General features: G+C 66.7%; 52 protein-coding genes and 3 pseudogenes (2 of these 55 cut by a window edge). 25 read left to right on the top strand and 30 right to left on the bottom strand.

Annotated features, from left to right (window positions below; all coding sequences use genetic code 11):
• Positions 1-506, bottom strand: partial view of a LysR family transcriptional regulator gene (locus AC5P65_RS08800; RefSeq protein ID WP_021204275.1) — the 5' portion only. It extends 346 nt beyond the left edge of the window; the window shows 506 of its 852 coding nt (coding positions 1-506); its start codon is at positions 504-506; its stop codon lies off the left edge, out of view.
• Positions 507-656: 150 nt separating this feature from the next.
• On the opposite strand from AC5P65_RS08800, the gene AC5P65_RS08805 reads away from it, so the two are divergent.
• From AC5P65_RS08805 to betT, 4 genes are all read left to right on the top strand, one after another.
• Positions 657-1,010, top strand: a complete 354-nt coding sequence (locus AC5P65_RS08805; RefSeq protein WP_019659945.1) for an SMR family transporter — start codon at positions 657-659, stop codon at positions 1,008-1,010.
• Positions 1,010-1,333 carry a DMT family transporter gene (locus AC5P65_RS08810; protein WP_021204274.1) on the top strand — a complete coding sequence of 108 codons (324 nt, stop codon included), beginning with the start codon at positions 1,010-1,012 and terminating at the stop codon, positions 1,331-1,333. The genes AC5P65_RS08805 and AC5P65_RS08810 overlap by 1 nt, the downstream gene beginning before the upstream one ends.
• Positions 1,334-1,429: 96 nt before the next feature.
• Entirely contained in the window at positions 1,430-1,810 is a 381-nt protein-coding gene (locus AC5P65_RS08815; protein ID WP_058982339.1) for a VOC family protein, read from the top strand.
• 196 nt (positions 1,811-2,006) lie between these two features.
• Positions 2,007-3,986: a choline BCCT transporter BetT gene (gene betT / locus AC5P65_RS08820; protein ID WP_111098135.1), complete on the top strand. Its 1,980-nt coding sequence runs from the start codon at positions 2,007-2,009 to the stop codon at positions 3,984-3,986.
• A 76-nt stretch (positions 3,987-4,062) separates the two neighbouring features.
• Here betT and AC5P65_RS08825 read toward each other — a convergent pair whose 3' ends face one another.
• Entirely contained in the window at positions 4,063-6,690 is a 2,628-nt protein-coding gene (locus AC5P65_RS08825) for a TonB-dependent receptor (RefSeq protein WP_111098154.1), read from the bottom strand.
• Between the two features lie 278 nt (positions 6,691-6,968).
• Positions 6,969-7,946, bottom strand: coding sequence for a zinc-binding dehydrogenase (locus tag AC5P65_RS08830; protein WP_111098134.1), 978 nt, complete (start codon positions 7,944-7,946; stop codon positions 6,969-6,971).
• Positions 7,947-8,377: 431 nt separating this feature from the next.
• On the opposite strand from AC5P65_RS08830, the gene AC5P65_RS08835 reads away from it, so the two are divergent.
• The 4 genes from AC5P65_RS08835 (at position 8,378) to AC5P65_RS08850 (ending at position 12,672) form a co-directional block, all read left to right on the top strand.
• Positions 8,378-10,741, top strand: coding sequence for a ribonucleoside-diphosphate reductase subunit alpha (locus AC5P65_RS08835; protein ID WP_111098133.1), 2,364 nt, complete (start codon positions 8,378-8,380; stop codon positions 10,739-10,741).
• Between the two features lie 99 nt (positions 10,742-10,840).
• Positions 10,841-11,881 (top strand): ribonucleotide-diphosphate reductase subunit beta, encoded by a 1,041-nt coding sequence (locus tag AC5P65_RS08840; RefSeq protein ID WP_111098132.1) that lies wholly within the window; start codon positions 10,841-10,843, stop codon positions 11,879-11,881.
• A 25-nt stretch (positions 11,882-11,906) separates the two neighbouring features.
• Positions 11,907-12,374 (top strand): flavodoxin, encoded by a 468-nt coding sequence (locus tag AC5P65_RS08845; protein ID WP_111098153.1) that lies wholly within the window; start codon positions 11,907-11,909, stop codon positions 12,372-12,374.
• Positions 12,346-12,672, top strand: coding sequence for a thioredoxin family protein (locus tag AC5P65_RS08850; protein ID WP_111098131.1), 327 nt, complete (start codon positions 12,346-12,348; stop codon positions 12,670-12,672). The genes AC5P65_RS08845 and AC5P65_RS08850 overlap by 29 nt, the downstream gene beginning before the upstream one ends.
• 118 nt (positions 12,673-12,790) lie before the next feature.
• Here AC5P65_RS08850 and AC5P65_RS08855 read toward each other — a convergent pair whose 3' ends face one another.
• On the bottom strand, positions 12,791-14,122 hold the full coding sequence (locus AC5P65_RS08855; protein WP_111098130.1) for an Nramp family divalent metal transporter: 1,332 nt from the start codon (positions 14,120-14,122) through the stop codon (positions 12,791-12,793).
• A 117-nt stretch (positions 14,123-14,239) separates the two neighbouring features.
• Between AC5P65_RS08855 and mntR the strand changes: the two genes are divergently transcribed.
• Positions 14,240-14,704 (top strand): manganese-binding transcriptional regulator MntR, encoded by a 465-nt coding sequence (gene mntR, locus AC5P65_RS08860; protein WP_019659934.1) that lies wholly within the window; start codon positions 14,240-14,242, stop codon positions 14,702-14,704.
• Positions 14,705-14,782: 78 nt separating this feature from the next.
• Here the strand turns inward: mntR and AC5P65_RS08865 are convergent, their stop codons facing one another.
• The 3 genes from AC5P65_RS08865 to fabR form a co-directional block, all read right to left on the bottom strand.
• Positions 14,783-15,331 carry a thioredoxin-like domain-containing protein gene (locus tag AC5P65_RS08865; protein ID WP_111098129.1) on the bottom strand — a complete coding sequence of 183 codons (549 nt, stop codon included), beginning with the start codon at positions 15,329-15,331 and terminating at the stop codon, positions 14,783-14,785.
• Complete coding sequence (locus AC5P65_RS08870; RefSeq protein WP_180833041.1) at positions 15,321-17,480, bottom strand: TonB-dependent receptor plug domain-containing protein; 2,160 nt, start codon at positions 17,478-17,480, stop codon at positions 15,321-15,323. Before AC5P65_RS08870 ends, AC5P65_RS08865 begins: the two co-directional genes overlap by 11 nt.
• 230 nt (positions 17,481-17,710) lie before the next feature.
• A complete protein-coding gene (gene fabR / locus AC5P65_RS08875; RefSeq protein ID WP_005409961.1) occupies positions 17,711-18,367 on the bottom strand; it encodes an HTH-type transcriptional repressor FabR in 657 nt (218 codons plus the stop codon).
• Positions 18,368-18,459: 92 nt separating this feature from the next.
• Between fabR and AC5P65_RS08880 the strand changes: the two genes are divergently transcribed.
• Positions 18,460-19,530: a ferredoxin reductase gene (locus tag AC5P65_RS08880; RefSeq protein ID WP_180833040.1), complete on the top strand. Its 1,071-nt coding sequence runs from the start codon at positions 18,460-18,462 to the stop codon at positions 19,528-19,530.
• Positions 19,531-19,541: 11 nt separating this feature from the next.
• Positions 19,542-20,690, top strand: coding sequence for a fatty acid desaturase family protein (locus tag AC5P65_RS08885; protein ID WP_111098126.1), 1,149 nt, complete (start codon positions 19,542-19,544; stop codon positions 20,688-20,690).
• Between the two features lie 5 nt (positions 20,691-20,695).
• Here the strand turns inward: AC5P65_RS08885 and AC5P65_RS08890 are convergent, their stop codons facing one another.
• The 5 genes from AC5P65_RS08890 to AC5P65_RS08910 all read right to left on the bottom strand — a co-directional run bounded on the left by AC5P65_RS08890 (position 20,696) and on the right by AC5P65_RS08910 (position 24,760).
• Positions 20,696-21,031 carry a tetratricopeptide repeat protein gene (locus tag AC5P65_RS08890; RefSeq protein ID WP_021204259.1) on the bottom strand — a complete coding sequence of 112 codons (336 nt, stop codon included), beginning with the start codon at positions 21,029-21,031 and terminating at the stop codon, positions 20,696-20,698.
• Positions 21,028-21,606: a flavin reductase family protein gene (locus AC5P65_RS08895; protein ID WP_021204258.1), complete on the bottom strand. Its 579-nt coding sequence runs from the start codon at positions 21,604-21,606 to the stop codon at positions 21,028-21,030. Before AC5P65_RS08895 ends, AC5P65_RS08890 begins: the two co-directional genes overlap by 4 nt.
• The gene (locus AC5P65_RS08900) at positions 21,603-22,232 is read right to left on the bottom strand and encodes a superoxide dismutase (protein WP_111098125.1); all 630 of its coding nucleotides are present in this window, start codon (positions 22,230-22,232) and stop codon (positions 21,603-21,605) included. The genes AC5P65_RS08895 and AC5P65_RS08900 overlap by 4 nt, the downstream gene beginning before the upstream one ends.
• A 438-nt stretch (positions 22,233-22,670) precedes the next feature.
• Positions 22,671-24,191 carry a thioredoxin family protein gene (locus AC5P65_RS08905; protein ID WP_495215516.1) on the bottom strand — a complete coding sequence of 507 codons (1,521 nt, stop codon included), beginning with the start codon at positions 24,189-24,191 and terminating at the stop codon, positions 22,671-22,673.
• A 119-nt stretch (positions 24,192-24,310) separates the two neighbouring features.
• The gene (locus AC5P65_RS08910) at positions 24,311-24,760 is read right to left on the bottom strand and encodes a GNAT family N-acetyltransferase (RefSeq protein ID WP_111098083.1); all 450 of its coding nucleotides are present in this window, start codon (positions 24,758-24,760) and stop codon (positions 24,311-24,313) included.
• A 66-nt stretch (positions 24,761-24,826) separates the two neighbouring features.
• On the opposite strand from AC5P65_RS08910, the gene AC5P65_RS08915 reads away from it, so the two are divergent.
• The 10 genes from AC5P65_RS08915 to AC5P65_RS08960 all read left to right on the top strand — a co-directional run bounded on the left by AC5P65_RS08915 (position 24,827) and on the right by AC5P65_RS08960 (position 36,550).
• Positions 24,827-25,762 carry a TIGR03571 family LLM class oxidoreductase gene (locus tag AC5P65_RS08915; protein ID WP_111098084.1) on the top strand — a complete coding sequence of 312 codons (936 nt, stop codon included), beginning with the start codon at positions 24,827-24,829 and terminating at the stop codon, positions 25,760-25,762.
• Between the two features lie 145 nt (positions 25,763-25,907).
• On the top strand, positions 25,908-26,219 hold the full coding sequence (locus AC5P65_RS08920) for a DUF3817 domain-containing protein (protein ID WP_010485221.1): 312 nt from the start codon (positions 25,908-25,910) through the stop codon (positions 26,217-26,219).
• Positions 26,220-26,373: 154 nt separating this feature from the next.
• The gene (locus AC5P65_RS08925) at positions 26,374-27,570 is read left to right on the top strand and encodes an MFS transporter (RefSeq protein WP_111098085.1); all 1,197 of its coding nucleotides are present in this window, start codon (positions 26,374-26,376) and stop codon (positions 27,568-27,570) included.
• On the top strand, positions 27,567-28,760 hold the full coding sequence (locus AC5P65_RS08930; RefSeq protein WP_111098086.1) for an isochorismate synthase: 1,194 nt from the start codon (positions 27,567-27,569) through the stop codon (positions 28,758-28,760). The genes AC5P65_RS08925 and AC5P65_RS08930 overlap by 4 nt, the downstream gene beginning before the upstream one ends.
• On the top strand, positions 28,757-30,409 hold the full coding sequence (locus tag AC5P65_RS08935; protein ID WP_111098087.1) for a (2,3-dihydroxybenzoyl)adenylate synthase: 1,653 nt from the start codon (positions 28,757-28,759) through the stop codon (positions 30,407-30,409). The genes AC5P65_RS08930 and AC5P65_RS08935 overlap by 4 nt, the downstream gene beginning before the upstream one ends.
• The gene (locus tag AC5P65_RS08940) at positions 30,409-31,041 is read left to right on the top strand and encodes an isochorismatase family protein (protein ID WP_021204249.1); all 633 of its coding nucleotides are present in this window, start codon (positions 30,409-30,411) and stop codon (positions 31,039-31,041) included. Before AC5P65_RS08935 ends, AC5P65_RS08940 begins: the two co-directional genes overlap by 1 nt.
• Positions 31,041-31,298: a phosphopantetheine-binding protein gene (locus AC5P65_RS08945; protein ID WP_019659922.1), complete on the top strand. Its 258-nt coding sequence runs from the start codon at positions 31,041-31,043 to the stop codon at positions 31,296-31,298. Before AC5P65_RS08940 ends, AC5P65_RS08945 begins: the two co-directional genes overlap by 1 nt.
• Complete coding sequence (locus AC5P65_RS08950; protein ID WP_495215508.1) at positions 31,295-35,185, top strand: enterobactin synthase subunit F; 3,891 nt, start codon at positions 31,295-31,297, stop codon at positions 35,183-35,185. Before AC5P65_RS08945 ends, AC5P65_RS08950 begins: the two co-directional genes overlap by 4 nt.
• Entirely contained in the window at positions 35,176-35,934 is a 759-nt protein-coding gene (locus AC5P65_RS08955; RefSeq protein WP_495215509.1) for a 2,3-dihydro-2,3-dihydroxybenzoate dehydrogenase, read from the top strand. The genes AC5P65_RS08950 and AC5P65_RS08955 overlap by 10 nt, the downstream gene beginning before the upstream one ends.
• A 169-nt stretch (positions 35,935-36,103) precedes the next feature.
• The gene (locus AC5P65_RS08960) at positions 36,104-36,550 is read left to right on the top strand and encodes an REP-associated tyrosine transposase (RefSeq protein WP_111098091.1); all 447 of its coding nucleotides are present in this window, start codon (positions 36,104-36,106) and stop codon (positions 36,548-36,550) included.
• 165 nt (positions 36,551-36,715) lie between these two features.
• Here AC5P65_RS08960 and AC5P65_RS08965 read toward each other — a convergent pair whose 3' ends face one another.
• The 4 genes from AC5P65_RS08965 to AC5P65_RS08980 are packed head-to-tail and all read right to left on the bottom strand — an operon-like array spanning position 36,716 to position 40,637.
• Positions 36,716-37,084, bottom strand: coding sequence for a DUF2894 domain-containing protein (locus AC5P65_RS08965; RefSeq protein WP_099487947.1), 369 nt, complete (start codon positions 37,082-37,084; stop codon positions 36,716-36,718).
• Complete coding sequence (locus AC5P65_RS08970; RefSeq protein WP_021204244.1) at positions 37,074-37,712, bottom strand: OmpA family protein; 639 nt, start codon at positions 37,710-37,712, stop codon at positions 37,074-37,076. The genes AC5P65_RS08965 and AC5P65_RS08970 overlap by 11 nt, the downstream gene beginning before the upstream one ends.
• A complete protein-coding gene (locus AC5P65_RS08975; RefSeq protein WP_495215510.1) occupies positions 37,709-39,973 on the bottom strand; it encodes a DUF802 domain-containing protein in 2,265 nt (754 codons plus the stop codon). Before AC5P65_RS08975 ends, AC5P65_RS08970 begins: the two co-directional genes overlap by 4 nt.
• Positions 39,974-39,983: 10 nt before the next feature.
• Entirely contained in the window at positions 39,984-40,637 is a 654-nt protein-coding gene (locus tag AC5P65_RS08980; RefSeq protein ID WP_134732382.1) for a DUF3348 family protein, read from the bottom strand.
• 146 nt (positions 40,638-40,783) lie between these two features.
• Between AC5P65_RS08980 and AC5P65_RS08985 the strand changes: the two genes are divergently transcribed.
• Positions 40,784-41,704, top strand: a complete 921-nt coding sequence (locus AC5P65_RS08985) for a M14 family metallopeptidase (protein ID WP_021204241.1) — start codon at positions 40,784-40,786, stop codon at positions 41,702-41,704.
• An 18-nt stretch (positions 41,705-41,722) separates the two neighbouring features.
• Here the strand turns inward: AC5P65_RS08985 and AC5P65_RS08990 are convergent, their stop codons facing one another.
• From AC5P65_RS08990 to AC5P65_RS09040, 11 genes and pseudogenes are all read right to left on the bottom strand, one after another.
• A complete protein-coding gene (locus AC5P65_RS08990) occupies positions 41,723-42,025 on the bottom strand; it encodes a hypothetical protein (RefSeq protein ID WP_227853028.1) in 303 nt (100 codons plus the stop codon).
• Positions 42,026-42,086: 61 nt separating this feature from the next.
• The gene (eptA, locus tag AC5P65_RS08995) at positions 42,087-43,913 is read right to left on the bottom strand and encodes a phosphoethanolamine transferase EptA (protein ID WP_258391432.1); all 1,827 of its coding nucleotides are present in this window, start codon (positions 43,911-43,913) and stop codon (positions 42,087-42,089) included.
• A 73-nt stretch (positions 43,914-43,986) separates the two neighbouring features.
• Positions 43,987-44,373, bottom strand: a complete 387-nt coding sequence (locus tag AC5P65_RS09000; protein ID WP_111098095.1) for a diacylglycerol kinase — start codon at positions 44,371-44,373, stop codon at positions 43,987-43,989.
• Positions 44,374-44,432: 59 nt separating this feature from the next.
• Complete coding sequence (locus AC5P65_RS09005; protein ID WP_021204237.1) at positions 44,433-45,665, bottom strand: HAMP domain-containing sensor histidine kinase; 1,233 nt, start codon at positions 45,663-45,665, stop codon at positions 44,433-44,435.
• Positions 45,662-46,336, bottom strand: a complete 675-nt coding sequence (locus AC5P65_RS09010; RefSeq protein ID WP_019659910.1) for a response regulator transcription factor — start codon at positions 46,334-46,336, stop codon at positions 45,662-45,664. The genes AC5P65_RS09005 and AC5P65_RS09010 overlap by 4 nt, the downstream gene beginning before the upstream one ends.
• Positions 46,337-46,453: 117 nt before the next feature.
• A pseudogene (locus AC5P65_RS09015) lies at positions 46,454-46,675 on the bottom strand (nuclear transport factor 2 family protein); the annotation flags it as partial.
• 72 nt (positions 46,676-46,747) lie between these two features.
• The gene (locus AC5P65_RS09020; protein WP_021204235.1) at positions 46,748-47,095 is read right to left on the bottom strand and encodes an RcnB family protein; all 348 of its coding nucleotides are present in this window, start codon (positions 47,093-47,095) and stop codon (positions 46,748-46,750) included.
• Positions 47,096-47,229: 134 nt separating this feature from the next.
• Positions 47,230-48,666, bottom strand: coding sequence for an efflux transporter outer membrane subunit (locus AC5P65_RS09025; RefSeq protein ID WP_111098096.1), 1,437 nt, complete (start codon positions 48,664-48,666; stop codon positions 47,230-47,232).
• A complete protein-coding gene (locus AC5P65_RS09030) occupies positions 48,663-49,547 on the bottom strand; it encodes an HlyD family secretion protein (protein WP_021204233.1) in 885 nt (294 codons plus the stop codon). Before AC5P65_RS09030 ends, AC5P65_RS09025 begins: the two co-directional genes overlap by 4 nt.
• 1 nt (position 49,548) lies before the next feature.
• Positions 49,549-49,758, bottom strand: a complete 210-nt coding sequence (locus AC5P65_RS09035; RefSeq protein ID WP_111098097.1) for a DUF1656 domain-containing protein — start codon at positions 49,756-49,758, stop codon at positions 49,549-49,551.
• Between the two features lie 4 nt (positions 49,759-49,762).
• Positions 49,763-51,733, bottom strand: a complete 1,971-nt coding sequence (locus AC5P65_RS09040; RefSeq protein WP_258014254.1) for an FUSC family protein — start codon at positions 51,731-51,733, stop codon at positions 49,763-49,765.
• A gap of 70 nt (positions 51,734-51,803) precedes the next feature.
• On the opposite strand from AC5P65_RS09040, the gene AC5P65_RS09045 reads away from it, so the two are divergent.
• Positions 51,804-52,598, top strand: coding sequence for an AraC family transcriptional regulator (locus AC5P65_RS09045; protein ID WP_049426760.1), 795 nt, complete (start codon positions 51,804-51,806; stop codon positions 52,596-52,598).
• A 35-nt stretch (positions 52,599-52,633) separates the two neighbouring features.
• On the opposite strand, the pseudogene AC5P65_RS09050 reads toward AC5P65_RS09045, so the two are convergent.
• Positions 52,634-52,771, bottom strand: a pseudogene (locus tag AC5P65_RS09050) (alpha/beta fold hydrolase); the annotation flags it as partial.
• Here AC5P65_RS09050 and AC5P65_RS09055 point away from each other — a divergent pair.
• A pseudogene (locus tag AC5P65_RS09055) lies at positions 52,759-54,288 on the top strand (RHS repeat-associated core domain-containing protein); the annotation flags it as partial. The pseudogenes AC5P65_RS09050 and AC5P65_RS09055 overlap by 13 nt on opposite strands.
• A 747-nt stretch (positions 54,289-55,035) precedes the next feature.
• A complete protein-coding gene (locus AC5P65_RS09060) occupies positions 55,036-55,326 on the top strand; it encodes a DUF6984 family protein (RefSeq protein ID WP_111098099.1) in 291 nt (96 codons plus the stop codon).
• A gap of 90 nt (positions 55,327-55,416) precedes the next feature.
• On the opposite strand, the gene AC5P65_RS09065 is transcribed toward AC5P65_RS09060, so the two are convergent.
• Both AC5P65_RS09065 and AC5P65_RS09070 read right to left on the bottom strand, forming a co-directional pair.
• Positions 55,417-56,232, bottom strand: a complete 816-nt coding sequence (locus AC5P65_RS09065) for a hypothetical protein (protein ID WP_146256793.1) — start codon at positions 56,230-56,232, stop codon at positions 55,417-55,419.
• A protein-coding gene (locus AC5P65_RS09070) for a hypothetical protein (protein ID WP_111102394.1) crosses the window boundary here: on the bottom strand, positions 56,229-56,249 show its final stretch. The gene runs 480 nt beyond the window's last position; 21 of the gene's 501 nt are visible here — the last part of the coding sequence; its start codon lies off the right edge, out of view — the gene reads right to left on this strand; the stop codon is at positions 56,229-56,231. The genes AC5P65_RS09065 and AC5P65_RS09070 overlap by 4 nt, the downstream gene beginning before the upstream one ends.

Raw genomic sequence — 56,249 nt, forward strand, 5'->3', positions numbered from 1 at the left:
AGTTCGCTGTGATGGGCCAACGGCCGTGCCACCAGACCGTCCGGGTAGCTTTCCTGGCGCGGCAGCAGGCCCAGCGCTGCGCGACCACTGCCGACCAGTTCCAGCACGTCTTCGCCTTCGGCATCCAGCCATTCCAGTTCGATCTCGGGGAACGCTTCGGCAAAGCGCTGCAACACGCGCTGCTCCGGGTCGAGCTGATACACGTCGGAGAACACCACGGTCAGCCGCGCTTCGACCGGGGCGGCCAGCCGCACGCTCAACTGCTGCAGGCGGGTATCGGCGGCGAGGATTTCCTGGGCATGGGCGAGCACCTGGCGCCCGGCTTCGGTCAGCTGCGGGTAGCGTCCACTGCGGTCGAACAGGCTGACGCCCAGGTCCGCCTCCAGGTGGGCGATGGCGGTGCTGACCGTCGATTGGGTCTTGCGCAGGCGACGCGCCGCCGCCGAGAACGATCCGAGCGCGGCCGCTTCGACGAACGCCTGCAGGGATTCAGGGGAATAGGGCATTGATCCATCGCTCCTATCGATGGTATCCATTTTGAATCGACCGTAAAAGGCGATGATACTGTCCGCCGTCGCCCCTGTCTGCGGGGCATCCACGCATGGCGTGGATCTACTGAGGGCGGGGCGCTGTCCGCGTCCCGCAAGGAGTTTCACATGTCCCGTACTGTTCCCGCCCGTGGCGCGCTGGTCGCCTGGGCCTGCCTGACCGTGGCGATCGTTGCCGAAGTGGTCGGCACCTCGTTCATGGCCCATGCCGCCCGCGATGGTGGCTGGACCGGCTACCTGATCATGGCCGGCGCGTTGGCGCTGTCCTATTACTTCCTGGCCCTGTCGGTCCGCCGCATCGCGGTCGGTGTCGCCTATGCGGTGTGGGAAGGCCTGGGCCTGACCCTGCTGACCGTGGTCGGCCTCACCGTGTTTGGCGAGAGTCTGTCGCTGCAGCAGCTGGCCGGCCTCGTGCTGGCGGTGGTCGGCATCGTCTGTGTCACCCTCGGGGAGGCGCACTGATGAATACCCTGGCCCTGTTTTTCGTGATCTGTTCCGCGCTGATCGACGTTGCCGCCAACATGATGGTCGCCAAGTCGGAGGGCTTCCGCCGCTGGCGCTGGGGCGTCGGCGCGGTCGTCATGGTCTGGATCGCCTTCGCCCTGCTGGGCCAGGCGGTGCGCTACATGGACCTGGCCACCGCCTATGCGATGTGGGGTGCAATCGGCGTGATCGGTACCGCCACTTGCGGCCGCCTGCTGTTCGGTAACCGCCTGCGGCTGATCGGCTGGGTTGGCATCGCCCTGGTCACGGCGGCGGTACTGCTGCTCAGCACCGCCAAGTAGCAGCACGCCCAGTCGCGAGCGGGGCGGCGATTGTGCAGCGATTTGCGAAGTCGCCCCTGCTCATCGACACTGCGGTTTTCCACATGGAGTGCCCGCATGTTCAGCCACATCACCGTAGGAACGAACGACATGGAGGCCGCGCGTCGCTTCTACGACGCCCTGTTCGCCGCGATGGGGGCACGTGCGGGCGTATTCGACGAGAAGGGACGGCTGCTGTACTTCAAGGATGGGCGGATGTTCGGTGTAACCGCGCCGATCGATGGGCAGCCAGCGTGCCATGCCAACGGTGGCACCATCGGTTTCAGTCTGGGCAGTGCAGAGGCCGTGCGTGCCTGGCAGGAAGCTGGAGTGGCTCACGGTGGTACCGCCATCGAAGATCCGCCCGGCGTCCGCAACATGTCCGGTCGGCAGGTGTTCCTGGCCTATCTGCGTGACCCGGATGGCAACAAGCTGTGTGCGGTGCATGTAATGTCGTGATCGGACAGGATGCGCGTGGCCGCGCCGCAGGCGGTGCGCGCGGCCCGCGCAAGCAAGGGTGCGTCGCAGCGCGCGCGTGATACCACGGAATGAGCGGACGGGCCTGCGACCACAGGCCGCAACTTCATGCTCTGTCCACTGCGGTTCAGCCAGAATCGGTCGGCTAACCCTTTGATCTACCGGAGAACGCCGCCCCATGGAAGTACTGGAGCCGCAACAATCCCCGGTGCGCACCCTTCGGCCTGTGTTCGCCTTCGCGGCGATCGTTGTCGTGGCGTTCGCGCTGTTCGTCAGCCTGTTTCCGCTCGGCGCGGGCCGCCTTCTGCTCAAGGCACAGGACTGGGCCGCCCTCAACGTCGGCTGGTACTACCTGCTGGCCATGACCCTGTACCTGGTGTTCGTGGTGGGCGTGGCGCTGTCCAAGTACGGTGGCATCAAGCTGGGTGCCGACCATGACGAGCCGGAGTTCAGTTACCTCTCATGGGCCGGCATGCTGTTCGCCGCCGGCATCAGCATCACCCTGTTCTTCTTCTGCGTATCCGAACCGCTGACCCACTACCTGCAGCCGCCGCAGGGCGATCCGGCCGCAGGCGAGGCCGGCGCGCGCCAGGCCATGCAGCTGCTGTTCCTGCACTGGGGCCTGCACGGCTGGGGCGTGTTCGCGCTGGCGGCGATGGCGATGGCCTACTTCGCCTATCGCCACAACCTGCCACTGGCCCTGCGCTCGGCGCTGTACCCGCTGATCGGCAAGCGCATCAATGGCCCGATCGGCTACACCGTGGACGCGCTGGGCATCGTCGCCACCGTATTCGGCATCGGTGCCGACATGGGCTTCGGTGTGCTGCACCTCAATGCCGGCCTCTCGCACCTGTTCGACATTCCGCACTCCAACCTGGTGCAGATCATCCTGGTGGTCAGCATGATGGGCGCGGCCGTGGCCGTGGCCGTGTCCGGCGTCGAGAAGGGCGTGCGCTGGATGGCCAACATCAACATGCTGCTGGCGATCGCGCTGGTGCTGTTCATGCTGTTCGCCGGGCCGACGCAGTACCTGTTCGGCACGCTGATGCAGAACCTGGGCGACTACCTCGGCAGCGTGGTCGGCAAGAGTTTCGATGTGTATGCCTACGGCGGCCGACCGGAATGGCTGGGCGGCTGGACGGTGTTCTACTGGGCCTGGTGGATCGGCTGGGCGCCCTTTGTCGGGCTGTTCATCGCGCGCATCTCGCGCGGCCGCACCATCCGCGAATTCGTGTTCGGCGTGCTGCTGATCCCGCTGGGTTTCACCCTGGCGTGGCTGTCGATCTTCGGCAACAGCGCGCTGGACCAGGTGCTGCACCACGGCCAGCAACAGTTGGCGCAGCTGGCGGTGGATGATCCACCGACCGTGCTGTATGCGCTGCTGGACGGCTACCCCTGGAGCCGCGCGGTGATCACGGTGACAGTGCTGGTCAGCTTCATCTTCTTCGTGACCTCCGCTGACTCGGGGGCGGTGGTGTTGTCCACGCTGTCCTCGCATGGCGGCGCACCCGAGGATGATGGTCCGCGTTGGCTGCGGGTGTTCTGGGGCACGGTGATCGCGGTGCTGACCGCGGGCCTGTTGCTGGCCGGCAGTATCGACGCACTGAAATCGGCGGTGGTGCTGGCGTCGTTGCCGTTCTCGGCGATCCTGTTGTTGATGATGTGGGGGCTGACCCGCGCCTTCAGTGACGAATCGCACCGCAAGCGCGCGCTGCAGTACCGGCCATCGCCGTTGATCGGAGACGATCGCCATCACCAGGGCTGGCGCCAGCGCCTGAGCCAGGCGATGCATTTCCCGGTGCGCGACCAGGTCTACCGCTTCATGGATGACACGGTGAAGCCGGCGATGGAAGCGGTGGCCGAGCAGCTGCGCGGGCAGGGCTGGGACGTGGCCACGCGCTTCGAGGCGGGCGACATGGAGTTGACGGTCAACCATGGCGAGCAGCAGGACTTCCTGTACCGGGTGATCCTGAGCGGCTACCTGACCCCGTCGTTTGCCGCGCAGCAGCTGCGCAACCAGCGCTACTACCGCGCCGAGGTGCACCTGTTCGAAGGCAGCCAGGATTACGACCTGGTGGGATACAGCCGAAAGCAGATCATCAACGACATCATCAGCCAGTACGAACGGCACCTGCAGTTCCTGCACCTGAGCCGGTGATGCACATTGATGGTAGTGCCGGCCGCTGGCCGGCAACGCGTACGGGGCGGCGCATCACCGCCGCCCCGTTGGTGCATCAGAACCGGTAGCGCGCGCCCAGCGAGACGAACTGCCCGCGCAGGTTGTACTGGCTGATGTCGAAGCCGTTGGAGCCACCGGCCGGGTCGAACGGCGGGTCCTTGTCGGTCAGGTTCAGCACCGACAGCGACAGCGTGGTGTTGGCAATCCCTTCGTACGCCACGTACAGGTCCAGCTGGTGGTACGGCTTGACGCGGTCGCGCAGGCCCGGGTTGCTGGTCGCCGTCGCCACGCGCTGGTCGTAGCCGCTCACGTACTGCAGGCTCAGCGTGCTGCTCCAGTCACCGACCGCCCAGTTCAGCGACGTGGTGCCGCGGGTGCGCGGCAGCGCGCCGTGGCGGTTGTTGCCGGCCCCGTCATAGGGCGACTGGCCGGCCACCAGCGGCTGCTTGAAACTGAGCAGGTGGGTCCAGCTGCCGGCCACGGTGAAGTTGCCCCAGCCGTCGGTACGGAAGATGCGGCTGGCGTCCAGATCCAGGCCCGAGGTGGTCAGTTCGCCCTGGTTGGCGTACTGGTTGGTGATGAACTGGATGCGTCCCTGCGCATCACGTTGCACGCGACCGGGGAACAGCGTCGGGTTGTCGACGATGAACTGCGCGCTGTCCGGCTTGACCAGGTTGTCCTGCTCGATGCGGTACCAGTCCACGCCGATGCTGGTATCACCATCCGGCGACCACACTGTACCCACGTTGAAATTGCGCGAGCGTTCGGCCTTCAGGTCCGGGTTGCCGGTGCGGATGTTGGTCACGCCACGGCTGCCGCCGGGTTGCAGGGGGTCCAGCGGATCGATCACCGAGCCGTAGCTGACGGTCTGGCCGGGCGCGATCTCCGGCAACGAGGGCGCGCGGAACCCGCGCGAGAACGAGCCACGCAGCAGCAGGTTGTCCAACGGCTGCCAGCGCAGCGCCACCTTCGGCGAGAACGCCTTGCCGAAGTCATCGTAGTGATCGCCGCGGCCGGCCACCTGCAGCTCCAACGTGCGGTGCAGTGGCACGCTCAGTTCGGCATAGGCGGCACTGACCTGGCGCTCGCCATTGACCACGTTGATGGCCGGACGCAGTTCGGTGCCCGACAGCACCTGTGCACTGGTACGCGCATCCAGCGACTCCTTGCGGAACTCGGCGCCCCAGGCGAAGCCGACCGCACCGGCCGGCAGCTCCCACAGCGAGGTCGAGGCCTTCACGTTCAATGAGTGCAGCCTGTACCAGCCCGGGCGCTTGGTCTGCAGGCGCAGTGCATCCAGCGCGCCCGGCGTGCTGGACGGGTTGAGGAAGTTGTAGCTGCCATCGCGCAGGATCTGTTCGAACGCGTAGCGGTTGACGAAATTGTCCACGTACTCGCGCTGTGCACTCTGCGAGGTCAGCGCCGCCACTTCCCAGTCCCAGCGTTCACCGCTGCCGCGCACGCCCGCCAGGGCACGGTAGAACACCTGCGTGTTGTCCTTCAGGCGCGGGCCCAGATCGAAGAAGGTGTACTCGAACGGCAGCGGCGTGCTGCCCGGGTTGTTGGGATCGCCGACCGGCAGCACCGCCGGCACGTCGATGAGCGTGCCGGTAGCCGGGTTGTAGGCACGCAGGCCGGGGCCAACGGTCAGCGGCGCACTGAAGATCTGGTCGGCCTTGTTGTGGCTGTACAGCACGTCGGCGAAGGCTTCGACGCTGTCGTTTAAGCGGTAGGTCGCGCTCAACGACGCCTGCAGGCGCTCGGCGCCGGACTGCAAGGTCTTGAACGGCTGCGCGTTGAAGGCGCAGGCCTGGCCGGGCAGGGTGCTGCCGAAATCGCTGTAGGGACGCAGCTGACTGCCATCCGGGCAGTTGGCGAACGGTTGCGGCGCGCGCGGGTTGGACAGCCAATTGCCACCGGCGGTGGACCAGCCGGCCAGGCGTCCGCCGGGCTTGTCGCGGAAATCGCCGCTGCGGGTATAGGCGCGCTGGTCGGCGTCGAGGCGATCACGCTTGAGCAGGTCCAGCCCGAACAGCACGTTCCAGCCCTGCTGCTCCAGGTCGCCGAAGCCGGCCAGCAGGTTGGCCTTGCGTTCGTCCAGGCCGCCCTGGGTGGCGGTACCGAAGCCGCCGCCGACTTCCACGCCCTGGAAGTTCCTGCGCAGGATGATGTTGATGACACCGGCGATGGCGTCGGAGCCATACACCGCCGAGGCGCCGTCCTTCAGCACTTCGATGTGTTCCACCGCGCTGATCGGCAGCGCGTTGAGGTCGACGAAGGTGTCCTGGGTATTGAGCGCGAAGCCGAAGTTGGACACGCGGTAGCCGTTGACCAGCACCAGTGTGTTCTTCGGCGACAGGCCACGCAGGCCGATCGAGGCCGAGCCGGCGGCGAAGCTGCCGGTGTACTGCTCGTCGAAGCTGTTGCCGGCATTGGCCGACAGGTTGCGCAGCACGTCGGTGAGGGTGGAGCGGCCGGTCTGCTCGATCTGTTCGCGGCTGACGATCTGCACCGGGTTCGGCCCGGCGGTGTCGCTGCGTTTGATGTTGGAGCCGGTCACCAGCACGGTGCCCAGGGTGGTGCTGTCCTTGCCGGCATCGGCGGTTTCAGCGGCTCCGGCAGCGCCGGCGGTGAGGCCGAGCGCGATCGCGCCGGCAAGCAGGTTCAGGGTGGTGCGGGACATGGAAGCGACAACGCTGAACGGGGGAGGAGCCGTCAGTACCGCATGCAGGTACATGCGCCTTCCAATGACGAAAGCGCATTCAGTTATACATCACAGGTTCTTAACGAAAGTCGGTGCCTCCGTTGGAGCAGACCCACTCGGTGGGTGCCGGACCGATCTTTGGTGGGTGCGGACCGTTGGTCCGCACGCCCCTGTAGAGCCGAGCCTACGCTCGGCTCCACACACTGGCCGGAAACAGCCGAGCATGGCTCGGCTCTACAGAAGGCAATGCCAGCCCATCAAGGCCGCAGCAGCACCTTGCCGTTGCGGCCCGAACCGGCCCCGGCCTTCGCCGCCTGGGCGATGTCGTCCAGCGCGAAGATCTGCTCCACCGGCAAGGTCAGTTCGCCGCTCGCCGCACGCTTCAGCAGTTCGCCAACCAGCCGGCGCTTGTCCTCCACGGCCATCGCCTGGCTGACCTTGCTGCCCCAGAAGCCCTTCACCGTGGCCTCCTTGTAGATCAGGCCGCCGGCCGGGATGCGCATCGGTTCGCCGCTCATCACCCCGAACGACACCAGCGTGCCGTGGTGGCCGAGCAGGTCGACCAGGTCACCGCTGGCGTCGCCGCCGATGGAATCCACGGCGGCCGCCGCCTGTGCTTCGCCGGTCGCTTCACGAACGCGATCCTTCCAGCCGTCCACCGAGGTGTCGAACACATGATCGATGCCCAGCGCCTGCAACTGCGCGACCGCATCGGCGTTGCGCACCAGGTTGGCCACATGCACGCCACGCGCCTTTGCCAACATGGCCAGCGACTTGCCGACCGCGCCGTTGGCGGTGTTCTGCACGATCCACTGGCCCGGCTCGACGTGCAGGAATTCCAGCAGCATCAGCGCGCTCAGCGGCATCGCGATCAACTGTGCGGCCATCTCGTCCGGAATCGCCTCCGGCATCGGAATGACCATGCGTGCCGGTGCAATGAACGCTTCGGCCCAGGTACCGTGTACCGAGGCTGCGGCGACGCGTTGGCCGATCTGCAGGCCGTCGACGCCGTCGCCCAGTGCGTCGACCACGCCCAATGCTTCGCTGCCGCCAATCGCCGGCAGCGTCGGCTTGTAGCCATACAGCCCGCGCACGGTCAGCAGGTCGTGATTGTGGATCGAGGCCAGCACGGTGCGGATGCGCACCTCGCCGGGACCAGGCTCGGGCAGGGCGGCATCGGCAATGGCGAGGACGTCGGCCGGGTTGCCGAAGGAGGAGTACTGGGCAGCGCGCATGGGCGGTGTTCCGGGGAAAGTGGATGTTGTACCGAACTGGGGACGCAGGGCATGTCGACAAGGCGTCGCTGCTGCAACACGGCATCCTGCGACTGATCGTCGCGACATGTGCTGATTACCGCATCTTGTGTTGACGGTTCGAGATGTCCCCACTATGTTGTGGCCGTCACTCCCGGTCAGCCGCCGCCGCCGGACATGCAGCAAACGTCCCGCGGCCCGCCCCTGAAGGCTTGCCGTGTCGACGCGGCCGCCATCGTGCGGACGCAGGTCGCCCCCACGGCCCGGATACCGGCCGCAGGCGCAGGCAGATGCCGACGACCTACGTTCCCGTGCCCTGGCAATCCACCCGTTCGCCCCGTGCGCCGGTATCGCGTTCAGGGCCGCCATGGCATCGACCGCCAACGCGCGTGCGAGCCTGGAGTTTCACCACCATGACCGACAGTACCTTCCGCGTGGCCGATCTGGCCGGCGCCGGCGACGCCTTGCGCGCCGGTGGCGAGCGCGTGCCGACCTGGATCACCAAGGAGGCCGGCAACCGCCGCCTGCCGTTCGAGGCCGAGCGCCTGCAGCGCAGCATCGACGCCGTGCATGCCGAGTTCCCGCAGCTGGACGTGAGCGACTATCGCCGCGTGGTGCAGGCGATGGTCGAGCGCAAACCGAGCATCAGCGCCGACGACCTGGTCGATCTGCTGATCCGTGAGGCCGAATCGCGGGTGGACCTGGTTGCACCCGAGTGGGAACAGTTTGCCGCGCGCATCTACCTGCGTCGCCTGTACAAGCGCGCCAGCCGCAACCGCTTCTACGATGTCGGCCTGAAGTACGGTTCGTATGTGGGCCTGCAGGAGAGCTTGGCTGACCGCGGCATCTACAGCAACGACATCCTGCGCTGCTATTCCAAGGAAGAGCTGCAGCAGGCCGGCGAGATGATCGACCCGGAACGCGACCGCCTGTTCGCGTACAACGGCCTGTACCTGCTGGCCACGCGCTACCTGGCCAGCGATCGCAGCCGCGAGGTCTACGAACTGCCGCAGGAGCGCTGGCTGACCATTGCGCTGTACCTGATGCAGGAGGAAAAGCCGCGCGAACGGCGCATGCAGCTGGTCGGTGAGGCGTACTGGGCGCTGTCCAACCTGTACATGACGGTGGCCACGCCGACCCTGGCCAACGCCGGCAAGGTCGGCGGCCAGCTGTCCAGCTGCTTCATCGACACGGTGGACGACAGCCTGCAGGGCATCTATGACTCCAACACCGATATCGCCCGCGTGTCCAAGCACGGTGGCGGCGTCGGCGCCTACCTGGGCTATGTGCGCAGCAGCGGCGCGCCGATACGGGGCGTGGCCAATTCCTCCGGCGGCGTGGTGCCGTGGATCAAGCAGCTCAACAACACCGCGGTGTCGGTCGACCAGCTTGGCCAGCGCAAGGGCGCGGTGGCGGTGTACCTGGACATCTGGCACCGCGATATCGAGGCCTTCCTGGATCTGCGCCTGAACAACGGCGACCAGCGCCTGCGCGCGCACGATGTGTTCACCTCGGTGTGCGTGCCCGACCTGTTCATGGAAGCGGTCGAGCGCCGCGCCGACTGGTACCTGTTCGACCCGCACGAGGTGAAGCAGGCCAAGGGCTGGTACCTGCAGGACTTCTACGATGAGACGCGCGGCGCGGGCAGCTTCCGCGACCGCTATGCCGAACTGGTGGCCGACGAGCGCATCAGCCGCCGCACGGTGAAGGCGATCGATCTGTTCAAGCGGATCATGCTCAGCCAGTTGGAGACCGGCAATCCGTTCCTGTTCTACCGCGACGAGGTCAACCGCCGGAACCCGAACAAGCACGCGGGCATGATCTATTCCAGCAACCTGTGCACCGAGATCCTGCAGAACATGAGCCCGACGCGGATGATCCAGGAGATCGTCAGCGGCGACCAGATCGTCACCACGCGCCGCGCCGGTGACTTCGTGGTCTGCAACCTGTCTTCGATCAACCTCGGCCGGGCAATCAGTGCGCCGGATGACCTGCTGGCCACCGATGTGCTGGAGCGCCTGATCCCGATCCAGGTGCGCATGCTCGACAACGTGATCGACCTCAATGCGTTGCCGGTGCCGCAGGCCACGATCACCAACCGCAAGTACCGCGCCATCGGCCTGGGCACGTTCGGTTGGCACCACCTGCTGGCGCAGCAGGCGATCCAGTGGGAGTCACCGGATGCCGAGGATTTGGCCGACCGTCTCTACGAGCGCATCAACTTCCTGACCATCCAGGCCAGCGCGCAGCTGGCGAAGGAGAAGGGCAGCTATCCGATGTTCACCGGCAGCGATTGGCACCACGGGCGTTACTTCCGTGACCGCGACTACACTGGCGCCGCATGGGACAGCCTGGCCCGCGAGGTCGCCACGCACGGCCTGCGCAACGGCTGGCTGCTGGCGGTGGCGCCGAACATGAGCACCGCGCAGATTGCAGGATCCACGGCCTCGATCGACCCGATCTACAGCGCGTTCTACTACGAGGAAAAGAAGGACTTCCGGCGGCCGGTGGCGGCGCCGGGCCTGTCGCTGGAAACCTGGTCGTACTACGAGAAGGGTGCCTACAAGGTCGACCAGTTCGCCAGCGTGCGCCAGAACGCCCGCCGCCAGCGCCATGTCGACCAGTCGATCAGTTTCAACCTGTACGTGCCCAGCACCATCCGTGCGAGCACGCTGCTGGAGCTGCATCTGACGGCCTGGCGCGAAGGGCTGAAGACCACCTACTACGTGCGCTCCAACGACATCGACATCAGCGAATGCGAGTGGTGCGCCAGCTGACCATCCACGGTAGCGCCGGGCCACGCCCGGCGAGCGCATCGCGCGGCCGTCGCACATTCCGCCGGGCATGGCCCGGCGCTACCCCCTGCAGGTAACACCATGGCAACTCCCCTCGACCGCATCAAGATCCTCGAACCACGCCACCCCAACCGCAGCACCGGCATCATCAACGGCCAGACCAGCGGCATCCTCAACTGGAACGATATCCCGTACCCGTCGTTCTATCGGGCCTACAAGGAGCTGTCGACCAACTTCTGGATTCCCGACGAAGTGGACATGAAGCTGGATGCGCGCCAGTACGGCGAGCTGTCAGGGCGCGAAAAGAACGCCTACGATTCAATCATCGGCCTGCTGGCCACGCTGGATTCACCGCAGACGCGCTTCATCTACAACGTGGCCGAGTACATCACCGACCCGGCCGCGCATGCCAACGCAGCCATCATCGGCCAGCAGGAAGTGATCCACAACGAGAGCTACAGCTACGTGCTGGCCTCGATCACCGACCTGCCGAACCAGAACCGCATCTTCGAGATCGCTCGCACCCACCCGACCATCATCAAGCGCAATGCCCCGATCATGGGTGCGTATGACGATTTCATGCGCGAGAAGACCGCCGAGACCCTGCTCAAGTCGTTGATCCAGTCCTCGATCCTGGAGGGCATCAATTTCTATTCCGGGTTCGCGTACTTCTACAACATGGTGCGGCAGAACCGCATGAACGGCACCGGCAAGATCATCAGCTTCATCAACCGCGACGAGCTGGCGCATACCAAATTCATCAGCGAGCTGATCCGCGCCATCATCGGCGAGAATCCCGAGCTGCAGACCAACGAGCTGACCGCCTACGTACACCAATCGTTCGAGCATGCCATCGAGCTGGAGACGCAGTGGTCGTCGGAGGTGCTGGATGGTATCGACGGCATCGACGTGGACGAGATGGTGCGCTACGTGAAGTACCGCGCCAACAAGATGGCCGGCATGCTCGGCATCGAGCGCCTGTACATCGACACCACCGACAACGTGATGCCGTGGATCAAGGCCTACGCCGACAACTTCACCGAGACCAAGACCGACTTCTTCGAGATGCGCAATGCAAGTTACAAGAAGACCAACGTCGACAACGGCTTCGACGATCTCTGAGCCTGGCGCCGTGCTGAGCATCCTGGTGGTGGTCGCCTCCCTGAGCGGCAACACCCGCGAACTCGGCCGGCAGATTGCCGAACGCTGCCGCGTTGCCGGTCATGCGGTGTACTGGCAGGAGGCCGACGACCTGCGCCAGGCACCGCCGCTGGCGGCCGATGAGGCCGACCTGGTGCTGCTGGGCTGCTGGACCGACAACGCCGGCCGCACGCCGGCGGAGATGAAGGCATGGGTGGCCGGCATCGCCGAGCGCGGCGAGCGGCCACGGCAGCTGGCGGTGTTCGGCACCGGTGAAACGCAGTGGGGGCAGGAGTACTACTGCGGCGCCGTGCACCGGCTGATCCGCTATTTCCGCAGCGACTATCCGCCGCTCGAGATCGAGCAGATGCCGCATGGCGAGCGTCACGCCGCAGCCATCGACGCCTGGACCGATACGGTCCTGGCCCACTACTGGAGCAACCCCGATGCAGATCATCGACGCCACCACGCCTGAGCAGTTCCAGCAGCTGCTGGCCGAACATCCGCGGGTGCTGGTGGATTTCCACAAGGACCAGTGCCCGGGCTGCCGGATGCTGGAGATGTCGTTGCATCGCGTGGCCAACAGCGTGGCGGGGCAGGGCACGACCCTGCTGCGCGTGCAGCTGGAGGTGCTGGGTGAGGCGTTCTTCAGGGAGCTGGGACTGCGGCAGACGCCGACGCTGTCCCTGTTCCGTGATGGTAACGAACGCACGCGCCTGGCCGGGTTCCAGTCGCCGCAGCAGATCGAGGCCGCGATCGCGTTGCATTTGTAGAGCCGAGCCCATGCTCGGCTGCCGTTCGCGCGGTGAGCGATGAGTCGAGCATGGCTCGACTCTACAAGGGCATCCACGCGTGGCGTGGATCTACCGGGGCAGGGTCCGTGCTTTGGCGTCAGGCTCCGCTGAAGGTATCCACCAGCAGCTTCACGTTCAACACCACGATCACCAGCGCGATCACCCAGGCGATCGCGCCGAGCCAGCGCGGTGCCACCAGCGCCCCCATCGTCACCTTGTCGGTCACGATCCGCACCAGCGGGATGATCGCAAACGGCAGCTGCATCGACAGCACCACCTGGCTCAGCACCAGCAGCTTCACCGCGCCCTGGTCGCCGAACAGCAGGATCACCACCACCACCGGAATGATCGCCAGCGCGCGCGTGATCAGCCGACGCAGCCACGGCGGCAGGCGCAGGTGCAGGAAGCCTTCCATCACGATCTGGCCGGCCAGCGTGGCGGTCACTGTCGAATTCAGGCCCGAGGCCAGCAGGGCAATCGCAAACAGTGTCGCCGCCGCGCCCACGCCCAGCATCGGCGCCAGCAGCTGGTGCGCCTGCTCGATGTCTTCCACATCGAAACGGCCATTGGCATGGAACACCGCCGCCGCCAGGATCAGGATGCTGGCGTTGATGAACAGTGCCAGCGTCAGCGCGAGGGTGCTGTCGGTCACCGCCCAGCGCAGCGCGCTGCGACGGCCCTCGTCGGTGCGCGGATAGGCGCGGGTCTGCACGATGGAAGAATGCAGGTACAGGTTATGCGGCATAACCGTGGCGCCGATGATGCCGATGGCGATGTACAGCGCGTGCGGATCAGTCACTACCTGCGCGCGCGGAATGAAGCCGCCCAGCACGTCCATCACCGGCGGTGCGGCCAGCGCGATCTGCACCATGAAGCAGCCGAAGATCACCATCAGCAGCGCGATCACGAAGGCTTCCAGCGCACGGAAGCCGCGGTTCATCAGCAGCAGCACCAGCAGTGTGTCCAGGGCAGTGATCACCGCGCCCCAGAGCAGTGGCAGGTCGAACAGCAGCTTCAATGCGATCGCGGTGCCGATCACCTCGGCCAGGTCGCAGGCGATGATCGCTGCCTCGCACAGCGCCCACAGCGCCAGGTTCACCGGCTTCGGGTACCGCGCGCGGCAGGCCTGCGCCAGATCCATGCCGGTGGCGATGCCCAGCCGTGCCGACAGCGCCTGCAGGATCACCGCCATCAGGTTGGAGATGAGGATGACCGACAGCAGCAGGTAGCCGAAGCGCGAACCGCCGGCGAGGTCGGTGGCCCAGTTGCCAGGGTCCATGTAGCCGACCGAGATCATGTAGCCCGGGCCAAGGAAGGCCAGCAGGCGGAACCACCAATGGCCCCTGTCGGGCACCGCAACCGAGGCGTTGAGCGCACCCAGGCTGGCCGGAGTAGAGGCCGAAGGGTCGTGGGGCGCCAGGGTGTTCATGGGTCCGAATATAGCTCCTGCTATAGTCATTAGCAATGTGAAACAATCGTCTTTATCGCGTTACTGGTCCAGAATTCAGTTTCAAAACCGGAGTAGACCGGAAGGACAGGCGCAGGCGTGGGCAAGACCGACGATTCGACATCGCTGAAAAGCACCCCCTTGATCGAGGCTGAGCGCCAGGTGGAGAGCTTCCGGCAAGTGCGCGAAGCGCACCGGATGGAGCTGGTGGAGGACTATGTCGAGCTGATCTCGGACCTGCTGGCCGACGGCGGCGAGGCCCGCCAGGTCGACATCGCCACCCGCCTGGGCGTGGCCCAGCCCACCGTGGCGAAGATGCTGCGGCGCCTGGCCCGCGATGGCTGGGTGGTGCAGCGACCGTACCGCGGCGTGTTCCTGACCCCGGAAGGCGAGGCGCTGGCCCATGCCAGCCGCCAGCGGCACCAGACCGTGGAGCGTTTCCTGCTGGCGCTGGGCGTGGACCCTGACACGGCACGGCGTGATGCGGAGGGTATCGAGCACCATGTGAGCGAGCAGACGCTGGCGCTGTTCGAGGCGTTCGTGCGCAAGGCCGAGGGCGGCTGAGCCACGTTTCCTGTAGAGCCGAGCCATGCTCGGCTGCTGTTCGCGCGATGACAGGGAGCATCCACGCATGGCGTGGATCTACAATCCAGGCGGGCAGCGCGCCTGCTGCTGCGCGCACGCCCGTTTCGTCCATTCCTTCAACACCGCTTGCAGGCCTTCATAGCGCCGGCCTTGCCAGCCATTGGCCAGCACCGTGCCGTCGGCATCGATCAATACCAGATTCGGCGGTGCCAGCCCGGCCAATGCCTGCAGGGCCGGCATGCGCGCAGCGCGGCGCGGGTCAAGCACCGGCCACGGCATGTCCTGCGCGTGCATGTAGCGGCGCAGCGCGCTCTCGCTCTCATCCTGGCTGACGTACACCGCTTCGGTATCGGCGCCGGCTTGGCGCAGGGCATCACGCACGCTGCGCAGCGTGGGTACGAAGGCATGGCACGGTGCACACCAGTCGGCACCGAAGTACAGCGCCACCAGTTTCGGCGGCTGTGTCCATTGCATCGGTCGCAGCGAGCGCTGTTCCGGCCGCATCAGCGAGGCCGAGACCTGCGCGTGCAGGTCCGCAGCCATTGCGGGTGCGGCCAGCAGCACGGCACAGGCCAGCAACAACGCTCGCAGAGCTTCAGAACGCATAGCGCAGGTTGACGTACCACGAACGCGCGAAGCGCGGCCCGTAGACATAGTCGCTGTCACGCAGCGCGCCCACTTCCAGATCTTTCTGGCGCTGATCGAACACGTTCTTGACACCCGCGGCCACCGACACTTCCTGCTGCGCCTGCGCGCCCAGATGGCGGTGCCAGCGAGCACCAAGATCGGTGACCAGGAAGGAACGCGTACGGTGCAGCTCGCCCAACCGGTTGTTCAGCACCGACATCGGCCCGGTATGGCGCAGCGCGACGAAGGTTTCCCACGGCTCGGCGGGCATCCAGCTGAGCTGCGCCAGGCCGGTCCAGCGCGGGGTCTTCAGGTAGTCGCGGCTTTCGATGATGGTGTCGCCACCGTCGCCGGTGTCGTCGAAGATGCGCTGCGGTTCGCGGAAGCGCGAGCGGTACCACGAGGCACCGGCGGTCAGGCGCCACTGCGGCGACGGCTGCCAGCCGAGGTTGGTTTCCGCCCCCAGCACGTTGGAGCCGGAGGCGTTGTAGCGCAGCTGGCTCAGTTGTCCGTCATCGCCGCGCTGGATCTCGCCCAGCGCGAAGGTGTCGCGGATGCGTGCATAGGAGGCGGTAGCATCCCAGCTCCACACTGGATTGGCCGGGTCCGAGCGCCAGTCGAAGCCGAACAGGGTGGTCAACGCGCGCTCTTCCTTCAGGCCATCGGTGTTGCGCACGCGCACCTGCTCGCCACCCAGCGTATCGACGTGCACGTCCTCGACGAAGATCTCCGGCGCACGGAAGCCGGTGGCGATGCCGGCGCGCCATTTCAGGTTGGGCGTGGCCTGCCAGGCCAGGGCGATGCGCGGCGAGAACACCGCGCTGTCCAGTTCCGAGCTCTTGTCCACGCGTGCGCCCAGTACCAGGTCGACGTTGTCACGCAGGCTCCATTCGTCCTGGATGAAGGCGCCCAGGTTGTGGAAGGTTGCATCTTCCAGCACCGCCAGGCGCTGCCCGTCACCGGTGCGGTTGCCGTCGCGCAGCGCCTCGTGCTTGTACTGCACGCCGAAGGCCAGCGCGTGCGCGCCCAGCCGCCAGTTCAACTGGCTGTCGATATAGTGCAGCGGGTTGTGGGTGCGGCCGTATTGGCGCCACGAACGCGAGGCCGCGCTGCCGGCCACGTTGGGATCCAGCTGCGACGGGTCATAGCCGGGTGCAGACGGATCGGTAACCACGTCGCCAAGACCGCCGTAGAAACTGTCGCGGTCGATGTCGGCGAAGGCGTAGGCCAGGCGGAAATCGACGTCGGCATTGATTTCCTGATCCCACGAAACGCTGCCGCGCCGGTATTTCGTATCCAGCGATTCGGCGATGTTGGCCAGGTATTCGGGCTGATCCAGTCGATTGCCGCCACGCCGGGTTTCATCGGTCACCTGCAGGTCCAGGCGCAGCCGCGTGCCCGGCGTGGGCGCGTACCAGGCCTGCAGCCCGCCGACCTTGAGGTTCTTGCGGGTGATCTCGGTGTAGCCGTCACCGTTGTAGTCGATGCCGCTGTTCCAGTTGCGCTGGGCAATCACTGAAAGCCCGGCGTCGGCATCTTTCGCCACCAGGTCCAGGCGCACGTCGGCATTCTTCTGCGGTGTGCCCTTCAGGACATCCACGCCGGCCTGCACATGGCCGCCGCTGCGCGCCGGCAGCGGCGGAATCAGGTTGATCACACCGGCCACCGCACCCGGGCCGTACAGCGCCGAGCCGCCGCCCTTGACCACTTCGATGCGGTCGACGAACCCGGCCGGGATCTGTTCCAGGCCGTACACGCTGCCCAGCGTGGACAACAGCGGGATGCCATCGAACAACAGCTGGTTGTAGGCACCGGGCAGGCCCAGCAGCTGCACTTCGCTGGTGTTGCAGTTCTGGCAGTTGCTTTCCACGCGCAGGCCGTTGATCAGCTCGGCGGCGCGCGAGAAGTCGGTGGCCGCGCGCAGCGCGATGTCTTCCTTGCGCAGCACTTCGGTGCGGATCGGGACATCGGATAGCAGGCGTTCGCTGCGGGTGGCGGTGCTGACCTTGACCTGCACGCGGTCCAGCTCGGTGGGCTTCGAGGTGGCGGCCAGTGCAGGCAGCGGCACGGTCAGGGCAATGGCGGCGGCCAGGGGCAGCCGATGGAAGAGGGGCGTGGCAACGGGCATGAGGGCGTCGTCCTTGGGAGAAGAAAGGCGGCGAGGGCGACCTGGCTGACGCATATGAAAGCAGAGGCTTATTAATATAGCAAGTGCTATATAACGAGGCTGAGGCAATTACGCTTTGGGTACCAGTCGAGTCAGATCATGCATGTGTTATAACATTACATAAAACGACCGCAACCCTGCCGGTGGTCATGTCCATAGGATGGAGTTGCCGTGTAGGCGCGCTCGGATCGTCAGCCGCGGCGGAATGCGGCGGGGGTCCGGGCGCCGACGATGATCATGCGGATCATCGTGGAGATCTGTTCGACCAGTTCCGGATCCTTCTCCGGCGGCAGGTCCATGGCGGTGGCGCCCATCGCGAACACCAGCCGGGTGATGGCCTTGGCTACCAGTTCCGGAGCGTGCAGCACCGCGCCATCCAGTGCGGCCAGGCGCACCAGGTCGTGCTGCAGCTCTTCTTCGAAATAGTGCAGTTCGCGCTCGACCGCATGCTTGAAGTCGTCCGAGCCGACCGCGCCTTCGCGCAACAGCACGTGCAGCAGCTTGTCGTCGGCGCGCAGCTGTTCCATGAAAGTCTCCACCGAGACCCGCACCACGCTGGTGGCGGTGGAGGTGGCGCGCTGGCGGGCCTCGCCGATGATGGTGCGCAGCGAGCGGCCGGCTGCGTCGATCAGCGCTACGGCCAGTTCGTCCATGTCGCGGAACTGCCGGTAGAAGCTGTTCGGCGCGATGCCGGCCTCGCGTGCCACTTCGCGCAGGCTGAGCGTGGACAGGCTGCGGTGCGGCCCGATCAGCTTCAGGGCGGCGGCCAGCAGATCTTCGCGGCTCACCGTACGGCGGGCCGGGCTGTTGGCATCTTCAGGCGTCGACAAGGCGGTGGCGGCGGCCATGGGGGTTCCGGTGGGGCGAGGCTGAATCATACCCAATCCGGTTCAATATACACATGTATACACAGGTGTATGTGCGCCCGTATAGTGCGCCCATGAGCGCTGTCGTCCGTCCGTCCCTGTTCTCTCCGTACCGCTGGGTCTCGCCGTCGCTGTTCGATTTCTGGGCGGGCCAGCTCAATCCCCTGTGGACCCTGCGCGAGCCGGTGGCCCGACTGGTCCGGCGCGAGCCGGCCGGCGAGGGCGCGGCGACCCTGGTCCTGCGCACCAACCGGCACTGGGCCGGCATGCGCGCCGGCCAGCACGTCACCCTGGGCGTCGAGATTGAGGGGCGCCTGTGGCAGCGCAGCTACAGCCCTACCGCACTGGGTCGGCGCGAGCTGGCGATCACCGTCAAGGCGATCGATGGCGGCCGGGTCAGCCAGCATCTGGTAAACCATGCACGCCCGGGCGAACTGTTCCGCCTCGATGCCGCCTTCGGCGAGTTCCATATGCCGGCCGCGGCGCCGGTGCTGCTGCTGGCTGCCGGCAGTGGCATCACGCCGATGCGCAGCCTGTTGCGCGACGCCTGCCAGCGCCCGCTGGCAGCACCGGTGGACCTGTTCTATTGGGAGCGCACCGCCGCCCATCTGCAGTTCCGTGATGAACTGCAGGCGCTGGCCGCGGCGCATCCGAACCTGCGCGTACATCTGCTGACCACCCGCGAGGGTGAGGCGCCGGCCGCGCGCATCGATACCCATGATCTGCAGGTGGCCGGCGATGACACGCCGCTGGCGCAGCGCCATGTGTTGGCCTGCGGTCCGGATGGCTTCGTTGCCGCTGCGCGTGAACGCCTGGCGCACCAGGTGGCTGGCTTCCAGGCCGAAGCCTTCACCCCGCCGGCGCCGCTGCGCGATGCCAGCAGCGAAGGCGAGGTGTCGCTGACGCTTGCGCGCAGTGGCCGCCAGCTGAGCGTGCCGCGAGGCCGCTCGCTGCTGGAAAGCCTGGAAGCGCATGGCATCAAGCCCAAGCACGGTTGCCGCATGGGCATCTGCAACACCTGCACCTGTGATCGCGTCAGTGGCGCCACCCGCCACCTTCGCACCGGCGACCTGCAGTCCGAATCGGCACAGCCGGTGCGGATCTGCGTGAGCGCACCGACCACCGACCTGACTCTGGATCTCTGAGGACGCCTGCCATGACCCGCGCTACCGACCGTGCCCTGAGCACCGCCGAGATGCATGCCTTCGGTGAGGAACTCGATGCGATCCGCGACCGTGTGATCGGCAGCCTCGGCGCCTCCGATACCCGCTATATCCGCCGCGTGGCCGCCGCCGTGCGCTGGTTCGGCGTGGGGGGCCGTGGCCTGCTGTTCCTGGCGGCCTTTTCGCCGCTGTTCTGGATGCCGCTGCTGTGGCCGGCCGCGATCACCGGCACACTGCTGCTGGCGCTGTCGAAGATCCTGGAGAACATGGAGCTGGGCCACAACGTCATGCACGGCCAGTTCGACTGGACCGGCGACCCCAAGCTCAATGGCAACACCTACGAGTGGGATATCGTTGCCACCGCCGACAACTGGCGCAAGACCCACAATTTCCGCCACCACACCTACACCAATGTGCGTGGCATGGACGATGACATCGGTTATGGCCTGCTGCGCATCTTCCCGGAACAGCGCTGGAAGCCGTTCTACCTGCTGCAGCCGATCATCGCGCCGATCTTCGCGCTGCTGTTCCAGTGGGGCGTGGCCGCGCAGGACCTTCGCCTTGGCCGCTGGCTGAAGGGCCGCATCAGCGGCCGTGCGATGTGGCTGCAGACCCGCCCGGTGGCGCGCAAGATGGCCCGCCAGGTGCTGAAGGACTACGTGTTCTTCCCGCTGCTGGCTGGTCCGTTCTTCCTCACCGTGATGCTGGGCAACCTGGTCGCCAACGGCCTGCGCAACATCTGGACCTACGTGATCATCTTCTGCGGCCACTTCACCGCCGAGTCGGAAACCTTCCCGAAGGAATGCCTGCGCAATGAATCGCGCGGTCACTGGTACCTGCGCCAGCTGCGCGGATCGTCCAACATCAGCGGCGGCTTCCTGATCAATGTGCTGTCGGGCAACCTCAGCCACCAGATCGAGCACCACTTCTACCCGGACCTGCCGGCCAACCGCTATGCGGCCATCGCCAAGGAAGTGAAGGAGATCTGCCGGCGCTACGGCCAGCATTACAACAACGGCTCGCTGCCGAAGCAGTTCGGCCAGGTGGTCTGGCGCATCCTGCGCCACGCTTTCCCGAGCAAGCCGCGCCGCCTGCCGATGCCGGACATCATGTCCGCACCGGCATCGGCCAACGCGGGCTGATCGACTCAGCCCGCCTTCGCCAGGGCCGCCTGTTCGCGGTCCAGGCGGCGCAGGAACACCTGCATTTCCTTGTGTGCCTGCTGGTCACCCTTGCTGCCGGCCACGCTCAAGCCGCGTTGCCATGCTTCGCGCGCCGCCTGCGGCTGGCCACTGGCCAGCCAGGCTTTGCCCAGCAGCTTCCACGCCGCGGAATACTGCGGATCAAGCACCACGCACCGGCCCAGATGGGTGGCCGCGCGCACCGGGTTGCCCGCATCCAGCCAACCCTTGCCCAGGCCGAAGCGCAGCAGCGCGCCGTCCTTGCCGTTGGCAAGCATGCATTCCAAGGCTTCGATGTTCATCCGCGCACCTCCACCAGCAGTTCGGTGGGGCCGGGCTGGAAGCGGCCACGATGGAACAGCAGCGGCGCGCCGCCGTTCTCGTGCACTTCGATGATGCGGCCAGCCAGCAGCAGGTGATCGCCCACCGGCCACTGTGCGTGGCGGGTACATGTGAGATGGGCGACCGCACCGGCGATGCGCGGTGGGGCGTCCTCGTCGTCATCCAGCAATGCCAGGCCATCGAAGCGGTTGCGCACCTGCGGATCGGCAAAGCGCCGGGCCAGCGCTTCCTGGTCGGCCGCCAGCACGCTGATCGCAAAGCGGGTGGCGCGCTGGAAGGTGGACAGGCTCTGCGCGTGCAACGCCAGGTTCCACAGCACCAGCGGCGGCTGCAATGACACCGGCACGAACGAATTGATGGTCAGGCCGATGGGTTTGCCCTGCGCATCGCGCGTGCAGACGATGGCCACGCCGGTAGGAAAGTGGCCGAGCAGCCGCCGCAGGGCCCGCGGCGGCATCTCGACCGACGGCACCGGGGCCGGGGCGGGGAAAACCCCCGCCCACGGCCCGGCGTACGGCAGCGTTTCGCCGCTCATGAGGCCCTGGCCTGGCGGTAGCGCCGGCCGACCTCGGCCCAGTTGATGATGTTGATGAACGCACCGATGTAGTCCGGGCGACGGTTCTGGTAGTGCAGGTAGTAGGCGTGTTCCCAGACATCCAGTGCGAGGATCGGGGTGTTGCCCGACAGGCCCACGGCTGCACCCATCAGCGGGCTGTCCTGGTTGGCGCTGCTTTCCACCTGCAGGCGGCCATCGCGATCGCTGGTCAGCCAGGCCCAGCCGCTGCCGAAGCGGGTCTGCGCCGCCTTGGTGAAGGCCTGCTTGAAAGCATCGAAACCGCCGAGGTCACGGTCGATGGCGGCGGCCAGTTCGTCATCGGGTGCACCACCGTTGGGGCTGAGCACGGTCCAGAACAGGCTGTGGTTGGCGTGGCCGCCGCCGTTGTTGCGGATGGCGCCGCGCTGCGCCTCGGGCACGGCATCGAGGTTGGCGATCAGCGCCTCGACCGGCTGCTCGGCGATGCCGGCCTGCTCGATGGCGGCGTTGAGGTTGTTGACGTAGGCCTGGTGGTGCTTGCTGTGGTGGATCTCCATCGTGCGCGCATCGAAATGCGGCTCAAGGGCGTCGTAGGCGTAGGGGAGCGGGGGAAGCGAGTACGACATCGAAGCAATCTCCGTGGGGAAGGCCAGAGGGCTGGCCGTGGGGAGACTGTTATCGCACCTCAACATTGGTTGAGGTCAAGGGGCGGGATTGAGGTGCGTGCGCGTTCATCGCTTTGATTCTTCCTGCAGGACAGCACGAGCGAAATGGTAGTGCCGGCCGCTGGCCGGCATGCCGGCAAGGTCGAGTTGCCGGCCAGCGGCCGGCACTACCAGAACCCGCTTTTCGAACCTCACCGGCGCGCTGAAGTGCTGCCCGCGCTCGCAGGAAACGGTCCGGTGGCGGGGGGAGGGGCTGGCCGGGACCGTTGGCGCCATGGATGGCGCCATCGAGCCCCCAAGGATGGGTTTACGGCGTGTCCCGGCCAGCCCCTTCCCCCGCCACAACCGGTATCAACAAAGGCGCCGGCAGGCGAACCAGCCGCCGGCGTTTTCATCAACTCAACTCAACCAATCCTTGCAGGCGCCATCCACCTGCTCCCCGCACGCCTGCTGCATCCGCTGCTGCAACCGCGCCAGCGTCTCCGCGCCCTGGTGCTTGCCGCTCCACGCCTTCAACTGCCCGGCCAGGCGCTCGAAGCGTTGGCGGGTGCGCTGGTGGTAGCCCGACGGCTGTGCCTCCAGCTCGGCGATCAGCGAGGCGGTCGCCTGCTCGATGCGTGGTGCATCGTCCGGTGCCAGCTTCAGCAGGCCTTCCACATACAGCACGCCCCACTGCACGCGGGTGGCTGGGCCCTGCGCACCGTCGTAGGCACGCTTCAACCACTCCAGCGCACCGGCGGTGTCGCCGCGCTGCTCGGCCAGTTCGGCCAGCTCGGGCATGTAGTAGTACGGCTGTTCGCTGCGCTTCAGTTCCGCCAGCAACAGCGACTCGGCGCCTGCGTCGTCGCCGACCTGGCGTAGTGCGTAGACCGCGCTGCTGATCGTGGCCTGGCGCGCATGCGCATCGGTGGCGGCAGCGTCGGCAGCAGCCACGCGCTGCTTGACCCGATCAACCAGGGCCGCGGGCAATGCGCCCTTCGGCTGCTGCTGGCGGGCCAGCGACACTTCGGTCAACGCACGCGACAATGCGTCGTCGGCGCGGTCGCCGCGCTCGGCGTCTGCCCGCTCCAATGCCACCAGCAGCTGCTGTTCCAGCGTGTTGCTGGTGGCCGGCCCGGCACTGGCCTGCTTGACCAGCTGCACGCCTGCATAGCCCAGCAACTCACGGTTGCGGCGGACTTCGGCGGGCTGCGCCAGCACGGCCTGCAGCAGCTCGCGTACTTCGGTGGGCGAGGCATCAGGTTTTTCGGCCGTTGCCAAGGCCAGCAGAGCGAAGCGGCGCTGCAGGGCAGCGTCGGGTGCGGCCTTGGACAACTGGCGCAGCACATCCTCGCTGCTGCGCTCGCCGGCCAGGCGGTTGGCGTCCACTTCCCAGCCGTAGTCGCCCAGCACCTGCCAGTCTTCTGCGGCCAGTCGGTCCGGCGTTGCCAACGCGGTGGCCAAGGTGGCGGCAACAGCACTGCGGCGGCCTGCGGCGACGGTCAGTGCCCGGGTCAGTTCGGTGGCATCATTGCCGCCGGCCACGCGGGTGATTTCGTTGCGCTTTGGGTCCAGCACGATCAGGGTCGGATAGCCGCGTACGCCGAAGCGCTCACCCCAGGCTTGCGCACCTTCCTCGTCGCCATCCAGGTAGACGGGAACGAATTTGCTGGTCAGCGCGATGAAGGCCGGGTCCTTGAACAGGCCCGCCTTGAGCTGGTTGCACGGTGGGCACCAGACGGCGCCCCAGTACAGCAGCACCGGCTTGCCGCTGTCGGCGGCCTCGGCGAAGGCATCATCGACATCGCCCTGGCGCCAGGCGATTGCCTTGGCCGGCGCGGGCACCTCGGCGGAGTTGGCGATGGAAACCGGGGCCGGGGTGCAGGCGCTCAACGCCGAAGCCAGCAGCAACATAGAAAGCGCGACGCGCATCGGCAGCATCTCGAAGGGCAGGGTGACAGGCCATTGTAGGAACGGCCGGGGAGCCTGCTGATTCAGTTTGCTCATGACGGGCGTGCCGCAGGGCATGACGCACGCCGGGTATTGGCCGGCGGATGCCTTCAGGCCGCTGCCCGCACCATCTGCTGATACACCAGCCCATTGAACTCGCCGACGTCGCCGTCCAGCACGAAGCCATAGCGCAGGTAGGTTGGCACTGCATTGAGTGAGGCGCGCACGGTCAGCACCGGCTCGCGCACCTGCGGGAGCACCGCGTCGAACAAAGCATGGCCGATGCCTTGGCCCTGGTAGCTGGGATCGACGAACAGCATCGCCAGGTGCCGGCCTTCCTTCAGTTCGATCACGCCGACGACGCGGCCGTCCTGCTCGGCCACCAGGATGTGGTTGTCGCCGTGTAGGCGCGCGCCGAACGCTTCGGCCGCGGCGACGCTGCCGAAGGTGGCGATGCCGGCCGCGCTGAGCGAAGGTGCGACCGCCGCAGTGAAGGCAGCCAGGCACACCGTGCTGATCGCGGGCAGGTCATCGACGTGGGCAGGGCGGATCGTCGGCATGCAGTGTTCTTCCGGTGGTGGGCGGCGCGTCATTGTTGCCGCAGGCCTTCACGCTAAGCTGGCGGCATGAGTGATTTCAATCCCGCGTACGCTGCCTTGTTTCCGCAGCAGGGTCTGAGCCTGGGCCTGATGACGCCCGTGGCGTCGCATGGGTTGGCCGATCCGCGTGAGGCGCGACGTATCGCGCGACTGGCCGATGACCTGGGCTTTGCCGCGTTGTGGACGCGCGACGTGCCGCTGATGGTGCCGCAGGGTCCGGACGCGACAACGAGCGCGTTGGACGACCCGTTCCTGTGGCTGGGCATGCTGGCTGCGGCGACCGAGCGCATCGTGGTCGGCAGCGCGGCCATCGTGCTGCCATTGCGCCATCCGCTGCAGGTGGCGAAGTCGGCCTTGAGCCTGGACCGGATCAGCGAAGGCCGCTTCGTGCTGGGCCTCGGGTCTGGCGATCGGCCGGAAGAGTTCGCGGCATTCGGCGAATACCTGGAGGGCAGGGCGGCGACGTTCCGTGAGCGCTGGACCTTGTTGCGCGCGGCGTTGTCACCGGAGGCTGAAGAAAGGGTCGCGGTAGTGCAAGCCACCGGTGGCTTCGACGTACTGCCGGCCCCGGCCACGCGCATTCCGATGCTGGTGGTGGGCACTGCGCGGCAGAGCCTGCAGTGGATCGCACGCGAAGCCGAAGGCTGGGCCACCTATCACCGCGAAGAGGCCGCGCAGGAAGGGCGCATCGGCCTGTGGCAACAGGCGCAGGCGCAAGGCGCTGGGCCAGGCAAGCCGTTCGTGCAGTCGATGCTGCTGGATCTGCAGGCCGATCCGCACGCACCGCCCGAGCCGCTGCCACTGGGCCTGAAGGTCGGCCGCGACGGCTTGCGTGACTACCTGCTGCGCGTGCATGCGCAGGGCGTGGGGCACGTGATGTTCAACCTGGTCGACAACGGGAGGCCGATGGACGCGGTGCTGCGCGAAATTGGAGAGCAGGTGCTGCCGGATGTGCTTCGGTAGGTGTCCACCTTGGTGGACACGCCGTGTTGCTGATGACGGTGCGCCCGCCGGGCATGGCCCGGCGCTACCTGCCGCGGCGTGCATCTGCGTATCATTTGCATTTGATATCCCGATGCCGGAGTCCCTTGTGACCCAACGTTCCCCCATGCACCCGACCGGACGCCTGTTCGCAGCGGTCGCTTTCATCGAGGCTGTGACCTGGGCCGGCCTGCTCATCGGCATGTGGATGAAGTATGGCCCCATGACCAACGTGGCGCTGGTGAAGCTGTTCGGGCCCCTGCACGGCGTGGCCTTCCTGGTGTACGTGGCGGTCACGCTGTTTGCGGCGGTGCGCCTGCGCTGGCCGTGGTGGGCCAGTGCCCTGGCCCTGCTGGCGGCCATCCCGCCGTTGGTGACGCTGCCGCTGGAGTGGTGGTTCAAGCGCCGTGGCCTGCTGGGCCTGCGTGCAATGCGCTGAACCCACTGTTGCATGCTCATTCAAGAGAATGGGTATCAAATGCAAATACGAGCCGTTATCATTTGAGGGTGGCATCCGGTCCTGAGTGGGGCGGGTGCCGGGCGGGGCGTGCAGACGCGCCCGGCCAATCCTTTCCTGTTACGGCTGGTGTTTCATGCACGCACGTCCCGTCGTTCCCGGCTTGCCGGCGCTGGTGTTGGCTGCCCTGATCGGCACCATGGCGATGATGTCCTTCGTCGCTGTGATCGGCCCGGTGGTCCGCATGCTCGGCCTGTCCGAGTGGCATGCCGGCCTGTCGGTCACCGCCGCAGGCGTGCTGTGGATGCTGGCCGCGCGCCCCTGGGGCCAGCTCAGCGACCGCATCGGCCGCAAGCGCGTGTTGATGCTGGCGATGACTGCCTACACCGTCGTCTATATCGCGCTGGCGGTGTTCATCGACGTTGCCCTGCAGGCGGTGCCGCCGGTGCTGGTATCGGTACTGGTGCTGGTGGGAGCGCGTGGCCTGATCGGCTTGTTCTACGCCGCAGTGCCGCCCACCGCTGCGGCCCTGATCGCCGACAAGGCACCCACCGGACAGCGTGCAAAATTCCTCGCGCGGCTGGGCAGCGCAAATGCATTGGGCATGGTGCTGGGCCCGGCCGCCGCTGGCTGGCTGGCCTATACGAATCTCTCGCTGGCGCTGTATGTGGCTGCACTGCTGCCATCGGTGGCGTTGGCGCTGCTGGCCTGGCGACTGCCGGCAACGCCCCCGGTGGCCGCTGGCAACGCACAGCGTCGCACGCCGATGAGTCGCCTCGACCCACGCCTGCGCCTGCCACAGCTGGCCGCGTTCATCGCGATGGTCTCGGTAACCATCGCGCAGGTCACGGTGGGCTTCTTTGCGATTGATCGCCTGGGTCTGGATGCGGCGACCGGCGCGCGCATGGCCGGCATTGCACTCACCGCCGTTGGCGTCGGCCTGATCCTGGCGCAGGCGCTGGTGATGAAGCTGGAGGTGCATCCACGCCGCTGGATCGTCCTCGGCGCTCTCATTTCCGGCATCGGCTTCACTTCGGTGGCGGGCGTGCAGCAGGCCTGGCAATTGCCTGCGGCGTATGCGCTGGCTGCGTTCGGCATGGGCTTCGTATTCCCCTCGTTCCAGGCGCTGGCCGCCGATGCGGTAGAGGCGCACGAGCAGGGCGCCGCCGCAGGCACCGTGGCGGCCGCGCAAGGGCTGGGCATGGTGGCCGGGCCGATGCTCGGCACGCTGTTGTATCGCGGCGGGCCCAGCCTGCCATATCTGCTGGTCGGCGCGCTGCTGCTGTTGCTGTGCGCGCTGGCTGCAGCGCATCGGATGAAGGAGACCCCATGAACGATTCCCTGATGCAGGGTGCGTGGCCGGAGGCTGCGCCAGCGCCGCAGGAGAGCAGCGACGACGCGTCGCTGTTCCTGCTGCAGCACGCTGGCCAGCACGTGCACGCCCGCGGTTGCCGCGCCACTCTGCCGGCCGGTGCACTGGCGACATTGGCAGAACGCGTCTCGGCGTTCTTCGCCCAGCAGCGTGGCGGCCCAGGCCTGCTGGTTGGCGCGGTGCCGTTCGAACCGCGTGCGGACGATGCGCTTTACCAGCCCGAGCGCCTGCTGCCGGCGCTGGCACTGCAGCCGCAGGCCGCACCGCCGCTGGACGGCGCCCTGCGGGCAGAGCCTGCGCCGCAGGACTATGCCGCTGCAGTCGCTGCGGCACTGCAGGCCTTGCGTGCGCCCGAGCAGAACCTGCACAAGGTGGTGCTGGCGCGCAGCCTGCTGGCCCGCACCCGCCAGGCACTGCCTCCGGATGTGCTGCTGGCACGCCTGGGCGCGGATCCCTTGGTAGCAACCTACGCGGTGCCGCTGCCGGTGGAGCCGGGTCAGGCGCCAGCCTGGCTGGTGGGGGCAACCCCGGAGCTGCTGCTGCGCAAGCGCGGCGCCCAGCTGTTGTCGCACCCGCTGGCGGGCTCCGCCCGGCGCAGCGCCGATGCTGCAGAGGACGAGCGTGCGGCGCAGGCGCTGCTGGCCTCGACCAAGGACCATGACGAGCACCGGCATGTGGTCGAGGCCATCGTCGAGGGCCTGGCACCGTACTGCAGCCACATCGATGCACAGCCGCGCCCGGTGCTGCACGCCACCGCCAGCATGTGGCACCTCGGCACCCGCATCCACGCGACCCTGAAGGATCCGCAAACCCCTGCGGCCGAACTGCTGGCACAGCTGCACCCCACGCCGGCGGTCTGCGGTACGCCGCGGTTGGCGGCGCTGCAGCGCATCCGCGAGCTGGAACCGGTGCCGCGTGGCTTCTATGCCGGCGCCGTGGGTTGGTTGGACGCGCAGGGTGACGGCGACTGGTACGTGGCGATCCGCTGCGCGCGCCTGCAGGGCACGCAACTGCGCCTGTATGCCGGTGCCGGCATCGTCGCCGAGTCGTACCCCGAGGCCGAGGTGGCCGAAACCGCAGCGAAGTTTGCTGCCCTGTTGAACGCGCTGGGTGTCCATGAATCCGCACCCGCCATCGAGCCTGCCGCATGAATGCTTCCGTTGAATCCTCCCGCCTGCCACTGCAGCAGGTGTGGCCCGACGCGCTGGTGGCGCGCTATCGCGAGGCCGGTCACTGGCGTGGCGAGACCTTCCCGGCGTTCCTGCGCGAACGTGCAGAACGCTATGCCGATGACATCGCGGTGGTCGCCGGCGACGTCCGCTTGAGCTATGCACAGCTGTGGCACGAGGCCGGGCGGATCGGCGCCGGCCTGCTGGCGCTGGGCCTGCAGCCAGGGGGGCGGGTGCTGGTGCAGCTGGGCAACACCGCAGGCTTCGTCACCACAGTCTGCGGCCTGTTCCGTGCCGGGCTGGTGCCGGTGTACGCGTTGCCGGCGCACCGCATCACCGAGCTGGTGCACTTCGCCAGCAAGGCCGAAGCCAGTGCCTACATCACCAGCGCACTGCACGACGGCTTCGATCACCGTACGTTGGCGCGGGCGCTGCAGGCTGAAGTGCCCGCGATACGTGAGGTGGTGATCGATGGCGATGCACAGGAGTTCACCGCACTGGAGGCACTGCAGGGCGATCGCAGCCAGCTGCCGTCCGATCCGGACCCGCAGTCGGTGGCGTTCCTGCAGATTTCCGGAGGCAGCACTGGGCTGTCCAAGCTGATTCCACGCACGCACGACGACTACATCTATTCGTTCCGTGCCAGCAATCAAATCTGCGGCATCGACCGCGACAGCGTCTATCTGGTCGCGCTGCCGGCCGCGCACAATTTCCCGATGAGCTCGCCCGGTTTCTTCGGCGCGTTGTACGCCGGCGCCCGCGTGGTGCTCAGCCCCGGCCCCGGACCGGATGCGGCCTTCCCGCTGATCGCTCGCGAGCAGGTGACCTGCTGCGGGCTGGTGCCGCCGCTGGCGTTGCTGTGGGCGCAGGCCGCCGCCACCAGCAGGCATGACCTGTCCAGCCTGCGGGTACTGCAGGTGGGCGGCGCCAAACTGGTGCCGGAAGCCGCACGACGGGTGATCGACGGCCTTGGCTGCACGCTGCAGCAGGTGTTCGGCATGGCCGAAGGCCTGGTCAACTACACACGGCTGGATGACCCGGAGGAACTGATCGTCGCCTGCCAGGGCCGGCCGATCAGTCCGGATGATGAAGTGCGCGTGGTCGATGACCATGACCAGCCGGTGGCCGAAGGCGAGGTAGGGCATCTGCTCACCCGTGGCCCGTACACCATCCGCGGCTACCACAACGATGCGGTGGCCAATGCGCGCTCGTTCACCGACGACGGCTTCTATCGTACCGGCGACCGTGTGCAGCAGCTGCCCGGTGGCTACCTGGTGGTACAGGGGCGTGCGGGTGACCACATCAACCGGGCGGGCGAGAAGATCTCTGCCGAAGAGATCGAAGATCATCTGCTGGCGCACCCCGGCGTATTTGACGCCGCCGTGGTCTCCATTCCCGATGAGTATCTGGGCGAGCGCAGCTGTGCGTTCGTGATCGCGCAGGGCGAGCCGCTCAAGGCCCCGGCACTGAAGGCCTGGGTGCGCGGGCGCGGCCTGGCGGCGTTCAAGGTGCCCGACCAGGTCGTGTTCGTCGACAGTTTCGATACCACCGCGGTCGGCAAGATCAGCCGCCGCGAACTGCGCGCGCAGCTGCGTGCGCGTCATCTGCAACAGACAGGAGGAACGCGCTGATGGCGCTGCCCCGTATCACCGATTACCCCTTGCCGACTGCCGCTGAACTGCCGCAGGCGCGTGGCCCCTGGCGCCCCCGGCGCGATCGTGTCGCGCTGCTGGTGCACGACATGCAGCGTTACTTCCTGGCCGCATTCGACGCCGGCAAGGCGCCGCTGCGGCCGGCCGTGGACAACATCGCACGCCTGCTGGCGCATTGCCGCGCGCACGGCATTCCGGTGTTCTACACCGCTCAGCATGGCGACCAGGACCGCCGTGACCGTGGCCTTCAGGCTGACCTGTGGGGGCCGGGCATGCGCCGCAGCGCCGATCACGAACCCATCATCGAAGCACTGGCACCGCAGCCAGGGGAGCACGTGCTGGTGAAGCACCGCTACAGCGCGTTCCAGCGCAGCAACCTTGAAACGCTGATGCGGGTGCGCGGCCGTGACCAGCTGCTGGTGACGGGCGTGTACGCCCATATCGGCTGCACCGCGACCGTCGTCGAGGCCTTCCAGCGTGACATCGAGGCCTTCATCGCCGCCGATGCGGTGGCGGACTTCTCGCGTGCCGATCACGATCAGGCGCTGCACTGGATCGCGCGCACCTGTGGTGTGCCGATGACCACCGATCAGCTGCTGGAGGTGCTGTGATGGCTGCCATGGGTGAGGCGCTGGATCTGGAGCGGATGCGCGCCGACGTAGCGCGCGTGCTGGAGTGCACGCCGGCCGAGATCGGTGACGACGACAACCTGATCGACCTGGACCTGGATTCAATGCGCATGCTCGGCCTGGTCCTGGCCTGGGGCAACACCGGCCTTCCGCTCGAGTTCTCGCAGTTGGCCGAGCACACCACGCTGCGCCAGTGGTGGGGTGTGGTGCAGCAACTGCAGGCCGCGCAGAACGCATGAACGCCGCAGCGCTGGCCACGCCGGTGGCGTTGACCGAGGCCCAGGCCGGGCTGTGGTTCGCACAGCGGCTGGCACCGGACAATCCGTCATTCAATACCGCGCACGCGGTATGGATCGACGGCCCGCTGGACGTGGCCGCGTTCGTCGCAGCCGCAGACCAGGCTGCCTGCGAGGCCGAGGCCTTCGCATTGCGCTTTGCCGAAGGTGCCGATGGCCAGCCGCTGCAGTGGCATGACACGGCACACGTGCCGTTGCTTTCGGTGCGCGATGTTTCTACCGAGGCGGATCCCGCCGCTGCGGCACGCAACCTGATGCACGCCGACCGGCTGAGCCCGGTCGATCCCACCCGGGACCGGATCAGCCAGCAGGTGCTGCTTGAACTGGGCGGGCAGCGTTGGGTCTGGTACCTGCGCGTGCATCACCTGGCGGCCGATGGTTACGGCATGGCGCTGTTCACTGATCGCGTGTGCGCGTTGTATGCCGGTCGTACGGGTGAGCCTCTGCCGGGGCTGGCGAGGGTGCTGGCCGACGATGCTGCTTATCGTGCCGACCCGCGCCGCACGCAGGCCGGGCAATGGTGGCGCGAGCACATGCAGGGTGCACCGGCGGGCATGGGCCTGGCCGGTACGCTCGCGGCCAGTGACGACGCGCTGCGCTGGGTGCAGCCGCTCGATGCGGCATTCCGTGAGCAGTTGCTGCAGGCATCGGTACGTTGGTTGCAGCCCTGGCCAGACGTGCTGGCCGCGTTGTCGGCCGAGTACCTGCGGCGGATGAGCGCGGCCGATGAAGTGGTGCTGGGCGTGCCCTACATGGGCCGGCTCGGAAACGCGTCGGCACGGGTACCGGCGATGGTGATGAATGTGTTGCCGCTGCGCGTGGCCGCCGGCGAGGGCAGCGTCGAATCCTTTACCCGCAGCCTGGGCCGGCAGCTCAGCCAAGGGCGCAAGCACGGCCGTTACCGAGGCGAGCAACTGCGCCGGGATCTGGGCCTGGTGGGCGCGCAGCAGCGCCTGCACGGTCCCATGGTGAATGTGCAGCCGTTCTACAAGCCGCTGGCGCTGACGGGCGTGCAGGCGACGCTGGAGGTGCTCTGCACCGGGCCGGTGGATGACCTGACGCTGGGCTTCCGTGGCGATGGCCAGCGTCTGCTGGATCTGGAGATCGAGGCCAATCCCGCGCTGTACAGTCGCGAGGATGTCGAGGCACACGCGGCACGGTTGCTGCATTTCGTGTCGTCGGCACTGCAGGCTGACGATATCGCAGCCGTACCTCTGGCGACGACCGACGAGGTGCAGCAGGTGCTGCACGGTTTCAATGCCACTGCGCACGCGCTTCCTGAGACCACACTGGTTGAATTGCTGCAGCAGGGCATGGATCGGGATCCGCACACTCCAGCGCTGGTGTTCGGCGACACTACGCTGGACTACGTAACGCTGGAAGCGCGCAGTTTCGCGCTGGCGGCACAGCTGCGGGCGATGGATGTCGGCCCGGGCAGCGTGGTGGCGGTGGCATTGCCGCGCTCGCTGGAGCTGGTGACCGCGCTGGTCGCGGTGCTGCGCGCAGGCGCGGCCTACCTGCCGTTGGACCTTGCTCATCCGGACGAGCGCCTGGCGCGTATTCTCGCCTCGGCACAGCCGGTGTGCGTACTGGCTGCGGCGGACGTATCGGCGCGCGTGGCCGGCGTACCGGTGCTCGCGCCGGAGCAGTGGACTGCGCTGAGTTTTGCCGCACCGTGGGCCGATCCGGCACCTGACGATGCGGCCTACGTGATCTATACCTCCGGCTCGACCGGCGAGCCCAAGGGCGTGGTCATCGAACACCGTGCCATCGTCAACCGCCTGCTGTGGATGCGCGAGCACTACGACATCCGCGCCGATGACCGCGTGCTGCAGAAGACCCCGGCCACCTTCGACGTCTCGGTCTGGGAGTTCTTCCTGCCGCTGCTGTGCGGGGCCACGCTGGTGGTCGCCGGGCCGGACGCGCATCGCGATCCCACTGAACTGGCGCGGCTGATCCGCGAGCATGGCATCACCACGGCGCATTTCGTGCCATCGATGTTGGATGCCTTCCTCGCTGCACCGGCCTCCGAAGGGCTGCAGCTGCGACGGGTGTTCACCAGTGGCGAGGCGCTGGATGCTTCGTCCCGCGACCGCTTCCACGCGCGTGTGCACGCCGAGCTGCACAACCTGTATGGCCCGACCGAAGCTGCGGTGGACGTCAGCTACTGGCCGGCGTCGGCGCAGGATCGTTCGCGGCCGGTGCCGATCGGGTTCCCGGTCTGGAACACCCGCCTGTACGTGCTGGACGCCCGGATGCAGCCGGTGCCGGTGGGCGTGCCCGGTGACCTTTATCTGGGCGGTGTGCAGCTGGCGCGCGGCTATCTCGGTCGCGAGGACCTGACCGCCGAGCGCTTCCTCGCCGATCCGTTCCTGCCTGGCGAACGCATCTATCGCACCGGCGACGTGGCGCGCTGGCGCGCCGATGGCGCGGTCGAGTACCTGGGCCGCAGCGACCATCAGGTGAAACTGCGCGGCCTGCGCATCGAGCTGGGCGAGATCGAGGCGGCACTGCGCGAGCTGCCTGGCATGGAGCGCGTGGAAGTACTGCTGCGCCAGGACGCGCCCGGCGATGCCCGGCTGGTGGCCTATGTGCCAAGCGCGCTTGCCGACCCCGTCATGCTGCGCAGCCACCTGGCCACGCGCGTGCCGGATTACATGGTGCCTTCGGCGTTTGTCGGCGTGGACTACTGGCCGGTGACCGCCAACGGCAAGCTCGACCGCAACGCATTGCCGAAGCCACCGCAACTTGAAGTTGCCGGCTTGGCGCCGCGCACGCCGTTGGAAGAGGAGCTGGCGTTGCTGTTCGCACAGGCGCTTGGGCGTGAGGCGCCGGTGGTGGTGGATGCGGACTTCTTCAGTCTCGGCGGTGACTCGCTGTCGGCGGTGCACCTGCTGCTGGCCATCGAGCAGCGCTGGCGCTGTGATCTGGGTCTGGGTGCCTTGTTTGCCCAGCCCACCGTGGCCGCGCTGGCAGTTCGCATTGCCGAGCCGCCCGCGCTGGCCGATCACGCACTGGGGCCGGTAATCGCGCTGGCCGCGACCGAAGCGGCCGGGTCCACGCCGCTGTTCGTGTTGCACCCGGCCGGTGGCATCGCCTGGAACTACCGCACCCTGGCCCGAGCACTGCAACCAGCCCGCCCGGTGTATGGCCTGCAGTCGCCGGCACTGGACGCGCGGCTGCCACTGCCGAGCAGCATCGAGGCGATGGCCAACGATTACGTACAGCGCGTGGTCGCACTACAGCCGAAGGGGCCGGTGCATCTGCTGGGCTGGTCGGTGGGCGGCATCCTGGCCCAGGCGATGGCGGTGCGGCTGCATGAGATCGGCCGCGACGTCGGAGAGCTGGTGCTGCTGGACGCCTATCCCAGCGAGTGCTGGCGGGCCGAGCCGGAACCCGATGCCATCGCTGCATTGCGGGCACTGCTGGCGATTGCCGGTCATGACCCGGATGCGCATGCGGAACTGGACAGCCGGGAACGCATTCTCGCGTTCCTGCGACGTGGTGGCAGTGCACTCGGCAGCTTGCCGGATGTGGTGCTCGATGGCGTGGTGCGCGCAGTGACCGGCACCAATCGACTGATCCGTGAACATATCCACCGGCCGTTCGATGGCACGCTGGTGCATGTGCGTGCGGGCCGGGATCACCAGGCGCGGCCACAGTTGCAGTCGGCGTTGTGGCGGGCACACGCGCGCAGGGTGCAGTCGTTGGAACTGCCGTTCCTGCACGCCGAACTGACCGGCCGCGATGCGGTGGCGCAGCTGGCGCCGTGGTTGTCGGCGCGGCTGCGCCAATGGGACGAGCAACAGGAGATCGCAACATGCAGTTGACCGGCTTTGAAGGTCGCGTGGCACTGGTGACCGGCGCTGCCGGCGGCATCGGCGAGGCACTGGTACGGTTTCTGGCCGTGGCCGGTTGCACCGTGGTGGCGACCGATCGCGACGCGCCTGCTACGGCAGATGTGCGTGTGCACCCGTTTGCGCTGGACGTGACCGACAGTGCCGCCGTGGACGCCCTGGTGGACCAGGTCGAGTCCAGCATCGGACCGATCATGTTGGCCGCCAGCGTGGCCGGCGTACTGCATGTGGGCGGTGTCACCGAGACCGGCGACGACGACTGGCGCCGTGTATTCGCGGTCAATGCCGATGGCGTGTTCCATGTCGGTCGTGCGCTGGCGCGGGTGATGTCACCGCGCCGGCAGGGCGCAATCGTTACCGTCAGCTCGAATGCGGCTGGCGTGCCGCGGCACGGCATGGCGGCGTATGCTGCGTCCAAGGCCGCCGCCACGATGTTCACCCGCTGCCTCGGGCTGGAGCTGGCGTCGTTGGGCATCCGCTGCAACATCGTCGCCCCGGGGTCCACGCTGACCCCGATGCAGACCGGCATGTGGCAGGACGAGCACGGCGCCGAACGGGTGATCGTCGGCAGCCTTGAGACCTACAAGGCCGGCATTCCACTGCGCAAACTCGCCACGCCGGAAGACATCGCGCACTCGGTGATGTTCCTGCTCTCCGAGCAGGCCGGGCACGTAGCGATGAGCGACCTGTACGTGGACGGTGGCGCCACCCTGCGCGGCTGAGGTCCGACGGCCGCCTGCCGGCAGTGGTAGTGCCGGCCGCTGGCCGGCAACCCACAGCCCCGGTAGTGCCGGCCGCTGGCCGGCAACCTCATTCACCTTCAGACATCTCCCAACCACTGTCGAGCCATGGCCCGACAGCCAACGCGCAGTGATCGACCCACCATGGGGCATGAGCAGCCATCGCCTTCGCCTGGGCCGTCACTCGATCATCGGCCAGGTCTACGTTCTGACAACCACGACACACCAGCGCAGCCGGCTCCTTGAAAGCGAAGCTGCAGCAGCATGTGTAATCGACCAGTTCCACTACATCGAACAGCGCGGGCTCGTACGGTCACACGCATGGGTCGTCATGCCGGATCACGTCCACTGGATGTTCGAGCTACGTGCAGCTGACCTTCCCGACATCGCGCGCCGGATGAAATCGTCAAGCGCCCTTTCCCTGAATCGCCTGGCGGGCCGTCGATGTACGGTGTGGCAGCCCGGCTACTTCGATCATGCAGTGAGGACCGAAGAGTCGCTGGCGCGGCAGGCGCTGTACATCCTGGGGAATCCGGTACGCGCCGGTCTTGCTGGGCAGATTGGCGAGTATCCGTATGCGTGGTCGGCCTGGATGTGATGCCGGCCAGCGGCCGGCACTACCACAGCAGAACGGAAGCGAAGCGCAGATCGCGTTCCGGCGCACAGCGCCCGCGATGGTAGTGCCGGCCGCTGGCCGGCAACCGCACGAACCGACGCGGAGATGCGTAGCTGCCGGCCAGCGGCCGGCACTACCAATCAATGGTCAGCGCGGCTTGCGTGTCCGTTTCGGCTTTGCGGTCTCACCGCCGCTGGCGGCGCCATCCTGCAGCGCCTGCAGCCAGGACAAGGTGTCCACATAGTCGATGAAGTGGCGCAGGTAGCCGGGGCTGGTGGCCTGCATCGTGTCGAGCATGCGTTGCACCAGTACCGCCGAGTTCAGCGGGCCGCCATCGGCCGGGGCCTCGGCGCGTAGCGAGCGGCGCACCTGCAGTTCGCTGCGCAGCTCCGACCATTCGCGCTGCACCTGTTGCAGCATCGGCACCTGCGGGTAATGCGGCAGCGAGCGCGACCCCGCATCGAGGTCACGCACCAATGCGCGCAGGCCTTCCAGGGCGGGCGGTTTACTTGCCATCCGCCGCCTTGGGCTTGGGAATCGGCGCGATTTCCACACGGCGATTGCGCGCGCGGCCTTCCTCATTGGCGTTGGAACTGACCGGCTGCTCGCTGCCGAACGCGGCGGCAAACACGGCGTCGGCCGGTACGCCATCGGCGATCAGGGTGCGGGTCACGGTCAGCGAGCGCTGCGCGGACAGCTCCCAGTTGTCGGCGAAACGCCGGTTGCCTTCGCGTACCGGCGCGTCATCGGTGAAGCCGCTGACCATCAGGATCTCTTCGCGGCTGCCCAGGTAGGCGGCCAGCGGTGCGGCCAGACTGCGCAGCAGCTCCTGGCCTTCCGGCTGCAGCTGGTCGGAGTTCAACGCGAACAGCACGCTGCCACTGATACCAATGCGTCCATCGACCAGGGTCACGCGACCGGCGGCCAGCGGGCCGGCCAGCGCCTGTTCCAGCGTCTGCAGGCGCTTGGCTTCGGCCTGGCGCTGCTTCACTTCCTGGTCCAGCCGCTGCGACAGTTCCAGCTGCACGGCAACTACGCCGACCAGTATCAGCACGAACGCGCCCAGCAGCACCGACATCAGGTCGCCGAAGGCGGCCCAGATCGGGGCATGCGAGCCGCCATCGACCTCCAGCTCGTCGCTCATGCGCTGCCGGCCTTGCCGCGGCGCGTGGCCAGCTGCTGCAGTTCTTCCATCACTTGCTTCTGCGACAGCAGGCTGAGGTCGACCACCTCGCGTGCCTGTGCCACGTAGTACGCCAGCTGCTCATCGCTGCGGGCCAGCGAGGCGTCCAGTGCGCCGCCAATCTGGTCCAGGCGGCCGGAAAGCGCGGTGGCGGCACTGCCGAACTGCGCGACTGCTTCACCAAAGGTGCTGGCCAACTGGCCCACTTCACCGGCGCTGCCGTGGAGCGCTGCGGCGATGCCGTCCAGCTTCCCGGTCTCGGCGGCGATATGGTCGGTAAAGCGATTGCCAACGCGCTCCAGCAGCTCGGCCGATCCGCCAACCAGCGCGTCCACCGCGGTGCGCTGTTCGTGCGAGGCATGGTTGATCGCATCGAGCAGGGTCTGCACGGTGGCCAGCAGGCGACCGCGTTCTTCCAGCATTGCGTTGTCACGCACCAGGCTTTCAGAGAGCGTGCTGCGCAGTTCGTTGATGACGTCGGCAGCAGCTTTCGGTGCCGCCGCCGCGGTCTGCAGCAGGGTGGACACTTCAGCCAGCGTGGCACTGGCCTGCGCGCGACCGTTCTCGCCGATCTGCTGTGCGGTGGCCGCCAGCGCGTCGCAGACCTGTTGCTGCTGTGCAGCCAGGCGTTCGCCATTGGCCTGCAGGCGCTCGGCCAGCTCGGTGGAAACATGCTGCAAGGCATCGCTCCAGCGCCGCAGGCGCTGTTCGTCACCGGCCTGCAGCTGCGCCTGCAGGGTGGCGTGGGCCTGCTGCAGTTCGGCGCTGACCGCGTCCCAGCGCGCCTGGCGCTGCTGCTCGCGGCTGTCCAGGTTGGCCTGCAGTTCGGCGTGCGCAGTCGCGGCGGCGGCCTGCGCGGCCTGCCACTGCTGCGAGCGCTGCGCTTCATGATCCTGCAGCAGTGACTGGTTGGCGCTGTGCTGCTGTTCCAGTGCCTGCAGCAGCGCCTGCGCACGCGCATCCAGATGTTCGCTGGCGGCGATCAACGCCTGCTGCTGGCGCTCGACCAGCGCGCTGTTGAGGGCCTGCTGCTGCTCGGCGGCGGCACGCAAGGCGTCTGCATTGCTCTGTGCATCGGCCTGCAGGCGCTCGCCGATACGCGCGACGAGTGCTTCGGCGTGCGTGCCCTGGCCATCGCTGAAGGCCTGCAGGTGCTGGCGCAGATCACTCACCAGCGCCTGCTGCGCCTGGGTCTGTTCACTCACCACCTTGGCCCAGCTGGCTTCGGTGGCGACCCGGCTGCGTTCGAAACCGTCGCTCAGGCCCGCCAGCTGCTGTTGCACGGCCCGTTCGACACGGGCATGCAACGCTTCGCCATGGTGAGCCAGACCGGCCAGGGTGGTTTCAGCCATCGGCTGCAGCGCGCTACCGATGGCCGCGGCACTGGCTTCGGCACCTTCGCGCAGCGACTGCTGCAGCGACAGGGCCAGGCGTTCCTGCAGCGCTTGGCTCTGGGTCAGGAACTCGGCCTGGCCGGCCAGCAGGCGCTCATTGGCGGCCGCACTGTGCTGTTCAAAGGTGCTGGTCATCGCCTGCAGGCGGTCGACCAGCGCCGGCAGCGCGGCGGACTGTGCCTGCAGCAGGCGCAGCGATTCGGCGCGCTGCCAGGCCTGCGAGTACGGGTGCAGGTCGCCGGCAATGGCGCGGTCCAGCTGCTGCACGGCCTGCAGGCGGTCGCGGCGCAGCAGCGCGGCCAACAGGCCGAGCATGGCCGAGCTGGCCACGCCCGCGATCGAGGTACCGAAGGCCACCGCCAGGCCCTGCACCGGCGAGGCCAGCGAGCCGCGGATCGCGGCCATGTCGGTCGCGCTCTGCAGGGCCAGTCCGGTGCCACGCAGCGTGTCCATCATGCCCAGCAGGGTACCGAGCATGCCCAGCAGCACCAGCAGGCCGACCAGGTACGGGGTCAGCACCGGTGCGGGCAGGGCGGTGCGCTCGCCTTCCACGCGCAGGCGCACGGCGTTGCGCAGGCCTACCGGCACGCGCTCCAGCCATGGGGCGAGGCTTTCCTTCGCGCTGGACAGGTCATTCAGTGCGGCGCGCAGGCCGTTGCTGGCCTGGCGGTAGCGGTACAGCTCCACGCCGCCGGCGATGTAGCAGGCCGCGATGATCGCCGCCACCGCTGCACCCAACGGATGCACCGAAACGTAGCCAATGCCGATCCAGCACACGGCCAGCAGGCCGACAAGGAAAACAACGACATGGAAAGCAGTTCTGGACATGGTGTTCCGGTCAGTGGGAGCGCAGGGCGTCTTGCAGCCCTTCGATCGGGTGGAAGCGCAGCTGCAGCTCGGCGAGCAGCAGGGTGCGCATGTCATGGCGGAAGGCCGCGCGCCAGCCGGGCTGGCCGTGCACGCGGTCGAAACGGGCGCCGAGCACTGCCGGCGCCGTGGCCAGCAGGCTGTGCTCGCGCGGGGTGAGGGTCTGTTCCATCACTGCATCGACCTCGGCCAGCCGCGCCAGCTCCGGCGAGACCTGTACCAGCTGGTCGCGCAGGCGGCCGCGCAGGCGCCCGGTGGCGGTCTGGATGGCCTGCTGCAACACCCGGTAGCGCTGGCGCAGCGAGGCGAAGTTGGGTGCGGCAGCGGCCTCGGCCAGGTCCAGCAGGCGCTCGGCCTCGGCGTCCTCACTGATCGAGGCGCGCAGGCTGGCGTGCGCCTGGGCGCAGTCGGCCAGCACATCCTCGACCGCTTCGACGGCTTCACCGGGCTCGGGCAGGCGTCCTCCGAGCGCCCCGGACAGGGCCACGGCACGGCTCCAGTCCACCCACTGGCCGAGGCGATCGGTCAGGGCGGGACTGCTGGCCGGCATCGCGCCGTCGCTGAGACGGGCGAGCAGGCGGAGGAACTCCGGTCCACCCAGGACCGGCTGCGCTGCGTTCGCCATCAAGGGGTGAGGGGCCAAAAACCGTTGATTTTACAACCAGATGACCCCGGCTGGATGAAGGCGGGGCCTGGGGGGCGGTACCCGCAGGCGCGACAAGGCTTAGAATGTCCGGCTGCATCCACCCGTTCGATCCTTGGAGTACCCCCATGACTGTTGCGCAGTTCTACCCGATCGGCACCCCCGGACAGCCCTGGGGCGACGCGGAACGCGCACAGTGGCGGGCCCGCCAGCAGCGCCAGCGCAGCTACCATGATGACGTGGTGGCCGCCCTTGAGCGCCTGGACGACAGCGTTTTCGACGTGATCCAGTACGGCCAACTGGACTATGCGCCGGACCATTACCCGCTGTTCGCCGTGGTCAACCACGACTGGAACCCGGCGCTGCCGACCGCGCTGATCACCGGTGGCGTGCATGGCTACGAGACCAGCGGCGTGCACGGTGCCCTGCAGTTCCTGGAGCAGCAGGCGGAGCGTTACCTGGGCCGGCTGAACCTGATCGTCGCGCCCTGCGTCAGCCCGTGGGGCTATGAGCGCATCCAGCGCTGGAACCCGGATGCGATCGACCCGAACCGCAGCTTCCGTGACGGCGGCCAGATCGAGGAAGCCGCCGCGCTGATGCGCTGGGTGGCCGAGCGCAAGCCGAACCTGCTGGTGCATCTGGACCTGCACGAGACCACCGACAGCGACCTGAACGAGTTCGATCCGGCGCGCTGCGCCCGCGACGGCAAGCCGTTCGAGCGCGACACCATTCCGGATGGCTTCTACGTGATCGGCAACAGTGAAGATCCGCAGGCCGAGTTCCAGAAGGCACTGATCGCCGCAGTGGCGCCCATCACCCACATCGCCCCGGCCGACGCCGAAGGCAATCTGGTCGGCCTGCCGTTGCAGTCGCCGGGCGTGGTCTGGGGCGAATCCCGTTCGATCGGCGCCTGCGCTGGCTTCACCGATGCGCGCTTTGCCACCACCACCGAGGTCTACCCGGACAGCCCGCGCACCAACCCGCAGGAATGCAACGACGCCCAGGTGGCGGCGGTGTGTGCGGGCCTGGATTTCGCCCTGGCCAACTAAGATCCGGCAGCGCCGCCCTCACCACATCGGGCCGGGGGGCGCGCCCTTGCGCCAGCAGACCAGCACAAGCGCGACTACGATTGTCCAAGTGTAGATCTGGAAGGCAACAGGGTTGCGAAAGGGTGAGAACAGGAACGGACCGCCGAGCAGAAGCGCAAAGGCGATCGCATAGACCACCCAGCCCTGCCACGCGCAGGGCAGTCCCCAGCCCCATCCGTGACTGCGCGCTGTAAACCAGTACTTTCTGTCGGCCATATCCTTTGCCCTGTTGCCAGTAGACCGGTGCCGGAAATGCGCCAAGCGGCCGATCAGGAGCAGCACTCTGCCGGGACCTTAGCAGCGCCCGCCAGGTGCATCAAGATGATCAACGTCATCAAGGTGATCACCCCCCGCGCCCAGCGGTGCCGCGAACCCATCCGAAGGCGACGCCTCGCCAGCAGCCCAGAGCATCGCGTCGCCGCAGCTGCGGACTTCTGACGAGGCTCAGCCTGGCCCAGCAACGCCGGGTCCTCGCTGGCAGCGCGGCAACAGGCGCGCTGACAACCGCGGGCCCGGTAGTCCTCTGGGCCGTTCCCGTGCGGCAACCGGCGAACACATCCAGATCGCGCTGGTATACCGTGCTGCTGACCCCGAACAGGCCCAGCAACGAGTGGAAGACGTTGTCATGGCTGTACGCGCGGTGCAGCGCATTCCCACGCATGCAGGCCAGGTCCAGGCCCGCGTTGTGGCTGAACTCCGCTGAGAACCACATCACCATCGGCACCTGGGTCTGCTCGCGCGGGGCGATGAAGTAGGGCGTGCCGTGCAGGTACATCCCGCGTTCGCCCAGCGACTCGCCATGGTCGGACACATAGATCAGTGCGACATCACGCTGGTCCGCATAGCCCTGCAGCAGGTCGATGGCCTTGCCCAGCAGGTGGTCGGTGTGGACCAGAGTGTTGTCGTAGGTGTTGACCAGCGCCTCGTTGCTGCAATGCTGGATCTGATTGCTGTCGCAGGTCGGGCTGAAAGCCCGCGACGCTGCGGGATACCGTTCAAAGTAGGTCGGCCCATGACTGCCGAGCTGATGCAGCACGATCAGGGCGTCGCCGTTGATGGCATCGATGCGTGCGCCCAACTGGTGCAGCAGCACGTCGTCGTAGCAGGTGCCGTCGGCGTTGACGCACTGGCCGGCCACCTTCAGCGCAGGCATGTCCTCGGTCGGTACGCGTTCGCACACGCCCTTGCAGCCGCCGTTGTTGTTGTTGCGCCAGAGCACGCTGATGCCGGTGCGCTGCAGGATGTCGAGCACGTTCTCCTCGGTTGCGGCGCGCACGTCGTCGTACTGGCCTCGGGTCATCTGCGAGAACATGCACGGCACCGAGATGGCCGTGGCGGTCCCGCATGAGGAGACATCATTGAAGCTGATGACGCCTTCCTTGCGTGAGAGCCGGGGATTGGTCGCGCGTGGGTAGCCGTTGAGCTGGAAGTTCTGTGATCGCGCGGTCTCGCCGACGACCAGGATCACCAGCTTCGGGCGCGGGCCCGGCGCGCGCTGTGCGTCCATGCCAATCGCGCGCAGCGGTTGCTGGCGGGTGCTGTAGAGACCTTTCAGATAACCGTGGGTATGCCGCACCACGTTCAACGGCAGCACCTGGTCGCGGATGTGGCGGTTGTTGCGCAGCAGTGAGGAATAGTCCTTGTAGAACGCGAAGCCGATTGCCAGCAGTACCAGCAATGACGCCAGAACGCTGACTGGCCACACCAGCAGCGAACGTATCGAACCGGCCCCGCTGGTGGTGCGCACCAGGGCCAGCCCGGCAGCGGGCAGCACGCCCAGCGCCAGCAGGGTCAACAGCAGTGGCAGCGACAGATAGGCGTTCAGTTCGGCCTGGTTGGTCTCGAACACGTTCTGCACCATGCTGCGATCGATCAGCACGTTGTAGTGCAGCATGAAGTAGCTGCAGGCGGCGCTGACGACAACGAGCAGCACCAGCAGCGGCCTGCGCAGGAACGGCAGTGCCAGCAGTGGCGTCAGCATCAGGTTGAACAGGCAGAAAAGCACCAGCGGCAGGCTGGCCAGGAACAGCACGCTGCGCAGGCTGTTGAGGTCGATCAGCCCCCACAGCGTCTTCCAGAGGGCGATGTTTCCAATCGTGGTGAAGAAAAACGCTGCGGCCCAGACCAGGATGATCGGATGGGGCCGTGGAAAACGGAGGCATTGGCGCACGAGCAGGTTCCGCGGAACAGGAGTGCGCGCAGTATCGAAACGGCTTTATCAGGAAGTTGTCAGCCTTGCCGGGCTAGCCCAGCAGGATCACGCCCAACACTGCGCCGACCATCAACAACGCGGTGGTCTGCGCGGCGCTGCCCATGTCCTTGGCGTTCTTGGACAGCGGATGCTGCTCCAGCGAAATGCGATCAACCACGGCTTCGATCGCCGAGTTGAGCAGTTCCACCAGCAGGCTGATGAAGCAGACCGCCAACACCAATGCGCGCTCGACCGCGCTGATGTCCAGTACGAACGCTGCAGTGATCAACAGCGCGTGCAGGAGCAGCAGCTGGCGAAAAGCAGCCTCGCCACGAAAGGTAGCGATGAATCCGTCTCGCGAATGGATCAGGGTGTGGAAGATGCGGCCCAGGCCGGTCTTGCCATGCGGGTACTTGCCGCTGTCCTTGGGGTGCTGCATGCCGTTTCCGCCGTGAAGTGAGCAATCCCCAGCATGTGCACGCGCGTGTCAGGAAACCGTCAGGCGGGCCATTCCAGGCTGAACCGGCATCCCTGCTGCGAGGAGTGCACCGTCATCCTCCAGCCCAGGTGCTCGACGATGCGCTGCACGATGGACAGCCCCAGTCCCTCGCCATTGTGCGGGCTGCCGGGCACGAAGCGCTGGAACTGCTGTGGGTCGATACTGGAGGGCAGGCCGGGTCCGGTGTCGGCGACGGTGAGTGCGGTGTCGTGGAGGGTGATCCTCACTTCGCCCCTTTCGGTGTACTGGCAGGCGTTGCGCAGCAGGTTCCAGATCACGCTGTGCGCCAGATCTGCGTTGGTGTCCAGCACGGCGTCATGCCGGGCATCAAACGCAACGATCACCGGCTTGCCGGAAATCCACGGTTGGCAGCGCTCCATGCAGGATTCGATCAATGGGCGCAGGGCCACCTTGTTGCGCGGCACGGAGCCGGGGGTACGTGAGAGCAGCAGCAGGCAGGACAGCTGGCGCTGCATCTCCTGGGTAGTGCGCAGGATACGCTCCGCGCTGGGGACCAGGTGGCTGTCGGACGGAAGCTGGCAGGCAAGGGTTTCCGCAGCGCCGCCGATGATGGCCAAGGGCGTGCGCAGCTCATGGCTGGCATCGCCGCTGAAGCATTGCTCGCGATGCAGGAACCGTTCGAGCTCATCACTGTGCCGGGCGAAGGCACGGGCGAGTACACCGATCTCGTCGCGGGCGTCCTGACAGGGAAAGGGCTTCCGCCCGCTCTGCACGGCGTCGGCCAACTGCGTGATGGGCGCGATGACGTGCGATGCCACCCTGCGACCGATCAGGAAGGCGCCGAGCACGCAGATCGAAATGACCACCGCGGCAAAGGCATTGATCAGGTGTTCCAGGTAGCCATAGGGTGCAGCGTCCTGCAGCAGGTAGTAGCGCTGGCCGCCACTGTCGAACACACGCAGGTGCCACTCGTCGGGTCCTGCTTCGCCGTGGTAGCCCAGGCCGTACTGGCGCAGCACCATCGGCACGCTATGGCTGTCGTACAGCTGGCTGCCCGGGGGCAGGGCGGGGCGCTCGCCACGGGCCAGCGCTGCCTGCAGCTTGTGCACGGCACTGTCCTGGGTCCGGGCGATGACCGCGGCCCTGACCTGGTCGTAGTCCACCTGTTCGGCCAGGACGATGAAGCCCATCGCGCCGGCCATCAGCAGCACGAACGAAATCGTGATGCGGGTACGCAGGGCCAGGCGGCGGTAGAGAGCGGCAGGGGTCACGCCGGCATGCGCCAGCCGACGCTGTGCACCGTGGCGATCAACGTGGTGTCGAAGCTGCGGTCCACCTGCAGGCGCAGCTCATGGATGTGGGTACGCAGCGCGCCGCTGTCCGGTGGCTCGTCGCCCCAGACCAGGTATTCCATCTCCTGCTTGCGCACCACGGCCGGGGCCGCGCGTACCAGGCACATCAGCAGTTTGTGCGACGTAGGCGTCAGCGCGATGCAGCGCCCCTGTCGCCAGGCCTGCGGCGAGCGCGTATCTACCTGCAAGTCCTTCCACGCCAGTACGCTGTCGACCTGACGGCCCTGGGCGCGTCGCACCAGGGCCTTGATCCGCGCATCCAGTTCCTTCAGCGAGAACGGTTTGACCAGGTAGTCATCGGCGCCGAGAGCGAGGCCCTGCACGCGGTCCTCGACCGGATCGCGCGCGGTCAGCATCAGGATCGGCACCGGGTTCTGGAATTCCCGGCGCAGCTTTCGGCACAGCGTCATGCCATCCAGGCGCGGGAGCATCAGGTCCAGCAGGATGGCGTCGTAGTCGTGCTGCGTGGCCCGGCGCAGGCCGCTGGCACCGTCGCGGGCGTCGTCCAGCACGTAGCCGATAGGCTCAAAGAAAGCGTACAGGTTGGCTACGAGCTCGGGGTTGTCTTCGATGATCAGCAGGCGGGTCATGGCGTGCGTCCTTGCGCGTGGCCGAACTGTGCCCGATCCCTGACTGATTGCCAATGCGCATGCTGAATGGTTCGCGGCCTGGGTTCGGCCGCGTCAAGCGACGTTCAATCGGCCGGCATCTTCGGAAACGAACTGCCAGCCGATATCTTCCGGTCTGTCCGAAAAGAACAGGCTCATGTAGGTCGGCTTGTCCTTGTTGATCAACGAGGTGCGGAACGATTCGACCACCTGTTCGATGGCATTCACATCAGCCGATGATGGGCGCTGGCTTGCATGGGCCGGCAGGCCTGCGGCGAGGCACGCAGCGAGAAGCGCGTTCTGGATTCCGGTGGTTCGCATCGTTCATGACGGCCTTCGTAGGGTGGAAGCGCCGCCGGGGCCACGGCTACAGGGCCCCAGCGCGCTCCGCATTCAACGATGCAGCGCGTCGATGATCAAGCCGGTCGCGATCTCCACCAACAGGTACTCGGTGTCGGACTGGCGCACCCAGCGCTGGCCGCGACCCGGATTGCGCAGGTCATAACGCGCGTAATCGTCCACCCAGTAGCGGCGGTCCACTTCGGCCCAGGGCAGGCGGTCGCCACGACGCCAGGCCTTCTTCTGCCAGCCGGGCGGCGGCGCATCACGGTTGTGCGGGCCGCCGGCATGCGGCGGCGGGCCGTTGCCGCGGGCGTGATGCGGCGGGTCAGCGAAGGCGGGGGCCGCAGCCAACGCGGTGGCGGTGGTCAAAGCGATGGCAAGCAAACGTGTGGTCTTCATGGAAGTGCCTCCGTCATGGCCGCAGCATGCGGCGCTGTGGCGGGAATATAGGGCAGTCAGTGTGAATGAATACGGGTTTGGGCGGCACTTTTCTGAACAGACGGCGCGGCCTGCAGCCGCTGCCAGGCAACGGGTCACTGGACCCCGCCCGGGGCTGAATCTGTTGCAGCCCAGCCTCCACCCAACGACAGGAAAAGATCCATCTGCCGGTCAATGCGCTCCGCGCGCGAGACGGCCAATGCGGACTCCGCATCTGCCAGCGCGGCCTGGGCCGAAAGCAGGTCGAGAAAATCGATCCTGCCGAAACGGTAGAGCTGCTGCGCCTGCCCGGCGGCCCGCGCTGCATCCCCACGCGCCTGCGCCAGGCTGCGCTCGCGTTCAAGTTCCTGCGTGCAGGCAGAAAGCGCGGTCTCGGTCTGGCGCAGTGCCTGCAGCACGACGCCGTCAAAGGACGCGAGCGCGGTATCTGCATTGGCACCTGCCGCTGCGACGCGGGCCTTGGCCACGCGGCGGTTGGGCCAGTGCCATGACAGCGCGGGACCGATGCTCGCACCGAAGCCGTCGGCCGACAGCAGATGCGCCGGTGTGCCGGCCACGCCCGAAGAGGCGCCCAAGGTGATCTGCGGATAGAGACCCGCCGTCTCGACACCGATCATTGCAGTCGCGGCGGCCAGGCTGCGTTCGGCTGCGCGTACGTCGGGGCGCCGCTGGAGCAGCTGCCAACCATCACCGGCCGGCAGCGCCTGCCCCAGCTCCGGGGGGCCTGGGCAGGCTTCGGCCTCCCTGGGATAGTCCGCCGGGAGCCTGCCCATCAATGCGGCCAGTTCGAACAGTGCGGCCTGGCGTTCCGCCAGCAGGTGCGGTATCCCCGCCGCGCTGCGGTTGACGGCGGCACCGGCACGGCTGACATCGAAGTCCGTTCCGCGCCCTCCGGCAGCCAGGCGTCGGGTTGCCTCCAGGGTGGCGCGCTGCACCGCCAGCACCTGCCGGGTTGCAGCGAGCGTGTGATTTCGGGTGCACACCTGGAGATAGGCCCGGGTGACGGCCGCAGCGACGACCACGCGGACCTGGTCCCGCGCCGCAGCGACGGCCTCGGCGTCCGCGTTGGCGGCTTCGATGCCGCGGCGGATACCGCCTGCAAGATCCAGTGGATAGGAGAGGTGAAGGCCCAGCGCGTACGACTGCGGCGCGGCCGACGCCTGGGTGTAGCCACCGGCATGGATGAGCGTGCCCGACGCATCCACGTCGGCCTGTACGGCACCGCGCGCGCGGTACTCCAGCACGGTAGCGCTGGCGCGCCGGAGGTTGGCATCGGCAGCGCGCAGGTCGGTGTTGGCCGCCAGTGCTTCGCGCACGTAGCCGTCAAGCTGGGGGTCGCCATACAGTTGCCACCACCGATCCGGTGGCGCGTCGTGGCTGAACGATGCGTCCTGGCCTGAGACGAACGGCCGCGCCGCCTGGGGGGAGGCCGCGACGGCATTCGCAGGCAGGTGATAGTCGGGGCCGGAGACGCAGGCCGTCATCGGCAGCAGCAGGGCAAGCAGCCCACCGCGTAGTGTTCGCAGGCTCACTTGCAGGCTCCCGCTGCCGAGGGCGCGATGGTCACGCTCGCAGTGCGACCCACGATCAGGCGGGTGTCCGACGGCGCATCATCGATGCGGATGCGTACCGGGATGCGCTGCGCCAGCCTCACCCAGGTGTAAGTTGGCGCCACGGCGGGCAGCAGGTTGTGTGTGCTTGAGCGCTGATCGTCGGCAATGCCGGCGGCGATGGTTTCCACGTGCCCGCGCACGTCGTGGTTGTCGCCCATCAGCCGGGCCACGGCGGCATCGCCCTCGGTGATGCAGCCCAGCTTGGTTTCCTCGAAATAGCCCTCGATGCGCAGGCTGCGGGTGTCGATCAGCGCCAGCGCCTGTGCCCCCGGCTGCAGGTAGTCGCCCGCGTGCAGGTCGAGGTTGGTGATGATGCCATCGGTGGTTGCGCGCACCTCGGTGCGTTGCACGTTGAGCTGGGCAACGCGCTGTTCGGCCCGTGCCTGCGCCAGCGCGGCCAGCTCGGTATCGACCTTGGCGGCATTGCGTTCGCGGGTTTCCGAAGCGACCAGGTTGCCAAGTGCGTTGTCCCGCGCCGATTCGCGGCGAGCCAGCGCCAGCGTGGCATGCGCGCTCCTGACCGCCGCGTCTGCCTTCTCCAGCGTGGCGGCGAAGCGTGGCTGATCGAGCACCAGCAGCAGCTGGCCGGCACTGACCCGCTGGTTGTCGTGCACGAGCACTTGGGTGACCAGCCCCCCCATGTCCGACGCAACGCGCACCACATCGGCGCGCACCCGTCCATCACGCGTCCACGGGCGTGTTTCGTAACGATTCCAGAGGGAGAACGCGGCAATGGCGGCAAGCGCACACACGCCCAGCGTTGCGCTCCAGCGCCCGATGACAGCAAGCAGGTCTTTCATTTCATTTCTCGAGCAGGGGCGAGAGCCGGATCATCAGCTCCGCCAGGATTACGAACAGGGACAGGCCCACCAGTGGCCACGCGGCGAACAACCGGTACAGACCGAGGCTGGCGAGGAAACGTGAGGTCAGTACCGACAGCGCCAGCGCGGCGATGGCCACCGCAAGCAGGCCGGGAATCAGCACGCCATCAATCGAAAGATCAGGAAGCATGAGGTCAGCGCCGGTGGGTGAGCGGAGGTACGAGCAGGTCGCGGCGCAACCCGCTGAGCAGGTGCAGCAGATACCCTCGATCGGCCGCGGCGATGGCTGTTGCGGCCTCGCGCATGCAGTCCAACAACTTCAGAAGATGGGCATCGACACTGCGTGGCGCGTGGACGCGAACCCCGAAATGTGCAGCGATGCGTTCGACCAGCGCCGCATGAAGCGTCCGAACCTGCGGGTTGTGCAGCCGCTTTTCCAGCGCGCGGAGTTGGCTGGATGCTCGTGCCGCACGCACGTCCGCAAACAATGCCCGCAGGTCGTGCGCGGCGCTGGAACGGCCCTGCAACCTGGGAGCGAGCAGCCCGATTCGATCCAGCATGCGGCTGAGCCAGGCGCGGGTCACATCACCTCGTCCGGCGGCGTGTCGTGCGATATCCCGACGGATCGAATGCTCCAACCGTGCGCGGTTGCGGCCCGCGTCGGCGGTCTGGAACAGCTGCATGCTGCACAGTGCCACCGTCGTACCCACGAACAGCGCAACGCTGTTGTTGAGTGCGCCGACGATGTTGACCGAATTGGTCGCGCCCAGGCCTGCGATGATCGGGAAGGTCAGTACCACGCCCAGGGCGGCCATGATGAAGGGCGGCCGGGCCAGGAACGATCCGCACAGCAGCAGCACCGGCGCGAGCGCGGCAATCAGGCCGGTGATATCGGACAACGCGGGGAAGATCAGCAGACCGTAGAGCAGACCGACGGCCACGCCGATGCACGATCCCACCAGGTAGCGCATGACATGCGGTGCCGGCGCTTCGATCGTGCCGAACAGCACGCACGCCGTGCCGATGATGGACACCGCCGTGGCGCCCTCCGACCAGCCGGTAGCGATCCATAGAACGCAGCTCAGCAGGATGCCGACGAACGCGCCCAGCGCGCTGCGCAGGGCAAGCCGATGATCCCGGTGAAGTACCGCACCCTGCACATGTCGTGCAAGGCGGGCAGGTACATGCCGACGCCAGTCGGGACGGGTAGTGTGCAGTTGCGCCTGCAGCACGCGGCAGTCGGCGTGGGCGAGGTCGAGCTCGGCCTGTTGCGCGGCGAGGCCGGCCTGCAGCAGATCGCGCCAGCCCGTTGCATCCATCGCGCCGGCCTGTGGTGAACGCAGCCGGTCGATGGAATCTTCCACCGCGCTGGACAGCATCAGGACGTCCAGCATCCGGTCGTGCAGGGCGCGCAGGATCTGCACCTGCGCCACGCCGTGGGCGCTGTCGTAGGGCAGGTGGATCGACAGCACGTGCAGCTCGAGCAGGTCGGCGGCCACTTTCGAGCGGTCCGTCGCCAGCACCGTGTCCGATGCGCCGGCGCGCATGTCCCGTGTCCATCGTTCCGCGTCATCCAGCACGGCAGCGACCCGTGCGTGCACGCGCATCGAGACCCGGCGCGGCAGCACCAGCGCGTGTACCAGCGTTGCGGCCAGGATGCCGATGGCAATTTCCTGCACCCGCGTGATGGCAATGGTGAACACGTCTCCCGGCACCATCACCGCAGGAAAGCCGATCAGGCTGGTGGTATAGCCGGCCAGCAGGAACGCATAGGCACGCGGCGTGCGGTCGAGCATCGCCAGATACAGGCACAGCGCCATCCAGGTGGCGAGCGCGGCGCTCAGCACCAGGGGTGCATTGGCGAAACGCGGCACCAGCACGACGGTGGCGACGGCCCCGCCCACGGTACCGAGCAGGCGGAACAGGCCGCGGCTGAGTGTCGCCCCGGACAGAGGCTGCGATACCAGATAGACCGTGCCGATCACCCAGAACGGGCGATTCAGGCCGATCCATAGAGAGACATACAGCCCCAGCGACGCGGCGAGCAGGCATTTGAGCGAGAAGAGCACCGCCTCCTGATCGGTCCTGAGGGCAGGGCTTTTCAACCGGGCGAATGCCTGGAACACGTGGGGACGGGCAGGAGAGGGGGAGTGCATGCGGCTCATGCTAGTGATCGGCCGCACTGGCGAATTTCGCTACAATGACAGTCAATCGCTAAAACCGGTCAATGTGAGAATGGCTCGCATTTCGCTCCCCGGCTTTGACCTGGACCCGGACGAGACCGATCGCCCGGCGGTTGCCAGCCGCCTGCAGGTGGCCGAGCACGACGCGGAAATTCCGGTGCATGAGCATCGAAAGGGTCAGCTCATTCTTGCGCTGCATGGGGCGGTGACCTGCGAAGTGGCCAATGCGCTGTGGATCGTGCCGCCGCAGTGTGGCGTCTGGATTCCGGGCGGCATGCCGCACAGCAACCGCGCCACTGCCAACGCGCGCCTGTGCTATCTGTTCGTCGAACCCGGCATCGTCGATCTGCCCATGCAGTGCGTGACGCTGGCGATCTCCCCAATGCTGCGCGAGATGATCCTGCACCTGGCCGACGCGCCGCTGGACTACCCGCATGGCAGCCACACCGACCGGTTGGCGCGGGTGTTGCTGGACGAGCTGGTACAGATGCCGGCCGAGCACCTCTCGCTGCCGGTCAGCCATCACCCGAAGGTGCGTGCGCTGGCGGCGGCGCTGTCGGCGGATCCGGCAGACCGCAGCACCATCAGCCAGTGGGCTGTGCGCCTGGCCCTGGGCGAGCGCACGTTGACCCGGCTCATCGAACGGGAAACGGGACTGTCCTTCGGGCGCTGGCGGCAGCAACTGCACCTGCTCATCGCCATTCGGGAACTCGCCGCCGGTGCACCCGTACAACGCGTTTCCGAGACGCTGGGCTATGAGTCGGTGACGGCCTTCATCACGATGTTCAAGAAAGCGCTTGGCCTTTCCCCGGCGCGGTACTTTGCGGTGCGCCTGCGTGGGCAGTAGCAGGGAACAACCCGGAAAGCCATTGCCTGGAACGGCTACTTCAAAGTGCCGGAGACGGATTGAATCGCGGCCACCACTGCAGCAGGATCCTCGCGCTGGAGGGTGTGCCCGGTCGCCAGGTAGCGATGCGAGCCGCGCGTGAATCCCGAGAAGAGCAGGCTATGCCTACAACGGTTTCGGTGATCTGACCGGGCAAGTCAGCCCGGACAGTGGCGCCAGCAGCTTCACCGTGGATGCCGCCGGCAACCGCAAGACGGCTACCGATGCGCGTGGCGTCACCGCCACCTATCACTACGATGCACTCAACCGCCTGATCGGCATCGCCTACCCGGATCCCAATCTGGACGCGGGCTACAGCTATGACGTGGCGCCTGCCGCCTGTGCCGCCGACGAGCGCTTCGCCAAGGGACGGCTGGGGCAGGTGCTGCACGCCAATGGCAGTACCCAGTACTGCCATGATCGCTTCGGCCAGGTCACCCGCAAGGTACAGACCGTCAACGGCGTTGCCAGCACGCTGCGCTACGCCTATAGCAAGTCGGGCCGCCTGACTGCGTTGACCTACCCCGACGGCAGCGTGGCCGACTACGTCCGCGATACCCAGGGCCGCATCAGCCAGATCGGCCTGACCCGCCCCGGCCAGGCCCGCCAGATCGTGGTGAACAACCTGACCTACGCGGCTTTCGGCCCGGCGACCGGTTGGGCCTACGGCAACGGCCGCCAGCTGCAGCGTCCGTTGGATCTGGATTATCGCCCGCAGGCGGTGCATGACCCGGCTGCAGGCGGCCTGTCGCTGGGCTATGGCTATGATCCGGTCGGCTCGATCACTGAGCTGAAGAATGGCGCAGGCTCGACGGTGCTGGCCAAGTACGCCTACGACACGCTGGGTCGCCTGACGCAGACCCAGGACGGGACGACAGGCACCCCGATCGAAACCTATGCGTATGACGCCACCGGCAATCGCACCGCGCTGACCACCTCGGCAGGCACCGCCAGCTACACCTATCCCGCAACCAGCCATCGGCTGATTGCGGTGGATGCCGAGGCGCGCAACCATGACGCGGTGGGCAACACCACCAGCATCGGCGGCAAGACGTTCACCTACAACGATGCCAACCGCATGAACGCAGTGAAGCAGGGCGATGCTGTACTGGAAAGCTACGCCTACAACCATCGCGGTGAGCGCGTACTGCGTACCCCGGCCGGTGGCGCAGCGCAGATCACCTTGTACGACGAAGCAGGGCAGTGGCTGGGCAACTACTCGGCCACGGGCCAGGCGCAGCAGCAGGCCATCTGGCTGGACAACTACCCGGTGGCGTTGATCAACATGCCGGCCACCGGCGTGCCGGAACTGGCCTACGTGCAGCCGGATCACCTGGGCACACCGCGCGTGGTGATCGATCCGGTACGGAATGTCGCGATCTGGGAGTGGAGCAACAAGAGCGAGGTGTTCGGCAACCAGATTCCGAGTGCAGACCAGGACGGGGATGGTGTGGCGTTCGAACTGGCGCTGCGCTTCCCGGGCCAGCAGGCGACGGATGCGAGTGGGCTGTTCTACAACTACCAGCGGGAGTATGACCCTGCGGTGGGTCGTTATTCGCAGAGTGATCCGATTGGGCTCGCAGCGGGGCCAAATACCTTTGGCTACGTGATGGGAAATCCGATGAGTTGGATTGACCCTGAGGGCTTGGAAGTACTTGTATGTAGTCAGCCGGCCTTTGGAGTATCCAACAATCCAATTGATCACCAATGGATTCGTACGGATACAGTTGAGGCAGGCATGGGTGGCACTCGTGGAAACGTACCTGGTAACGACAGTGGAGACATGCCGGGCGATCCCGTGCAGGTGACCAACCATGTCGGTCGTAGCAATGAGCCTGGAGCATCATGCAAAGTGGTTAAAAATGTCGACGAAGCGAGAGTCAATTCCCAGCTTCAGATAGGGAGATCACTTGGTAGGTGGGGGCCTGCCAACCATTGCCAATCATTTGTAGCCAAGACACTTTGGAATGCTAGTACAGTCGAACTGCAGCAAGAGCAGAACAAACGATTGCTCAACTCGAAGGTTCCTGGGCTGAGGTAGGTATGAAGAGATACATGACATGCGTCCTGCTGGCGTCACTTTCTTCGGCATGTGCGGATCAGAAGCAGGGCGCAACGACGAATTCGTTCGACGATGAGCGGATAGAATGTGTTGAGCCCGCTCGACTGAAGACCGAGCCGTGGGGAAAAGCGGGCTCTTTGAAGGGGTGCGAGATTGCTGATGGTCCATTTGTCGCCGCAGATGATGGGTATATTCGTATGCGTGGACCGTTTAAGAATGGGCATAAGGCCGGTGTGTGGCGATGGTACGACCGAAGTGGAAATGTCACTAAAGAAGTCAATTACTCACAGTAGTCTTTGCGGGGGAGGCTGGATGCAGTGCCCTGAAGGACATCCCGTGCCCAGATTCCTCACCCCCGACGAGGTCTCCCTCATCCACAGGCTGCTGCCCGAGACGAACGAGCTGTCCGAACGGTTGTTGAAGGATCTGGCGCTCGCCCAGGTGGAGGACGTGGAGGTCGTCGGATTCGGGGGCGTGGTGTTCCTGTCCAGCACGACCCAGGTCTTCGGAAGCGACATTGCCACGGCGATGCTTGCCGATGCCGACGGCGTGCCGGTGAGAGTCACCCTGTGCCTGGACAATCACGATCAGCTCTTCGAGCTGGAGCTGTGGAAGGTCGACTTCTAACCGATCATCGGCGTCGATCTGAGGAGCGCTTTCAGCGAACACTGACGCCTGCTGAAAGCGATCCAAGCTGAAGGGCGTTGCGCATCGCCTTCACCCTTCGGAATCGGACAAGGCCTGGCGCCGCGCTTCGGCAGCCATCCGGATTGCCTGCAGTTTCGCGTGATTCGGCCAGCTGTAAGCTTCGAACGAATTGCTGCCATCTGGATAGTAGTAGATCGTCCTGTTGCCTTTGGCTTTGACTTTAGGCCCCACGGATCGCGTGAGGAACTGCGAATGCAGGATGGGTTCGAAATGGACATTGCGGGCATCAGGTGCCTTGTAAATTAGGTAGAAATATCCGTTCGTGATCAGGCTCATTGACCTTGTATGGCCTCCAAGGAACCTCTCACTGAGCCATGGGTAGTAGTCCCGCACAACTGTCAGATCTCCGTCGGCTTTGATATCCCAGCGGCCGTTGGGCGAATTGTTGTCATCAAAAATGACAATCATGCCGGCAGGAAGGCCGGATCCAATGCCCTCGCCAAACGCGGAGGTGTCTTTGTATTTTGCGCCGAACGTGACATTGCTCAACGTCCAGTTGCAGCTGCCACCACCATTCACTGGCACTTTGGCCTCGAAAATTCTGCTCTGCTCCTGCTGGATGGGCTTCAAGTCCATCTGCTGATAGCCATCTCGATCATAGGGGATTCCGGAGGCAGTGTAGTCGGTGAAGGTGCAAGTCTTTGATCGGTAAATGACTCGCATGTCCATCGCTTCGAGCTCTGTGGGGACTTTGATGGCCACATTGACCACGCCTGCGTCGGTGGTGGGCGATAGGCTTCGGTCCGGCAACGCCCGGTCCGGGGTGTGGCCGCAGCTGCTCAGAAGCAGGAGGGCCAGGATTGTCGCTGAGACAGGAAGTTTCATCTGCTGAAGTCGGGGCA

The organism is Stenotrophomonas sp. YJH_SMC_48-3 (genome assembly GCF_059369375.1).

Coding starts and splice junctions, on each gene's coding strand:
- AC5P65_RS08945 (WP_019659922.1), top strand. CDS start 31,041: ATGGCTGCCATGGGTGAGGCGCTGGATCTGGAGCGGATGCGCGCCGAC.
- AC5P65_RS08960 (WP_111098091.1), top strand. CDS start 36,104: ATGAGCAGCCATCGCCTTCGCCTGGGCCGTCACTCGATCATCGGCCAG.
- AC5P65_RS08830 (WP_111098134.1), bottom strand. CDS start 7,946: ATGCGCGCTGCCCAGTACTCCTCCTTCGGCAACCCGGCCGACGTCCTC.
- AC5P65_RS08810 (WP_021204274.1), top strand. CDS start 1,010: ATGAATACCCTGGCCCTGTTTTTCGTGATCTGTTCCGCGCTGATCGAC.
- AC5P65_RS08910 (WP_111098083.1), bottom strand. CDS start 24,760: ATGCCGACGATCCGCCCTGCCCACGTCGATGACCTGCCCGCGATCAGC.
- AC5P65_RS08890 (WP_021204259.1), bottom strand. CDS start 21,031: ATGAACATCGAAGCCTTGGAATGCATGCTTGCCAACGGCAAGGACGGC.
- AC5P65_RS08935 (WP_111098087.1), top strand. CDS start 28,757: ATGAATGCTTCCGTTGAATCCTCCCGCCTGCCACTGCAGCAGGTGTGG.
- AC5P65_RS09065 (WP_146256793.1), bottom strand. CDS start 56,232: ATGAAACTTCCTGTCTCAGCGACAATCCTGGCCCTCCTGCTTCTGAGC.
- AC5P65_RS08930 (WP_111098086.1), top strand. CDS start 27,567: ATGAACGATTCCCTGATGCAGGGTGCGTGGCCGGAGGCTGCGCCAGCG.
- AC5P65_RS08985 (WP_021204241.1), top strand. CDS start 40,784: ATGACTGTTGCGCAGTTCTACCCGATCGGCACCCCCGGACAGCCCTGG.
- AC5P65_RS09010 (WP_019659910.1), bottom strand. CDS start 46,336: ATGACCCGCCTGCTGATCATCGAAGACAACCCCGAGCTCGTAGCCAAC.
- AC5P65_RS08970 (WP_021204244.1), bottom strand. CDS start 37,712: ATGAGCGACGAGCTGGAGGTCGATGGCGGCTCGCATGCCCCGATCTGG.
- AC5P65_RS08975 (WP_495215510.1), bottom strand. CDS start 39,973: ATGTCCAGAACTGCTTTCCATGTCGTTGTTTTCCTTGTCGGCCTGCTG.
- AC5P65_RS08955 (WP_495215509.1), top strand. CDS start 35,176: ATGCAGTTGACCGGCTTTGAAGGTCGCGTGGCACTGGTGACCGGCGCT.
- AC5P65_RS08925 (WP_111098085.1), top strand. CDS start 26,374: ATGCACGCACGTCCCGTCGTTCCCGGCTTGCCGGCGCTGGTGTTGGCT.
- fabR (WP_005409961.1), bottom strand. CDS start 18,367: ATGGCCGCCGCCACCGCCTTGTCGACGCCTGAAGATGCCAACAGCCCG.
- AC5P65_RS08815 (WP_058982339.1), top strand. CDS start 1,430: ATGTTCAGCCACATCACCGTAGGAACGAACGACATGGAGGCCGCGCGT.
- AC5P65_RS08835 (WP_111098133.1), top strand. CDS start 8,378: ATGACCGACAGTACCTTCCGCGTGGCCGATCTGGCCGGCGCCGGCGAC.
- AC5P65_RS09040 (WP_258014254.1), bottom strand. CDS start 51,733: ATGAGCCGCATGCACTCCCCCTCTCCTGCCCGTCCCCACGTGTTCCAG.
- AC5P65_RS08900 (WP_111098125.1), bottom strand. CDS start 22,232: ATGTCGTACTCGCTTCCCCCGCTCCCCTACGCCTACGACGCCCTTGAG.
- AC5P65_RS09030 (WP_021204233.1), bottom strand. CDS start 49,547: ATGAAAGACCTGCTTGCTGTCATCGGGCGCTGGAGCGCAACGCTGGGC.
- AC5P65_RS09020 (WP_021204235.1), bottom strand. CDS start 47,095: ATGAAGACCACACGTTTGCTTGCCATCGCTTTGACCACCGCCACCGCG.
- AC5P65_RS08840 (WP_111098132.1), top strand. CDS start 10,841: ATGGCAACTCCCCTCGACCGCATCAAGATCCTCGAACCACGCCACCCC.
- AC5P65_RS09035 (WP_111098097.1), bottom strand. CDS start 49,758: ATGCTTCCTGATCTTTCGATTGATGGCGTGCTGATTCCCGGCCTGCTT.
- AC5P65_RS08915 (WP_111098084.1), top strand. CDS start 24,827: ATGAGTGATTTCAATCCCGCGTACGCTGCCTTGTTTCCGCAGCAGGGT.
- AC5P65_RS08905 (WP_495215516.1), bottom strand. CDS start 24,191: ATGCTGCCGATGCGCGTCGCGCTTTCTATGTTGCTGCTGGCTTCGGCG.
- AC5P65_RS08870 (WP_180833041.1), bottom strand. CDS start 17,480: ATGCCCGTTGCCACGCCCCTCTTCCATCGGCTGCCCCTGGCCGCCGCC.
- betT (WP_111098135.1), top strand. CDS start 2,007: ATGGAAGTACTGGAGCCGCAACAATCCCCGGTGCGCACCCTTCGGCCT.
- AC5P65_RS08850 (WP_111098131.1), top strand. CDS start 12,346: ATGCAGATCATCGACGCCACCACGCCTGAGCAGTTCCAGCAGCTGCTG.
- AC5P65_RS08950 (WP_495215508.1), top strand. CDS start 31,295: ATGAACGCCGCAGCGCTGGCCACGCCGGTGGCGTTGACCGAGGCCCAG.
- AC5P65_RS08865 (WP_111098129.1), bottom strand. CDS start 15,331: ATGCGTTCTGAAGCTCTGCGAGCGTTGTTGCTGGCCTGTGCCGTGCTG.
- AC5P65_RS09000 (WP_111098095.1), bottom strand. CDS start 44,373: ATGCAGCACCCCAAGGACAGCGGCAAGTACCCGCATGGCAAGACCGGC.
- AC5P65_RS08825 (WP_111098154.1), bottom strand. CDS start 6,690: ATGTCCCGCACCACCCTGAACCTGCTTGCCGGCGCGATCGCGCTCGGC.
- AC5P65_RS08895 (WP_021204258.1), bottom strand. CDS start 21,606: ATGAGCGGCGAAACGCTGCCGTACGCCGGGCCGTGGGCGGGGGTTTTC.
- AC5P65_RS08885 (WP_111098126.1), top strand. CDS start 19,542: ATGACCCGCGCTACCGACCGTGCCCTGAGCACCGCCGAGATGCATGCC.
- AC5P65_RS08805 (WP_019659945.1), top strand. CDS start 657: ATGTCCCGTACTGTTCCCGCCCGTGGCGCGCTGGTCGCCTGGGCCTGC.
- AC5P65_RS08980 (WP_134732382.1), bottom strand. CDS start 40,637: ATGGCGAACGCAGCGCAGCCGGTCCTGGGTGGACCGGAGTTCCTCCGC.
- AC5P65_RS08965 (WP_099487947.1), bottom strand. CDS start 37,084: ATGGCAAGTAAACCGCCCGCCCTGGAAGGCCTGCGCGCATTGGTGCGT.
- AC5P65_RS09045 (WP_049426760.1), top strand. CDS start 51,804: ATGGCTCGCATTTCGCTCCCCGGCTTTGACCTGGACCCGGACGAGACC.
- AC5P65_RS08855 (WP_111098130.1), bottom strand. CDS start 14,122: ATGAACACCCTGGCGCCCCACGACCCTTCGGCCTCTACTCCGGCCAGC.
- AC5P65_RS08920 (WP_010485221.1), top strand. CDS start 25,908: ATGCACCCGACCGGACGCCTGTTCGCAGCGGTCGCTTTCATCGAGGCT.
- AC5P65_RS08880 (WP_180833040.1), top strand. CDS start 18,460: ATGAGCGCTGTCGTCCGTCCGTCCCTGTTCTCTCCGTACCGCTGGGTC.
- AC5P65_RS08940 (WP_021204249.1), top strand. CDS start 30,409: ATGGCGCTGCCCCGTATCACCGATTACCCCTTGCCGACTGCCGCTGAA.